Origin of the sequence: Pseudomaricurvus alcaniphilus (assembly GCF_011440395.1) — a bacterium.
GTDB classification, from domain to species: Bacteria; Pseudomonadota; Gammaproteobacteria; order Pseudomonadales; family Cellvibrionaceae; genus Pseudomaricurvus; species Pseudomaricurvus alcaniphilus.
The window spans coordinates 1-57,671 of the sequence record NZ_JAAOIX010000004.1 but is presented as its reverse complement, the minus strand read 5'-3'; the positions used below and the strand labels follow the sequence as shown (position 1 = coordinate 57,671).

Genomic DNA, 57,671 nt, shown 5'->3' with positions numbered 1-57,671 from the left:
GGCCGCGGCAAAGCGGTCGTCGGTAATGCGCTGGTCGATATCGGCGAGCAGGGCGCGGGCAGGCTCCGACTGGGGGTCGAGCGCCAGTGCCTGTTCTACCAGCTGCCTGGCGCTGGCGGTATCGCCCTGCACCAGCTGGTTGCCGGCATTGTCGAGTTGTTCAACCACCTGTTCCAGCACCAGCGCTCGATCCAACCCGGCCTGGGCAGCGCCATCCTGCGGCCGGATTTTAGTGGCGAGGGTGAAGCGCTCGATGGCGGTCTCGGCTTGCTGTTCCTGCAGCGCCTGTTGGCCGCCCTGCAACGCCTGTTGAAAGCGATCGTCGGCGCTCGCCACCAGGGCTTCGAGTTGTTGCAGCGCGGTTGTATAGCTGGTTTGGGCGAGCGGAAACTGCCGCTGGCTGTAGAGCTCATCGCCCTTGGCTGCGGTTTGCAGGGCCTCGGCGTAGGCGCTGTCGGCCCACAGTTGCACGTGCATTTTTTCCAGTGCGGTCTGGCGATCGAGCAGCTTGGCGAGTACCTCCTGGGCCTGTCGTCGCGCTTTTGCCAGTTGGGCCTGTTGCCAGGGGGCTTCTACAGGGCCGGCCGAGCGGGCCCCATTGCCGGGGCTGCCGGCGGGGTTGCTGCCAGTGGTGCCCTCCGCCGCGCCGGGTTCGACGGCGAGCTGCACCGGGGCAACATATTTGGGTAGCCACAAGACCACTGCCAGGGTTACTGCCAGCAGGCATAAAAACGCCAGCAGCTCGCGCCGGCGTCGCAACCACCAGGGGCGCTGGCCGGATTGGTGGAATTCGCTATCGTCCCATTTGCTCCCGGCCGGTTTGGCCGAGCTTGAGTGTGGTGTGTCTGCCATAGAGTTCCGAATCAATAGATACCGACTTCCGCGCGATAGATTTCCCGGAGGATATCCCGCCACTGCTGATACTGATTTTCGACGCTGCCAGACAGAGTAATGGTGCGGTCCTCCAGTTCAATGATTTGCGGTTCTATCGCTGCCTCCAGCGAGTCGCCCAATTCCTGCAGCGCCTCGACGTGCATTTCCGCTTCGGCGCGCTTGTCGAAACCGCTTTTAACCATATAGCCACCGGCACCCACGGCCACCGCCCCGGCGGTGCGGGTGGAGCCGTTATCACTGCCGGACGCGGCAATACCACCGATAATCGCGGCGATGCCGAGTATGGTTTGGCGGCGCGCATCGCGCTTCAGTTTGCGCAGGGCAACCACCTCATTGTAGCTCTGTCCGCGCCACTCCCGGTAGGGGTCATCCATTTCTCGTACAAAGGCGCCGTAGTAATCCTGCAGGGTATCGACAAACAGGTAGTCCCGCTCGCGAATCTGCTGGATGCGCTGCAGCATCGGGTCATCGTCGGCCGGCAGGCGGGTTATTTCCAGCTCGCCCTGCTTGTTCTTGCTCAGGTGTCCCGAAAAAGCCTCCGGGGAAAACTCCTGGGCAAATTTTAACTGGGCCGTGGTGCGGACTTTGCGCAGGTAGGCGCTGGAGAAATTTTGCCGCCGGTACTCGAGCAGATCGTTGGCGATATCATTGTAGAGGCTTTGAAAAGGCTCCGCTGGAATGGCGCCGCCGCGCTGCTTGCCGTAGGCGTATTTACTCGCCAGGCCGGTGTATTCTTTTTCGTACCAAAGCCGTCCCGTAGCATCGCTGGCCTTGATGGCCAGGGTGAGCTGTTCACCGTCGGAGTGGAGGATGCTGCCGCTGATGCTGACGTCGATACTGTCGGCGGAGGCGGGCACTACGCGCACGGCCCCCCAGGCCGCACTGTTTTGCAGGGTTTGCATCAGCCGGTAGGCCATAAAGCGGGATTCGGCATTGCGCACCTCCGGAAAGATGACCTTGTCATCCTCGTTGGCGGCATCGAGGCCGGGATCGAATTGATAGATACCCACGTCCAGCAGTTCTGCTTCGGGGATCTCCTGCGCCTCTCGCTCCAGGGGAGTTACCTTGGTGGTCTTTAGTGTGGTATTGCTGGCGCAGGCGCTCAGCAGCAGCATCGACAACAGCAGCCCCAGCAGGCACAGGCACCTGCTGGTCAAGGCTGTGCTGCCGGGCAGCGGGCGCTCATCACTGGGTCGGGTTAAAGTCATCATACAGCTGTGCTACCGGCTTTGTTTTTTGTATTTGCGATATTCGTCCCAGAGTTTTTCCCGCAGCGCCGGGTCGGTTTCGCGCATGGCCGCTTCCCGTATCTGCCTGGCGACGACGTCGTCATCGCTGCCGTCGGGAATGTCGGCGGGTGGTGCCGTGACCCCGGAGTGCTGGTAATCACCACTGCGGCTGGCACTCCCCGCCGGGCGGTAACCACCGCCGGAGGAGGAACCCTGGTTTTCTTCGCCCTCTGGCCCGCCCGCGGCTGGTCTACCTGCTTCGGCCAGCGGGCCTTCCGCACCGGGGCCTTCGCCGTCGCCATAGGGCCCTTCAGCACCTGCCTCATCGTAGGGGAGTTGCCCGGCATCGGCTTTTTCCAGGGCCTCTTCGCTGCCTTTCTGGTTGCCTTTGCTGAGTACGTAATCCCGTTCGCGCAGAATCATACCATCATAGGACGACATGGACTCATCCAGCCGCCCCTGTAATACCGAGACGCGCTCACCGCGGGTCAGTACCGGGCCAGCGCTGGCTGGGGCCGACCCGGCACGGGTCGCACCAGGGCTTCCCGCTGCGCCGCCACCTTCGGCATTGCTGCCAGATGGCGGGGATCCGGCGGACCCCGCCGAGCCGCCGGCACTGGCGCTGCTGCGAGACTCGGAACTACTGCGGGACTCGGAACTGCTGCTAGCGGCACTGCTGGCAGCGTCGTCTTCGGAAAAATCGATATCGTCACTGGGGCTGCTTTCGCTGTCCATGGACGGGTTGGTATCTATACCGGCCTGACCGGCCTGGGCCCCCGACTGGCCGGGACCCTGCGAAGCATTGCGGCCATCGGCAGGACTGGCGCCAGTGGGGCCGGAGCTGCCACTTGCACCGGACTTGCCTGCTGAACTGGAATCGCTGCTGCCTGCTGAGCTGGAACCGCCGCTGTTGCTGGTACCTGAGGGGTAATTGCTGCTGCCAGAGCTGCGCGAGCGGGGGCCGGATGCCGACGGCATGGAGCTGCTTGAGGGGCTACTGCTGGCGCTGGTGCCGCCAGAACTGGAGCTGCTGCTCGAACTGGAGCTGCTGCCGGAACTGCCGCTCGAACCGGAACTGCCGCTCGAACCGGAACTGCTGCTCGAACTGGAGCTGCTGCTGGAGCTACTGCTCGAACTTGAGCTCGGCGTACTGCTGGAGGAGCTGGAGGATTGCTCCTCCTTGCAGGCTGCCAGCCCCATAACCAGTAGCAGGGAGCTGCAGGTGATCATCAGTTTGTTCATAGCTTCCTTCTGCCGGTTGCACCGTTCAGCCCGGGGAAATGCCATTGCTGTGGCCGCTGCGGGGTTTGCACGCAGAGCACAGGGCCTCTGCAAGTGCTCGCCCCCTTATACAGTGTTGACCGCATAATGTAAGGATCATTCAGAAAAAATATAACGCCGGGTGACATTTTCGGTGGCCACGGCGACGCCATTTTCGAAGCGCGGCCTGAACTTTGCGACCTTCAGGCTCTTGCGGACCTTGGAGCGATTGCTGACCTTGTTTTCCGGGTAGGCTTCTATGATTTCAATGTTGTTGGCGTTGCCGTAGGGGGACACATCAAAGCGCACAACCACAAATTCCTCGTTGTCGCCGCCTTTGCGCTGCTGCAGCTCGACAGCGCTCAGGTCGGGCAATTCAACCGGTTCGCGAAACAGGTCGTTAACAATGGCCTCGGTCTGCTGGCCGTGGGCCGACTCGGCGATGGTCTGCTTGTACAGCTCCATCGCGGTCTGGGAGCGATTGAACAGCAGGTGCCAGTCGGCCAGCTCTATCTTGGCTTTTAAATAGGCGCCTTCCGGTGAATCGGGGTTTTCGGCGTAGACCTGCTGGATTTGGCTGAGTGCATTCTTGCCGCCGGAGAAGCTGCGAATAACGTACTGCTCCATTTTGAAGTGATCTTCCTCGCGGCTGGCATTTGAGCCGAAGCTCGCCTCAAAGCCACTGGTCGGTTTGGCGTAGCTTTGATAGGCAGCCAGGTAATAGTTGGACACCGTCAGGCCGCGCAGGGCATCGACGATACGCAAGTCGCTGGCGCCGTAACTGTTGGCAATAATACTGGCGGCTGCAGAGAACAGGTTGTGGGCGCTGACCAGGTGCTGGAACATGCTGTCGTCCACGCCCTGCACAAAAGCATTGAGGTGCCATTTGCTCAGTTTGTTTAGCATCGGCAGCATGCGCGGGTCGTCGTCGCTGTAGTTGCGGCGATGCAGCCAGTACAGGTATTGATGGTTTTCACTGGCGCGCTCCCAATCCTGGGCGGCGATATTGGTTTCGATCAGGCGCTCGAGTATGGGCACCTGGCTGAGGCTGTAGAGGCCTTCGCTGATACGGTTGAGGTGCATGGCGCGGGAGTAGGCATCCTCGGCTTCCGTATACTGGCCGCTGGCCTGGTAGTTGCTTCCGAGGCTGGTGAGGTGTTGGGCCAAATCGTTGTGGTAGGGGCCGTATTCGCGCTCCAGGGACTCGATGGCGGAGAGGTAACTGGCGTTTACCACGGGTTCGTCAGCAGCGTGTACCGGCAGGGCAGACAAGGTCAAAATGAGGGCTGGGATGAGTCCCGATATATGCCAGGCAACGGAAGTATTCATCGTTTGTAATGCTCTGGTTTCTGAGTCGGAATGGGCGCTCAGCAGTGACGTGCAGAAGCTGATCGCCACATTCTTATCCAATTTTATAATGTACGGTAGATTTTTTCTCAAGGCTCAGTGTCGGGATACAGTCCTCCCCGGCAATACTCGCCCCGTAATGTATTAGTTTGCAACGGGCGGTTAAGGTTCCCGGGGCGTGCCGGGTGGACAGAAATTTTCCTCGGGCCCGGCTGGCGGCGCGGGCTCGAGTTGGGGGCGGGGTTTATTGCGGGCTGAGGATTTTGGCCCGGGTGCGTGCAAACTCTTCCTCGCTGAGGCGGCCGTTTTGGCGGAGTAAATCCAGGGCTCGCAGTTGTTCGGCGTGCGGGCTGCTGGCGGCGGCGCTGTGTCCGGACCTCCCGGCACTTCCTTGCTCGGTAGAGGGGTCGCTGAAAGGGCTGGCAGTGGCGCTGTCATCATCGGGGTTGGGAACAGAGTCGGGCTTGTCGACCAGGCCGAGGAAGCGCCCCACTCGGTGGGCAACGGCTCGCAGCAGGCGCCACAGTTTTGGCAACAGCCAGATGGCGGCCAACAAGAATAGCGCCAGCAAGCACAGAAACACCAGCGGGTGAGCCAAAGCAGTCCACAGGCCGCCGATGACCAGTACGTCTTCAGCGAGGGAGGCGGTCCAGTTGGAAAAGGGTTCGGGAGAAGTGTTGATCAGCACCCGGCTGCCGGCCTTGGTCGCATGGCTGACAGTCGCCAGGGAGCCGCCCATAACACCGGCGGCAATGCCCAGCGCCGGGCTGACATCGCCCACGGCGCCCGCCGCCAGCAGGGCGCCGGCGGGAATCCTGATAAAGGTGTGCAAGGTGTCCCAGCCGCTGTCCACACCGGGGGTCTTGTCGACAAAAAACTCGATAAAATACATCAGTCCGGCGGCGCCGATCACCATGGGATCAGCCAGGGTTTGCAAGTCCGGGGGCAGGTCGATATTGCCGGTTGAGGCGCCGATTCCAAGCACCAGCAGAGCGGCGTAGAGGTTGATACCACTGGCCCAGGATGCCCCCATCGTCAGTGCCAGCGTGGCCAGCAGGGCGTCATAGCTTTCCAAAACGGGGACCTCCAGGGGTGAGATTCATTATTCTTAACGCTGAGCGAATGTTGGCGTAAAGAGTAACCCCGCTTTACTGAATAGTGCCTGAATAGTGCACAAGTTGTGCCCGGCGGCGCCCGCGCCTCAATCTTGCCGGCTGATCAGGGCGACAAAATTACAGGGTTTTTGGCGACTGTCGAGTTGCGGTTTGAGAATCAGGTCCCAACCGGTCTGGCAGGCATTGTTGGAGCCCGGCAGACAGAAGATCACCGTGTTGTTGGCGAGACCGCCGACGCAGCGGGACTGGATGGTGGAGCTGCCGATTTGCTCGTAGGAAACCTGGCGAAAGAGTTCGCCAAAGCCGTCAATGACCTTGTCGAACAGTGGCGTTACGGCTTCCGGGGTGCTGTCGCGGCCGTGGAAGCCGGTGCCGCCGGTGATAATGATGCCCTGTACCTCGGGGGCGGCAATCCACTGGGACACCACCGCCCGAATCTGGTAGATGTCGTCTACCACAATGCGATGGTCGAAATAATGATGGCCCGCCTCGAGCAGCGCATCGCGCAGCAGGTGGCCAGAAGTGTCGGTGTCTTCGTTGCGGGTGTCCGACACTGTCAGTACGGCGAGATTGAGGGGGGTAAAGGCTTTTTCCATGGTGATTAAAGTCCGGTTTGGAGTTGGGGGCAGCAATGCTTATGGGGGAGAGTGTTTACTCGCTGCCAGGGGTGGGGATTACCCCCCGGTGGAATTCATAAAGCGGACGATCTGCGGAGCGTCGTCTTCGTAAAAATGGTGCTTTTCCGGTTTGTTGCCCATGGCGGCGACGATGGCCGCTTTCAGGCGTTCACGCTCACCCGGGTAGCGGCGCATGATCGCCTTCAGGTCGAGGGAATGCTCATTGCCGAGGCAGAGGATTAATTTGCCCTCCGCTGTGACCCGGATCCGGTTGCAGCTGCTGCAGAAATTATCGCTGTGGGGGGAGATAAAGCCGATTAGATTGTCGCGGCCGGGAATTTGCCAGTAGCGTGACGGACCGGCAGTGGTGGTGGCGGTGGGCAGCAGCGGATAACGGCCTTGAATAAGCTCGCGAATGTCGGCGCTGGCGCAGAACTCTTCCTGGCGTCCGTGCTCACTGACCTGGCCCAACGGCATTTCCTCAATAAAACTGATGTCCAGGTCGTGCTGCAGGGCGAATTCCACCAGTGGCAACACCTGGCTGAAATTGCGGTTTTTCAGGATCACGGCATTCAGCTTGATTCGCTCTATGCCGGCGGCCCGCGCCGCCTGGATACCGTCCAGTACTTCCTGCAATTGACCGAATCGGGTCAGCTCCTGGAATTGTTCCGGGTCGAGGGTGTCGAGACTGACATTGATGCGCTTGACGCCGGCGCTGTGCAAGTGGCTGGCGTATTTGGCCAGGTAGGAGCCGTTGGTGGTCAGGGTCAACTCGCGCAGGGAGGGCAGCTGGCCGACTTGCCGGAACAGGGCGTCGATGTCCCGTCGTACCAGCGGTTCGCCGCCGGTGATGCGGATTTTATCGACCCCCAACTCCACAAAGGTGGCACATATTTCGGCACTCTCCTCCAGTGACAGCACCTGCGCCCGGGGCAGGAAAGTCATGTCCTCGGCCATGCAGTAAACGCAGCGATAGTTGCAGCGGTCGGTGACCGACAAGCGCAGGTAGGTAATGTTGCGGCCGAAGCCATCGGTTAGTTTCATGGGCGCCTATTGTGCCGAATTCTGCAGTAGTGGTCACCTGGACTTTACAGTCTTTACGTTTTCCAGTTCATCGGCCAGCAAATGCTGTAATTCGGGCAGGCAACTGCCACAGCCAGTGCCGGCGCTGGTGCAGTCGCTGACCTGGCTGACGGTTTCCAGGCCCTGCTCGCGAATCGCCTGGCAGATGGTGTTCTTGCCCACTTGCTTGCAGGCGCACACCAGCCGCCCCCGTGCCAGGGCGCCCTCGGCGATGCCGGTGAGGATCGAGCGCTCCATATCGCCATTGAGGGGCTCGTCCAGCAGACTCTGGACCCATTCGAAGTCCTGCTCCTGCAGCGACGGGGCCACCAGATAACAGCTTTGCAATTGCTGCTGGTGAATGACGGCGTGGCGGTACTGTCCCTGTGCCGGGCTGCAAAAGTTCAGCTCGCGGCCGGGGGTGGTGTCGGAACAGTAATGCTTTATCGCCGCGCCCAGCTTGGCCGGTGGTTCCCGGCTGGCGATGCGGTACAAATAGCCGCCGTTGACCTTTTGCCGCACCCAGTAGTCCAGCGCCGAGGTGTCAATCACGGCGCCGGTGAGCAGCAGGGCTTCCGATTGGTAGGGCCAGTCTTCGATCGCCACCGGGGTGTACTTGAATTCCGGTTGCCCGGAGATGGCGTCGGTGTCCGGACTGACCAGACTGCAAACGCGACCGGCGCTGGCCATGACCCCGGTCCAGTGGATGGGCATAAACAGCTGCCCCGGGGAAACTTTGGTGGAGACATCGACGCGAATACGAGCGTAGCCCCACTCGTTCGAGAGCGCGGCGATTTTGCCTTTCTGCAAGCCGTAACGGCTGGCATCGTCGGGGTGAATAGAGACATAGGGCTCGGGCAAGTGGGCCCCGAGTCGCGCCGAGAGCCCGGTGCGGGTCATGGTGTGCCACTGGTCGCGAATACGACCGCTGTTGAGGCTCAGGGGATATTCGGCACTGGTGCTTGATGCCGGCGCCTGGTGGCGCACGGCGACAAAGCGAGCCTTGCCGTCAGCGGTGAAATAGTGGCCGTCGGCAAACAGGCGTTTGTGTTGAACCCGCTGGTCAAGTTCCGGCAGGGGCCACTGTTGCGGCGCCATATCGCGGTATTCACGAGCGCCGAGCTGGGCCAGGCCGGTCAGGTCCAGGTCGCGGTTGACCTGTCCCGCAGCATTGCGGTAATCCAGCCCGGTGGAGGCGGCGTACTCGGCGAAGATTTCCCCTTCGTGCAGGTAGTTGAACGCGGCGCCGAAGCCCATGCGCCTGGCCACCTCACTCATGATCCACCAGTCCGGCTTGCCGTCGCCGGGGGTCGGCAGCAGGCGGCGCTGGCGCGATATACGGCGCTCGGAGTTAGTGACCGTGCCGGACTTTTCGCTCCAGCCCTGGGCCGGTAACAACACATCGGCGCAGCGGGTGGTGTCGGTGTCGGCAATGCAATCGGACACCACCACCAGCGGGCAATTGTGCAGCGCGCGCTTGATCTTGTCGGCATCCGGCAAACTGACCACCGGGTTGGTGGCCATAATCCAGACCGCCTTTACGCTGCCGTTTTCAATGGCATCGAACAGGTCGATCGCCTTGAGACCGGGGCGCCGGGTCAGGTTGTCGGTGCCCCAAAATTCACTCAGCAAGCGCTGGTGCTCCGGATTGCCGAACTCCATATGGGAGGCGAGGGTATTGGCCAGTCCGCCCACCTCGCGCCCGCCCATGGCGTTGGGCTGTCCGGTGAGGGAAAAGGGGCCGCAGCCCGGCTTGCCGATGCGGCCTGTCGCCAGGTGGCAATTGATGATGCTGTTGACCTTGTCAGCGCCCCGGGATGACTGGTTGACGCCCTGGGAATAGAGGGTCATGACTTTTTCGGTTTGCGCAAACCAGCTGTAGAAAAGCTTTAACTGGATCGGGTCGACGCCGGTGGTGCGCGCCAGTAACTCGGGATCGCTGCCGTCCTCTAGTGCACACATCAGGGCCTTGTTGTAGCCCTGGGTGTGGTTCTGGACATAGCTTTCATCGACTTTTTGGTGCTTGGCCAGATGGCTGAGCAGGCCGTTAAAGAGGGCCACGTCGCTGCCGGGCTTCAGCGCCAGGTGCAGATCGGCGATCTCTTCAGTGTCCGTGGCGCGAGGGTCGATCAGCACGATCTTCATGGCCGGTCGCTGTTGCTTGGCCGCCTTCAGGCGCTGGTACAGCACCGGGTGACACCAGGCGAGATTGGAGCCGGTGATCACCACCATGTCGGCCTGCTCCATATCGCTGTAGCAGCCGGGTACCGTGTCAGTACCGAAGGCGCGTTTATGGCCGGCGACACTGGAGGACATGCACAGGCGCGAATTGGTGTCGATATTGCCCGAGCCGATAAAGCCCTTCATCAATTTGTTGGCGACGTAGTAATCCTCGGTCAGCATCTGTCCGGATACATAGAAGGCGACGCTGTCGGGGCCGTGCTCGGCGATGGTTTGCTGGAAGCTCCGGGCAACGTGGTCGAGGGCGGTATCCCAGTTGGTGCGCACCCCGGCAATGCTCGGATGCAGCAAGCGGCCATCCGGAATCACGGTTTCTCCCAAAGCCATACCTTTGGAGCACAGGCGACCGAAGTTGGACGGATGCTCCTTGTCGCCGCGGATATCCAGTAACCCGGCGGCGTTGGGCCGGGCCTCTATGCCGCAGCCGACACCACAGTAGGGACAAGTGCTTTTGGTCCAGGCTTGAGGGCGAGTATTTGTCACAGTGGGCTCCCGATATCTCTGCAATCCAGCGGTCCTTATTGACCGTGATCATCCGTCTATGAGTATCTGTCTAGCAATAAGTAAGCCAAGAGCCGCAAGAAGTAAGCTGGGAGCATTAACGCAGAAGCTAAAGATGGCAATTGCCAAGCCATAGATCAGGCCCAGTGCCGGAACGGCCCGGGATTACGCCTGTTACCGGGTATATTGGCTGGGGTATATAGAAGACGGTCCAAGCAGCAGCGGCGTTTTTTATCCATATTTTGAATCATAATGGTGCATCTATAAATAGATGCTCAAGCAATTAAAATGATTTTTCCGATGTATTGTGGAACATGATGGCTCAAATATGGTGCGTTTATGTGTTTTTGTGGTGCCTAATGGTGCTCAAGCTGCCCGGCGACGTGCGTTTAGCGGTCCTTGGGTACATTCTGGCGCAGCCGCTGAATTTGTAATTCTTTGAAAAATATAGGTTTATTATTTTTTTGGGAAGATTTTCACGGTCTGGCATCGTCCTTGCTGTACTCAAAGGGACAGTGAAAACACAGCGTTCAACCTAACCAGCCTGGCGAAGGGGCAGCCCGATGCAAAGCACAGAGATTATCGACATTAACAAGCGTCCTGCCAGTGACGGCGTCCGTCCAGGCAAGGTATGGCTGGTAGGGGCGGGCCCCGGTGATCCCGACCTGCTGACCATGAAAGCAGTAAGGGCCATAGAGCAGGCCGACCTGATTCTGTATGACGCGCTGGTGAGCGAGTCTATTCGCGCTACTTTTCCCCTTAAAACTCCGGCGCTGTACGTCGGCAAATTGAAGGATCGCCATTCGATTCCCCAGCAGCGCCTCAATGAGTTGCTGGTGGAGAAAGCTCGCCAGGGTTTGAACCTGTGCCGCCTGAAAGGCGGTGACGCCTTCGTGTTTGGTCGTGGCGGCGAAGAGATGCTGGAGCTGAAGGCCGCCAATATCGAAGTGGAGCTGGTGCCCGGGATCACCGCCGCAGCCGGCTGCACCAGTTATGCGGGTATTCCCTTGACCCATCGGGGAGTCTCCCAGGGGTGCACCCTGGTCACCGCCCACGCAGAAAAAGCACTGGATATTAATTGGCGGTCACTGGCCAGCCTGGACCACACCCTGGTCTTCTATATGGGGCTCAGCAAGGCGGCCATGATCAGCGAAGAATTAGTAGCGGCGGGGCTCCGTGCCTCGACACCGGCCGCCTTTATCGAAAACGGCTGCTGCCCACAACAGCGCACGGTGCGGGGGGAGTTGGGCGAATTGGCCGAGCTGGCCCGTCGCGAAGCGGTGCAATCACCGGCTTTGATCGTCGTGGGACGGGTAGTGGACCTGGCCGACCAGCTCAGCTGGTTTAGTGGCCGCGCCAGCCAGGATGTGGCTGGCAATCAACAAATTCAAAAATTATCAGCTTAAGCAGGGGATGACTGATGAGCAAGCAGCGTATCGTAGTAGTTGGCAATGGCATGGTTGGGCACAAGTTTATTGATAACTTGTTGCAGGATCCAAAAGCCGACCAGTTCGACATAGTAACTTTTTCCGAAGAGCCCCGGCTGGCCTACGACCGGGTGCAGTTGAGCAGTTATTTTAGCGGCGCAACCGCAGATGACCTGATGCTCACCAGCGAGGGGTACTACCGCGACAATGGGGTCAACTTCGTCCTCAACGAGAAGGTGACCGAGCTGGATACAGCCAACAATCAGGTGGTAACCAGCAGCGGGCGGGTCGAATCCTACGACAAGCTGGTATTGGCCACCGGTTCGTTTCCATTCGTGCCGCCGATTCCCGGCAACGACCAGGAGCACTGCCTGGTGTACCGCACCATCGAAGACCTGGAGGCGATCAGTGCCTCGGCGGCGCAAAGCAAGATTGGCGTGGTGGTCGGTGGCGGTCTGCTCGGCCTGGAAGCGGCCAACGCCCTCAAGGCTGCCGGCCTGGAAACCCACGTGGTGGAATTTGCCCCGCGCCTGATGGCGGTGCAGCTGGATGAAGGTGGCGGCAAATTATTGCGCCGCAAGATCGAAGAGCTGGGGGTGAATGTTCACACCGAGAAGGCGACCAAGGAAATCGTAGCCGGCGAGAACTGCCGCTATCGCATGAATTTCGCCGACGGCAGCCACCTGGAAACCGATATGATCCTGTTCTCCGCCGGTATCCGTCCCCAGGACGAGCTGGCGCGCCAGTTTGGCCTGGAGATTGGCGAGCGCGGTGGCATCGTCGTCAACGACAGTTGCCAGACCAATGTCGACAACGTCTACGCCATCGGTGAGTGCGCGCTCTGGAGCGGTCGTATCTACGGCCTGGTCGCGCCTGGCTACACCATGGCGAAAGTGGCCGTGTCCCATATCACTGGCGGTGACGAGCAGTTCCGCGGTGCCGACATGAGCACCAAGCTGAAATTGCTGGGTGTCGATGTGGCCAGTATCGGCGATGCCCACGGCAACACCCCCGGGGCCCAGTCCTACACCTACAATGACGAAATCGAGCAGGTCTACAAGCGCCTGATCGTCTCTGCCGATGGCAAGAAGGTGGTGGGTGCGGTACTGGTGGGCGATGTGGATGCCTACGGTAACCTGCTGCAGCTGATGCTCAACGACATGGATCTGCCGGGCAATCCCGCGGGCCTGATTTTGCCCGCCGGGGACGGCGAGGCGGCCATGGGCCTGGGTGTCGACGCCCTGCCGGATACCGCGCAGATCTGTTCCTGCTACGACGTCACCAAGGGCATGATCAAAGAGGCGGTGGCCAGCGGTTGTACCGATATGGGTGCTATCAAGGGCGCGACCAAGGCCTCCACCGGCTGTGGCGGTTGCGCGGCGCTGACCAAGCAGGTGCTGGACGCAGAGCTGAGCAATCTCGGTTACGAAGTGAAAAACGACATCTGCGAGCACTTCGCCTATTCCCGCAAGGAATTGGCCGACATAGTGCGAGTCAAGAAAATCAAGACCTTCGATGAGCTGCTCGACAGTCACGGCAAGGGCCTGGGGTGCGATGTCTGTAAACCCGCTGCGGCCTCGATCCTGGCCTCCTTCTGGAACGAGTATGTGCTGGAAGACAACCTGGTTGGCTTGCAGGACACCAACGATGTGTTCCTCGGCAATATGCAGAAAGACGGTACCTACTCCATTGTGCCGCGGGTGGCCGGTGGTGAGATTACCCCGGACAAGCTGATCGTGCTCGGCGAAGTGGCGAAAGAATACAACCTGTACACCAAAATTACCGGCGGCCAGCGCATCGACCTGTTCGGTGCCCAGCTGCATGAATTGCCGGTGATCTGGAAGAAGCTGGTGGATGCCGGCTTCGAAACCGGGCACGCCTACGGCAAGTCCGTGCGCACCGTGAAGTCCTGTGTGGGCAGCACCTGGTGTCGCTACGGGGTGGACGATTCGGTCGGTTTTGCCATCGAAATTGAAGATCGCTACAAGGGCCTGCGCTCGCCGCACAAACTGAAGTTTGCGGTTTCCGGTTGTACCCGTGAGTGTGCCGAAGCCCAGTCCAAGGATGTGGGTGTTATCGCCACTGAAAATGGCTGGAACCTCTATGTGTGCGGTAATGGCGGTATGCGCCCGCGCCACGCCGACCTGCTGGCGACGGATCTCGACGCTGAGACCCTGATCAAGTACGTGGATCGCTTCCTGATGTTCTACATCCGCACCGCAGACCGTTTGCAGCGCACCTCGGTGTGGCTGGAAAACCTGGAGGGCGGGCTGGCCTACCTGAAGGATGTGGTGATCAATGACAAGCTGGGCCTGGCGGCCGAGTTGGAAGCGGAGATGGAAGCCAATATCGCCAACTACCAGTGCGAGTGGAAAACCACGGTGGAGAGCCCGGAAAAACTGAAGCGCTTCCGCCACTTTATTAACTCCGATGCCACCGACAGCAACCTGGCCTATGTGGTCGAGCGGGAGCAGCGCCGTCCGGCTTTCAAGGAAGAGCGCATCGCGGCTGTCGAGCTGGCCGATTAATCGCGCCGCCATACTGATTTAGAGGAGAAAGAATTGATGAGTAACTGGACAACAATCTGTAAAGAGACAGATCTCACCCCCGATACCGGCCTTTGTGCGCTGCTCGATGGCGAGCAGGTGGCGGTGTTTTACAGCAAGAAAACCGGGGAGCTGTACGCGGTTTCCAACTTCGACCCCATTGGCGAAGCCAATGTGTTGAGCCGCGGAATCATAGGTTCCATCGGCGAAGCAGTGGTGGTGGCCTCGCCGCTCTACAAGCAGCACTTTGATCTCAAGACCGGTGCCTGCCTGGAAGAGCCGGAGCACACTCTCAAGGTGTACCCGGTGCGACTGGAGGCGGGTGAGGTACAGTTGCAACCGGCTTAGGCCAGTGCGATATCAACCGCTGCGCCACGCTTTGGCTTGTTGCCGTGGCGCAGCACAATGAGTTCAAAAAAAAGGGCGCTCGGCGTCCTTTTTTTTGGCTCGTCTAAGCCGCGGCTCTGCCGGAAAACGTTGCCGCGCCGCGCCTCGGTTCATTGATAGTTTAATTGCTTGTGATCCTGATTGGTGCATTTTATCGCCAGGCTGCACCGTCTCTGGCGAGCCCGGTCAGGCAGCATTCAAAAAAAGTGTCATCAACTGGTGCGCCCCGGCACAACATTTGTGCAGAAAACCCGATTTATAGTAAGCGATATTTGTAAGCTATTGATTTTAAAAAAGTAAATAGTTGGTACGCATGTTGCTAAATCTTGTTACCTATTTACCATTTGCAATTACCTATTAACCTCAGGAAGCGACGCTCATGACAACCTCCGAGAAATTCAATATTTTCTCGTTCAGCGGCAAGATGAAAACACTTCATCTAAGCTGGATGGCCTTCTTTATCACCTTTGTGGTGTGGTTTAACTTTGCACCACTGCTGCAAGCGGTGAAACTTTCCCTCGGCTTGACCACCGCAGAGATCAAGACACTGTTGATTCTCAACGTTGCCTTTACCATTCCGGCGCGGGTGGTGATTGGTATGTTGACCGACAAGTACGGCCCGCGGCTGGTGTTCAGTGGCTTGCTGATCGTCTGCTCGGTACCCTGTTTTATGTTTGCGGTGTCGGACAACTTTGTCCAGGCGGCGATCGCCCGCTTTGCCCTCGGCTTTATCGGCGCCGGCTTTGTGATCGGCATCCGTCTGGTGTCCGAGTGGTTCCCGCACAACGAGTTGGGCACTGCAGAGGGTATCTACGGCGGCTGGGGTAACTTCGGCTCGGCGGCGGCGGCCTTTACCCTGCCCACCATTGCGGTCATGTTTGGCGGCGACGACGGCTGGCGCTACGCCATGGGCATCACCGGTGTGATGAGCCTGCTGTTCGGTTTTGTGTTCTACAAGAATGTCAGCGATACCCCCAAGGGTTCCACCTACTTTCGGCCGAAAAACCTTGGCGCCATGGAAGTCACCTCCGTTGGCGATTTCTTTCTCCTGCTGATCATGAAAGTGCCTATGTACGCCGCCCTGGCGCTGCTGGCCTGGAAGCTGTCTCCGGCGGGCGTGAATATCCTCAGCTCGGCTGTGGTCAATGCCATCTATGCCGGCCTGGTGCTGCTGTACCTCTACGACAGCTCCCACGTCTGGCGCGTCAACAAAACCATCTTCTCCGAGCCTGTACCTGAATTGCACCGCTACAAGTTCAAGCAAGTGGCGGTGTTGAATGTTCTCTATTTCGCCACCTTCGGTTCCGAGCTGGCCGTGGTTTCCATGCTGCCGTTGTTTTTCTCTGAAACCTTTGAACTGACTCCGGTAGTGGCTGGTATGGTAGCGTCTGCCTACGCCTTTATGAACCTGATGTCGCGCCCCGGTGGCGGCTGGTTGTCGGATAAGTTTGGTCGCAAGCCGACCCTGTTGATCCTGACCGCCGGCCTGGCCGTGGGTTACTTTGTGATGGGTACGGTCGACAGCTCCTGGGCGGTGTGGATGGCGGTTATTGCAGCGATGGCTTGCTCCTTCTTCGTGCAGTCTGGCGAAGGCGCAGTATTCGCGGCAGTGCCTTTGATCAAGCGCCGCATGACTGGCCAGATCGCAGGCATGACCGGCGCCTACGGTAATGTCGGGGCGGTGGTGTACCTCACGGTACTGGCGTCGGTGGAATACAGCACCTTCTTCTACGTGATTGCGGGCACCGCAGTACTGGGTTTCGTGACCCTGCTGTTTATGGAAGAACCCAAGGGCCAGATTGCCGAAGTCAACGAAGACGGTACTGTACAAATGATCGATGTCGCCAAAGCCTGATAGCGATTGGCGTTACTGGTAAGATCCAAAGTGGCGCCCCTGGCCAGGTAACTGGCTCGGGGGCGCCACTTTTTTTGTCTAGGAAGAAATATGGCGACAGATACAGCGGCCAAAGCCCTGACCATTGAGGTCGGCGGCTATACCACGGCGGGTAAAAAAGAGACCAACGAGGACGCCTTTGCGGTCAAGCTGCCGGCCAGCCCCGGGGTAGTGAACTACAAGGGCTTCGCGGCATGCATGGCTGACGGCGTCAGTTGCAGTGATCACGCCCAGCTGGCCAGCCTCACCAGTGTCAGTGAGTTTATCGAGGATTACTACAGCACCCCGGACAGCTGGAGTGTGAAGAAGTCTGCGGCGCGGGTGTTAACCTCGCTCAACTCCTGGCTGTTTCACCACGGCAAGCAGGGTGACTTGCGCCACAATGGTTTGGTGACCACATTCTCCAGCGCCATTTTCAAATCCAACACCGCCCATATCGTCCACGCGGGCGACAGCCGCATCTACCAGCTGCGCAATAACACCTTCGAACAGTTAACCCGCGATCACTGCCACCAGCAAGCGGGGCGGAAAAGCTTTCTGACCCACGCACTGGGGATGGATGACCGGCTGGAGGTGGACTATACCCAGGTCACCCTGCAGCAAGATGACATTTTTATGTTCTCCACCGACGGTGTGCACGAGTGGTTGACCGACAGCCGCCTGCGGGAGTTGATCAGCGACCGCCAGCAGGACCTGGAGGACACCGCCCGGCAGATCGTGGAACAGGCATTGGCCAACGGCAGCGACGATAACGCCAGTTGCTTGCTGGTGCGCATCGTGCAGTTGCCGAACTCGGAAATTGATGAAATTCATCGCCAGTTGACCGAGTTGGTGATTCCACCGGTGATGGATGTCGGCCACAAGATCGATCAGTACACGGTGCTGCGGATTATCCACTCGGGTACCCGCAGTCATTTGTACCTGGTGGAGCAGCCGCGCAGCAACAAACGGCTGGTGCTGAAAGCGCCGTCGGAGAACTTCGCCGAAGACCCGCTCTATCTGGAGGGGTTTATTCGCGAGGAGTGGGTGGGGCGGCGCATAGACAGTCCCTGGGTGATGAAAATTTTTCCGCGCCCGGACAACTCTCCGTTTCTGTACCACCTGTGTGAATACATTGACGGCCAGACTCTGCGCCAATGGATGCACGACAATCCGATGCCGTCGCTGGATACCGTGCGGGTCATGACCGAGTCGATAGTGCGCGCGGTGCGGATTTTTCAGCGCCTGGGCATGGTGCACCGCGACCTGAAACCGGAGAATGTTCTTATCACCGCGGAGCAGCGGGTGGTGCTGATCGATTTTGGCACGGTCAAGGTCGACGGCCTCGATGAGATCTCCGCCCGGGTCCAGGACGACACCCCGGTGGGGTCGGTGGACTATATCGCCCCGGAATACCTGCGCGGCGAACGGGGCTCGCACAGCTCGGACATATTCTCCATCGGTGTTATGGTGTACGAGATGCTCACCGGAGCCTTGCCCTACAAAACCTCGGCGGCACAGCAGCGCAATCCCCAGCGCTACCAGGAGTGGCGCTATCGCTCCGCCAGAGAGGTGCGGCCGGAGATTCCCCTGTGGCTGGACCTGGCACTGGAAAAAGCCTGTGCCGAGTCACCGGCGCAGCGCTATCTGGCCATGAGTGAATTCCTGACGGCGATTCGCACCCCCTGCCAGGAACTGCTGAGTGAACATCAAAGCGCACCCCTGTTACAGCGCGATCCTGTGCGTTTTTGGCAATGCACCACGGCGCTATTGCTGGTGGTGGCGCTGGTGGAAGCCTGGCTGTTAAATCAGTAGCATCGATTCGAGTAATGCAATTCAGCGATCTTTGTCCTGATCGTTCTTGGTGCGCTCACTGCTGTCCCGAAAGAGGCCGTGCAAGGCGTCCTTTTCTGCGGTGCTGACGGTGACCGCCTGCTCGAGTTCGTGTCTCTTGCCGGCACAGACCCGGTTGCGGCCGCTGCGCTTGGCCTGGTAGAGCAGGGCGTCGACCCGCTGCACAAATTCTTCCTGGGTCTGGCGGCGGCCATGGGTATAGACATCGACCCCGAGACTGGCGCTGAGCTGGATATTGCCCTGCTCGAGGGGCAGAGGCGAAGTTTCAATCAGGTAGCGCAGGCGCTCAGCCACCTGTGAGCTGGTGAGCAGGTCGGTGGAGGGCAGGATGACCGCGAATTCTTCGCCGCCGTAACGACAGGGTATATCCAGTTTGCGCGTGGTTTTCTGCAACAGTTGGGCGATGTGCGCCAGCACCTGGTTGCCGATCTCGTGACCGTAGGTGTCGTTGACGGCCTTGAAGTGGTCCAGGTCGAGCATGATCAGCCCGGTGGCATTGCCGGAGCGCTGGGTGCGTTCGATTTCATGATCCAGGGCTTCGCTGAAGTGGCGGAAATTGAACAGCCCGGTGAGGGTATCCTGGTGTACCTGCTCGTCCAGGCGTTTGACTTTCCGGCGCAGCTTTTTCATCTCTTTTTGCAATTGCTGCAAGGCGGGCACCAGTTCGCCACAACTGGGGCACGTGCTATCGAGAGTTGTTTCTGAATTTTTTGCCACTAACTGCCAGTCCTGCCTGCTTGTACTTTGCTTGCAACCATTCAAATTTTATAACCCTTCTAAATATGGGGTATTACCCTAATAAAGTCCAGCCGCGGCCTCATTCAAATCAGCCACTGTATTGATATTGAAAAACGGATCGACAGGGGCGCTCTGGAACTCAACCTGCTGGTAGTGCAGGCTTTCGACAAATTGCATCATTCGGCGCTGCTGGTCGGTTTCCAGGAAATGGCGCAGCCGCGGCAGTACCCTGATGTGCCAGAGTGCGCAGGTGGGATGGGCCCGCTTGCCGCTGCTGGCGGCAATAACCAGGGTGTCGGTTTGGGCGGCTTGCTGCAGGTTGCGATTGAGGTCGAGGGGGAAAAACGGGGTGTCAACGGCCACGCTCAGTAACCATTGGTGCCTGGATTGCTGCTCGGCTAACCATTCCAGCCCGGTTAAAATACCCGCTAGCGGACCGGCATAGCCCCCGACCCGGTCATTGAGTTGCGGGTAGCTCCCAGCGCTGGCCAGAGGGCTATTGGTGCTGATGAGCAAGCCTTCCACTTGTGGCGCCAGGCGTTCGATAGCGCGCTGCAGCAAGGTTTTACCCTGCAACTGTAACAGTGCCTTGTTTTGGCCCATACGGCTCGAGCGGCCGCCGGCGAGAATCAGGCCGGTGGTGGGTTGTATAACAGTCATTGCAGATAGGTTCCGTTGCCCATTGGGCGCTTCTCGCGTCGCATGGCCTGACCTCGGGCCAGCAGTGAATGGCAGTGAATTGAGGGAGTCTGGGTCGGCTATTTAAGCACGACTGATTTTGCAAGGGAATCAGGCTACAATCGGGCAATTTTGCAAAACAGGTGGCAGGGCGATGGAGCTGGACAAGTTTCGCAGGGATTATCTACAGGGAGGGTTGCAGCGCCAGGACCTGGCAGACGACCCCATAGTGCAGTTTGAAACCTGGTTAAAGCAGGCAGTGGAGGCGGGCCTGAAGGATCCCACCGCAATGACCGTGGCGACTGTTGATGCCGAGGGCCAACCGAGCCAGCGCATTGTGTTGTTGAAGCACCTCGACCAGCGGGGTTTTGTCTTTTACACCAATTACGAAAGTGATAAGGCGCGGGATATTGCCGCCAATCCGCGGGTGAGTTTGCATTTTCCCTGGCATGAACTGGAGCGGCAGGTAAAAATCTGTGGCCGCGCCGAGAAGGTCAGTACCGCGGAGTCGCTCAAGTATTTCAGCTCGCGCCCAACCGAGAGCCAGTTAGCCGCCTGGGCGTCGGCCCAGAGCCGGCCAATTTCATCGCGCCAATTGCTGTTGCAACAATTTCAGGCCATGAAGGAAAAGTTCAAGCAGGGCGCCATCCCGCTGCCGGACTTCTGGGGCGGCTTTCGGGTGATTCCCGCCACGATAGAATTCTGGCAGGGAGGCGCCCACCGCCTCCACGACCGTTATAAATACCGCCGCACGGATACGGGTTGGGAGGTCGATCGCCTGGCGCCCTGATAAACCGGTCAGCGTTAGCCCGGCAATATTAAACCGGGCAACATTAATGGCCGTAGCCGCAACAAGTAGCAATAAACCAAGCATCGATAAAAGGAGAGAGCGCTTATGCGCTATGTAAACATCAGCAAACCTGGTGACATCTCGGTACTGAGTGTCGAAACCACGGAGGCGCCGGTCCCCCGCGATAATGAAGTGCTGATCGACGTCGCTTACGCTGGCGTCAATCGGCCGGATATTTTCCAGCGCCTGGGCTCTTATCCTGTGCCGGCCGGCGCGTCACCGATTATGGGCCTGGAGGTATCCGGTCGCGTGGCGGCGATTGGGTCCGGGGTAACCCGCTTTCAAGTCGGCGACCAGGTCTGTGCCCTCACCAACGGTGGCGGCTACGCCGAGCGGGTCTGTGCCGCAGAAACCCAGTGCCTGCCCGTGCCTGCAGGCTTGACTATGGCGGAGGCGGCGGCACTGCCGGAAACCTGCTTTACCGTCTGGACCAATGTCTTTGATCGCGGTCGCCTGCAGCCGGGGGAGTGGCTGCTGGTGCACGGCGGTGCCAGCGGTATCGGCACCACCGCCATCCAGATGGCCAAGGCGCTGGGGGCGCGGGTGATCGCGACCGCCAGCAGCGACGAAAAGTGCCAGGTCTGCCTGGACCTGGGGGCGGAAGTGGCGATCAACTACCGACAGCAGGATTTTGTCGAACAGGTGCGCGCGGTGACCGACGGCCATGGCGCCGATGTGATACTGGATATGGTCGGTGGCGATTATATCCCGCGCAATATCGAGGTGGCGGCGGAGGATGGGCGCATTGTCAGTATCGCTTTCCTGCGCGGAGCCAAGGTGGAGGTCAATTTCTCCCTAATGATGGCAAAGCGGTTGGTGCTTACCGGTTCGACCCTGCGGCCCCAATCGACGGCGCAAAAGGCGGCCATTGCCAGTCAGCTGCAAGAGCGTGTTTGGCCGCTGATCGAAGCCGGCGCCATCCGGCCGCTGATTGCCCGGGAATACCCGCTGCAGGAGGTCGCCGAGGCGCACAAGCTCATGGAAAGCAACCAGCTGGTGGGCAAGATTGTTTTGAATATGCACACGGATACCTATCACAGCTATGAAAACTGAGTCTTCAGCACCTGCGAATACCGCTGGCCCCCTGCGCGGGATCCGGGTGATTGAATTGGGGCAATTGCTGGCCGGCCCGTTTACCGGCTGTATGCTCGGCTATTTTGGCGCCGAGGTGATCAAGATCGAGCCGCCTGGCAGCGGCGATCCGATCCGCGGCTGGCGCGAAGTGCAGGACGGCACCTCGCTCTGGTGGCACTCACTGGCGCGCAACAAGAAGTCGGTCACTATCGACCTGAAATCTGCCCGGGGGGTGGAGCTGGTGCGCCAGTTGATCGACAGCGCCGATGTGGTGATCGAAAATTTTCGTCCCGGCACGGTGGAGAAGTGGGGGCTGGGGCCGGAACAATTCCGGCAGTCCAACCCCGGCCTGGTCTACGCCCGTATATCCGGCTATGGCCAAACCGGGCCCTACGCCAGCAAGGCGGGCTTTGCCTCGGTGTGCGAGGGCATCAGTGGTTTTCGCTACGTCAATGGCATGCCCGGCGAGGCGCCGGTGCGCCCCAACCTCAGTATTGGCGATACCATTGCCGGCATTCACACAGCCCTGGGTATTGCCCTGGCGCTGCTGGAGCGGGAGCGGGGCGGAACCGGCCAGGTGGTGGATGTGGCGCTGTACGAAGCGATGTTCAACCTGATGGAAGCGGTAGTGCCGGAGTATTCAGGCGCCGGCGTCATAAGACAGCCGTCCGGTAGCACCGTGACCGGGATCGTGCCGACCAATACCTATCGCTGTGGCGACGGCAAGTTTGTGGTTATTGGCGGCAACGGCGACTCGATTTTCCAGCGCTTGATGCGCGCCGCTGGCCACCCGGAAATGGCGACGGATGAGCGCATGGCGAACAACGCCGGTCGGGTAGAGCATGAAGCCGAGATCGACGCCGCCATCGCCGCCTGGTGTGCCGGTCGGGATTCCGCGGCCGTGCTGGCAACTTTGGATGCCGAGCGAGTACCGGCCGGGCCCATCTACAATGTGGAGGATATGTTCAACGACCCTCATTTCCAGGCCCGGGGTCTGTTTGAGGAAGTGGAAATCAACGGCAAACCGCTGCACATTCCGGCGCTGGTGCCGAAACTGGACAAAACCCCCGGTGCGACCCGTTGGAGTGGACCGGAGCTCGGCAGCCACACCGACGAAGTGCTGCAGGGGGTTCTGCATCTGTCAGCACAGGAAATAGAAAATTTAAAATCCACGGGTGTTGTTTAGCGCCGCAATCCAGTAAAGTTTGGGCTTAGCGAATCTTTGAATTAAGGGCACCCTTAAGTGGAGGTTCGTGAGAGTTTTGTCTGGCAGGTGTAGCGGCGCGCTGTGCGTACGACACTATATCCCCAGACATAACGCCTGCTTCTCTGATGCTAATGATAACAAACAGGTACCGGCTTATGGCTTTACAATACGCGTTACTGGATATTTTTGCCGATGCACCATTCCAGGGGACCCAAATCCCGGTGGTGGTGGTCGACGAGGGTGAGCTTTCCGACCAGCAGAAAACCGCCATTGCCAGCGAGTTCCAGCAAACTGAAACCGTGTTCCTGGAGCTCACTAGTGTCGATAGCCGGGTCAGTGTTTTTAGCGGCAAGGGCAAGGTGGCGTTTGGCGCGCACACGATTCTGGCGGCTTCCTATATCGCTTATGAGCGCAAGCTGACCGAGGACAAGGGCAGCTACGCCAGTTACAAGTTGCAGCAAAACTCGGAAGTCATTGACTGTTTTATTGACCAGGCCGACAGCGGCCCCGGCGCCATTCAATTCTCCCGCTCCCTGAAGCCAGTGATCGATCGTTATACGCCGCCGGCGGGGCGCATCGCCGAAGCCCTGCAGCTGGATGAAAAGCACATCGCCTTCAGCAAGTACCGGCCTATGGTGGTGAGTATTGATCACCCCATCCTGATCGTGCCCGTCACCCGGGTGGAGCATGTGTTACAGGCTCGCCCCAATGCCAGTGTTTGGACTGAGCTGCTGGCCGATACCTACGCCACGGAGATGTTCCTCTTCGCTCCGGGCTCCATTACCGGCTCGTCGGAATTTCACGGTCGTCTGCTGAATCCGGATTTGGCGCGGGGTGTGTTTCCGCCGATTGGCGGGGTGATGCCGGAGTTTGTTGCCTATCTGGCGGAGCAGGAGAATACCGCGCCCGGCACTCATACTTTCAGTATTGATCGCGGCAGTGAAGACACTCGTAAGAGTGTGTTGCGGGTCGAGTTCGACAAGCGTCCGGGCAAGAGTACCCAGTGCCGTATTGGTGGCAATGTGATCAAGATGGGTGTGGGGACGTTGTTGTATCCCTAGTTGGATTTGCTCGTCGCAGGCGATAAACCGGCGTTCGGGTTATTTAGTAGGGCGTTTTTAAATTGGCGAGTTGGCGCGCTTGGACCTGATACACTTTTGCGGTGTCGATGGGCGAGGTCGCGCAGCTGACGCGCTCAAGCCCATCCATGGGTCGCTCGACTGCCGACGCCCCCCAGGGGGCCCTCTCTCAAAGCTGCGCTTTGATTCACCTTGTCCCTGTCGGCAGACGGTCAGCCGCGCAACCTCGCCCATCGCCACTCCGACCTTCGTAGCGGAATTCGATTTTAAAATCTAAATAACTAAATGTCTGAATGCCAAAATGCCGTTGAGCTTGCCATTATATGGGTTAATTCTTTCAGTGCAGTGGTTGCGTGGTTAGCACTGATTAGGTTCTTCGTCCAAATCAACTGAACGATTTGCTACTCAAATACCTCCTCACCGGTGGGTTCCACGTGTTGGGTGTTATTCATTTTCTGGCGATAGCGGGACAGTTCGTAATACATGCGCTGGCGAGCGCGGCTTTGATTGCCCAGCGGTCGGTGCTCGGGCAGGCAGTGCCAGGGGTTCATGGTGAGTTCGCGGGTGAAGGCAAACTGGGCGGGGGAGTCGAATTTTTGTTTGGGAATGTGAATGTCGGCCACTGTAATGAAGGGCGACAGTTTCTCCGGCCACAGCACGGCCGCATTTTCGATGGGCATGCGGTGGGTGTCGGTCTGTAGTTGCAGTTGTAAGTCGAAGTCCACGGACTTTTTCGCCAGGGTCTTGATCATATTGTCGCGCAGGTAATTGCCGGGTACCCGGCCGAAGGGGACGCCGGGGATGCGGCGGTCGACCCTGGTTTTCGAGGCAAAGGAGTAGAGCACCGCCTGCCCCTCGCCGAGCAGGTAGGGTACGCAGCTGTAGTAGCGGTGGCCGAGGGGGTTGTACTGGGTTTCATTCCACAGCCCTTGCATAAGGAAGTCGCGCAGGTGGGAGTCCTTGGGGTTGAGGAAGTAGTAGATGGGCATGTCGCGCAGGCTCCAGTCCTGCAGCTTGGCGTTTTCCCGGGTGTTGGGGGTGACGAAGGTCGGGGTGCAGACGCCGATAAAATCCTGGGTGTATTTCTCGTCGTCCATGAGTTTGGGGCCGGGCACATCCATTACCTTGATTGCCATGCTGCTAAAGCCGACGTCCTGTATATCCCTGGGCACATCCGGGCCGGGGCCGGAAAAGCGAATGTAGGCGGGGTAACTGCGCGGGGTGGCGAAGATTCCCTTGCGCATGCGCTCCGGCACGTCGTCGCGAATGGTGACTGTGGCTCGCACCAGGCCGTGGGTTTTGGTATTGCCGCCGCGCTCAAATTTGCCGGGGGTAAAGTGGCCGCGCATCTGCTCGGCCATCAATTTGATGATGGCGTCGTTGCTCTCTTCTTCCCAGCTGAAAATGGTTTCTTCTGCCAGCTCAACAAATTCGTAGGGGCGGCCGAAGTTGATCAGGTATTGCAGCAGTGCCGCCGCGGGTTGGCGCAGCAGGTAGTTGAGTTGCGGCCGGAAGAAGGGTTCCAGGCGGCGCTCCACTTCCAGTGTTCTGACTAAAATGGCGTGCAGTTTTTGCAGTAGCATAGGGGTTCGCCTGTAGGTTTGATCGATTCAGCGGGTGATAAAGCGCAGCGCTTTGATCCCCGGCATAAAAAAGTAGGCGCCGCCCACAACCCGGACAAATTGCGGCAGGCCCTGGATACAGCGCGCCGGCGCGCCGGCCCGGGGTATGGAAAAGTGGTCGGTTGGCGCGGCGTTGAGCAGGGGCTCGCGGTTGCCCAGCAGCGGGTCGCTCTCGCTGGGCAGGCCGGCAAACTTGGAGCTCGCGCACCAGGCGTTCTGGACGAATTCAAACTGGCGCGAGATATTGGCGCCGAGGCAGATAAAATGCAGGCCGCGCTCCTCGCTGTCGTCGGCGGCGGCCTGCAGGGCTTGTTCCGGTGTCAGTTCAACGCCGTAGATGCGGCCGCGGCGCAACAGCCGGTGGAAACGGCTGGAGGCGACCAGGTCATCGCCGTGGTGACGGCGCCCGAAACCCAGGGTGCGCACCAGGCGCGACAGCCAGTTGTCTACACCCACCGGAAAGTCACCGCTGCGCGGGTTGGCGCGGCGCACGTGGGCGCCGATCGGGCAGCCGTGGCCGTGTGGGTCCCGGGCGTAGGTGAAGTGGTTCTGCCGGTCGCTCGGTTCGCTGCCGTCAATGGCCTCGCCTGCGGCTGCGATCAGGGGCGTGCCGTCGCGCTGGCGACCCACCATGGCGGCGGCAATCTGTTCCCGTTGCTGTGGGTCAGCGCCGGCCTGGTCGTCGACAAACTGCCAAAAACCGCGCACGTCCTGGGCTAGCTGGCGCAACACCAGGTAGGTGCCGTTGCGACCGAGATCCAGCAGTTGCGGTTGGTCTTCGGCGTCGGGCAGGGCATCGTCGCGGTCCACATCGAGCGGGTTTAACAGGGGCCTTTCGGTATAGAGGCCGTATTCGTTGCGGTAGCCCAGCAGGACTTCGCCCAGCGCCAGGCGATTGGAGTAGCGGTCGCGCTGGTGTAAATCGGTGCTGACCTGCTGTTGCCAGTCGATCAGTGGCTGGCTGATACCGTCGACAAAGCCAAACGGCTCCCGGGGGCCATTGTGGCGCGATACCAACTCGGCCAGCTGGGTGAAGGCCTGCTCAAACTGCGGCTCCCGGATGCTGGTCAGCAGGCTGTCCAGCCGGGTGGGGTCGGCGTACACCATCAGCAACAGGTGCGGGGTAGTTTCGGCGCTGCCGCCCCAGCGCCAGTGTTGCGGCGCATTGCTGCCGGTATCGCCGAGCCGGCGGGAGCGATTAGTGTCCCCGCCCAGGCCGCTGACAAACTCGTCTGACAGTTGTTCGACCAGATCCTCCGCCAGCCCCAGCGCGCGCAGGCCGGGGGCGGTGAAGGCGACCTGGAGGGCGGATTGCGGCGCTGGGGTGCTCTCGGTCGCCGAGGTGATGGCGGCGCTGTTGAGCCAGCGCCGGGCCGCCTCGAGGTCAGCAATTTTCAGCAACAGGAAAGCGCTGGCCGATAGCTGACCGTGGCCAAATCGTACCAGGCCCTGGATGTCCTCATAATCGATATCTGTGGTCTTTGTCATAGTGGCTCAGTTGCAGTGGCTCGGTTACGGTCGTTCAGTCACAGGTTGCGGCTCGCAGGTGCTCCCGCTCGATCAAGGCCAGCAAAGCAGGTCACAGCAGGGCAAGCCAGCTGCGAATCTCGCTGTCGCTGGGGTCCGGCGCCTCCAGTCCGGCGCGAATACGGCTGTTGCGGGCCAGGTCATAGGCGGTCAGGCCCGGGTAGGCCTTGTACCAGGATTCGGACGGCAACTGGTTGCGGCGCAGGGTGCGCTTGTATTTTTGTTCATACTCGGCGCCGCCTTTCAGCAGCCAGCGAGTGCGCGGGTAGCCGACGCCGTTGCTGAACACCAGGTTCAGGCCCCAGGCGACCTTGTTGATAAAGTCGTCCATATAGCTGTCGGCACTGCCGTCGTAGTTGCTGGCGAAATAGACCCGTCGGTTGTTGTCGAGCAGTACCCAGCGGGCAAAGTGTATGGTTTGCACCCGGGTCAGGTAGCCGCGCTTGTAGATATGGCGCGAGGTGTAATCCAGCAGCAGCAACCCCATCTTGATGGTGAAAAGGCGCAGGCGACCGGGTTTTACCTGGCCGAACACGTTGAAATGGTTGCTGACATCGATATCCTCCTGCTCCACCAGCGCTTGCAAGTGTGACCGCTCGGGGCGCTGGGTGTTTTCCGGGTCCGACTCTTCCAGTTGCCGCAAGCGCGCAAAATAGAAGGGGGACGCCAGCAGCATCAGCGGCGCCAGCAGCAACAGTGCCAGCGGCACCCCAACCAGGTTGATCAGGTTGCGCAGGTGCCAGCCGGCCGGTGCTGGCAGCGGGTCGCTGAGGCGCAGGCGGCGGGCGGCAATCTCCTCGGTTACAAACGCCTGCAGCTGGCGCCGCAATTGGCGCGGACGCAGGTCGCCCTGTAGTTGCTGCAGGTCGTTGAGGCGGGCGCGCAGCGCGACACTCAGGGCTTGTTCTTCCCGGGCCTGGAGCACGGTGCGGCCGCGCCAATTGATGTAGTTGGCGCTGGGCTTGCGGGAGTGGTCATGCAGCCACTGCAACAGGTTGTCGCAGTCGCTTTCAAAGTCTTCGCAGTGGGAAAAGATTTCCCGCAATCCGGGTTCCGCCCGAATCACCAACTCGGCCAGGAAAAGGTCTGCGGCACCGTCCACATCGCCAATAAAGCACAGGGTTGGCGGCCAGTCTGAGGGCTCCACCCCGTAGTCGCGAATGTCGTCGTTGGTATTGGCCTGCAGTATGGTAAAGCGCGCTACATGCAGCTGCTGCATCTGCCAGTAAGGCAGCAGCCGGTTGCGGGGGTTGGCAAAACCGGGAGCCTGGTTCATCGATCTCAGCAGGCGTTGCAAGTTGGTGAGTTGATCGCTGCGAATCACCGCGGTAATCATAAATGTCGACTGTTGGGTCATGGCGAACTCTGGGGGCTGGTCGGGAGTGTCGGCAGGTGACTGGCAGCTGTGCCTACCGTTCGGCAGAGGCTGTTCGCGCCACAAGTCCTGCGGTTGCGACGGCTTCTGCCACTGTTTTTGCCGCTAGCTCAGCGGCTTGCTGAGGGCGAAGTCCAGAATTCGGGTCTTGCCCCACCAGACCTTGCCCAGATAGACACCCGGTTCAATTTCCCGAATCTCGTCGCGAATCTTTTTGGCAAAAAATGAGGTTTTCGAATAGTCGATAACAATGGTCTCCTTGCCGTCCATCCAGCTGGCGTCCTTGTAGACCTTGGCGACGATAAAGGTCAGGCTAAAGCCGGTAATCTTGTTGATCAGGATGCCGTTTTCCTGGTTGGGGGGAAACAGGTCGAAGACCTTGCCCTGCCAGGCGAACAGGCGCGCCAGGCGGGCGTAGCAGCGGGCCAGGAAAGAGCCGGCGACAATGGCAGTGCCACGGGTGTCGCCACTGGGCAGGGTGCCGGCGCTGGCGTTTTTGTAAATCTCGTCCAGTTCGGCTCGATCCAGTTCGAGCCAGGTGCTGATGGTCGGGTGTACGTCCATATTTTTCCCTTGTGCGATGCTGATTAGTTGCGGTGAGTGAGACCAGGTTAGCGCCGGGCGTTTTCCTCTTGCCTGAATTTGCCAATCTCCGAGTAGATGGCCAGTCGCGTGCGGTTGATGCCGCCCAGTGGCCGATGCGCCTCCAGGCTCTGCCATGGATTAAAGGTCATCGCCTCGCAGTTGGCGCGCGTCGCAGCGCTGGTATCCCCCGGTTCGATGGTGATGTTGGCGACCTTGATAAAGGGCGACTCCGCTTCGCTCCACAGCACCGCGGCATTTTCAATGGGCATGGCGACCGGGTCAGTTTGAAACTGCACCATAAAGTCGAAACAGGCAGGAGTGGCCTGCAAATGGGCGTGCATGGCATCGGTGAGGAAATCGCTGTGGGCTTTCACCTTGATGTCGGGCACAGCCCCCTCACAGGGGCGCACCGAGTATTTTACCGCCCTGGTTTGATCGCTGCCGAAGCGATAGGGCGTGGTGCTCCAGTAGCGAATGGCGAATGGGTTGGCGATCTTCTCGCGGCCTTTGAGCACCACCAGCAGGGAGTAAAAGTGGGCGGGGTTCAGAAAGTACTGCCAGAGCCGCTCCTTGCGGGTGGCCTCGATAAAGTCGAGAAAGTCGGCCGGGTCGGCGGCAAACAATACCGGGTGGCTGTTGAGCAGGAAATCCTGCTCGCCCTCAACGCCCCACAGCGGAACGCCGCTGACCCCTTTGAGCTTGATCGACAGGCCGCGGAAGTCTTTTTCGGTGTCGTCATTTTCACTGGCATTGGCAAAGCGCAATTGGGCCGGGTACTCGTTTTCCTGGGCAAAGATGCCCTGGCGCAATTCCACCGGCAGGTTTTTGGCAACGCTAAAATTGGCGTCAAAACAGCCCAGGGTTTTTACCTGGTTAAAGCGCTTTACCAGGCCCTCGCCAGCAGCCCTCTGCCGGCTGACATCCTTGATGGCTTCAATCATCTGCGCTGTCTGCTGCGCTTCCCGGTCGCCGCTGCGCTCCTGCCCTAACTTGAGGGGGTTGTCGGCGCCACTGCAGGCCGCCAATAGCAGGCAGGTGCTAGCGATGCCGGCCGCGTGGCGGCTGGCTAATTTGCGGCCGGCTGGCTGGCGATCGCTGTTGCCGAGTGCGCTATTACTTAAAGGCCGGGTCGTCTTTGGCATCGTCCCTGGGCTCCCAGGAGAGTGAGTAATAGTCGCCCCGGTCTCGCGCCCAGGGGTCAAATACGTTAACCACATGCATCAGCTCGCTGCGCAATTGGGGAATGTTGCGCATCATGATGCGCTTCAGCGGTGACACGGCGATGTCGTGACCATTGGACTGTTTTGGCTCGTTGCAGACCTTGCGATCGTCTTTCATCTCGGTCAGCGGGTAGGGGCAGTCCGCCAATGGGCCGTTGTTCATGACCCAGTCGTAACCCATATGAGAGTAAAATTCCGGTCGGTAGCTGGAGGTGAAAAAGCGATCGCTGAACAATCTTCTGGAGGCGTTGAGGATAAAAATATGGAACTGGGTTTCGGAAATGGCGAAGCCGTGGGGGCGGGTGTACTCCGCCAGCCAGCCGACCACGGTGTCCACATCTTCAATGTTGTCCACGATGCTGCCATCGGGTTTGCCGTAGCAGTCGTTGATAAAGGTGCCGTCGTCGTTTTTCTGGGCGGTGGAGATAATCTTGCTGGCATCGCACTTATGGGTGCCGTACACCTCGCGCAAACTGGCCACCACTTTTTCCTGCTCCTGGCGCGCGGCGGAATCCTCCGGCAGGCGTCGGTCGACAAAGTCATCAAAGCTGGTCAGGGTGCGCAGGCCGATCTGGCGGCGGAACTCGTTAAAGCGCGGTACCCCGCGCTCGCGGTCGCGAATAATATCCAGGGCGACGATATCCAGTTTGCCACTGGGTGAATCCAGGTGCGGCATGTCCAGGTTTTGCAGGAACAGGGGATGGTTTTGCAGGTGCAGCAAACCGAGCCGCTGGCGGCCCATACTCAGGCCCCAGTTTTCCAGGCTGCCGCTGCGCATTTGGCTGCTGCTACCGGCGCGCACGGTATCGACCACCGGCACCTTGCTGGCGATCTGGTTGGGATCCTGGTGGCGGCGAAACTCGATCAGGTCCGGTACCAGCGGGTGCAGGCGATAGACCGTGGTGAATTCTTCCGGGAAGTTAAAGGGGGAGCCGAAGTGATTGACGCCGCCGTTGACGTCGCGCAGGTCAGTCAGGTCCCAGGCGTCGCGCTTCCACCACAGCATGCCCTCTTCGCGCTTGTTGTTAAGGCCAAAGATGCCGGCCCCGGAGGCGAGTATCGAGTACAGGGCGTTGCTCTTGTCACCCTCGCCCTTGCGGTCAAACAGGCTCGCCAGTTTTGCGGAGGTGCGGCTGAGGATGTTTTCGTCGCGGTTGAAAATCTTGCGCAAGACCTGGGAGACGCTGTCTTCCTCGACGTTGAACAGGCCAAACCAGTTGGAGTTCATGCCCAGGTACAAGGGTTCATCGTAGAGCAATTGGGTAGTCCACTCGATGGTGTGGATTTTGGCGATTTCCGCTGCCACCACCAGGCGTGCCACCTGGAAGATCTCTTCATCGCTGACGTCCTTGTAGGTAAGGACCTGTTGCGGCCGGATCGGGTTGCGCAGGCCGGAATCCCGGTCCGGGTGGGCTTTTTGCAGGCGCCGGAATTCATCCACCACGCTGTTGTGCTCACGCACAAACAGGTTGTGATAGAAACTCATGCCGATATTCCAGTTGTCCGGAAAGGCGGCCACTTCCTGGCCCTGCCACTGGGGCTGGATCGGGCAGTCTGGCTGGCACTCGGAAAACAGTGGCAGGTAACCACCCGGCTGCCACAGTTTGGCGGGGTCATTGCGGTCGCGCAGGACTCGCTGGCTGGAGATGGCATCGTGACCATAGATTTGGGACGCGTCCCACCAGGCGGTGATGGTGTTCGCGGTGGTGCGGTAGGCGCGTTTCTGGTAGTTCTGGCCGTTGTGGTTGAAGCTGCCCGGCGTACCCTCGGCGGCGACTAATGTAGCTTCGCGACGATCACCGGGGCGGCAGCCGAGGCTCTCGGCTTCCTCGTCACAGCCCACGCTTTCCAGTCCGGGGCTATTGCGGCCCTCGTAGGTGTGGGAGAACCAGTCGTGGGTCATAAATTGAATCCAGAAGGCAGCGAGGACGTTAAAGAAGGGCGCTTTCTGGTAGTCGCAATGGGCCTGGTTGGGGTTGGCGTCCAGGCCTTTGCCGGCGTTGCACAGATCGGGTCGGCTTTGCTCCCGGGTGAACAGCTTGCGGCTGATCAGTTGCGGATCCGGCGTCAGCAGGCCGAGACGGTTGCCGTTTTCCGGGTCGCTATGGCGGGCAATGGTCAGCTCATTTTGCCCCAGGCGGGGGAAAGTGGACTCGAACTGGGTGTTGCGGGCGAAGAGTGTACCGCTGGAACCCATCAGGGGGTTGAAGACATCGTTGCAGATGCCGGTGAGGGTGCGCCAGCGAATCAATTCGCCGTTGCAGGACTGCGGCCCGGAGCCGCCCACCTGCTGATAGAACGGGTGCTCGGGTGGCAGGCGCATGGCGTCCCACTGCTTGAGGGTGGAGCCGGGCTTGCCGCCGATGCCCTTGATATAGGATTCGTAGGTGTAGTTATCGAACAGATTGAACTTGATCAGTTCGATGCGCTGGTATTCCAGGTCGATCAGCGAGCCATCGATGCCGCGGCCATTGGGTTTGGCGTGCTCGCCGAGCAGGGTCTTGGCCTCTGAGCCCTCCTTTTTGGTACTGGCATCGCCGGTGGCCCAGTAATTGGACCAATCCACCCAGGGGGTATCCCGGTATTGCACCGCTTTGTCGCCGCCGCGACAGCGGGCGGTATCCTCTTGTACCTTGCCCTGGAAGCGCTCGGATCGATCATCTGCTATTTCCCGAAAACCTTCCTTTACCACTCGGGCACAGGCCGCCAGCTCTTCTTTGGAAGAGTCGGTACAGCTGGCCAGTAGCAGGGTCGTGGTGATTAGCAGGGTAAGCGTCGCGGACCGGGGGGGGCGTCGCGCTGTGTTTGATGACGGCATGATCCCTGACCCTTTAGTTGGACCAAAGAATGAATGAAGCGCAACTAACAGGTGATTACGTGACACGAAACTCCTCCCTAAGATAATCCGAGTCGAGCAGAGTGTTTTTAGAATTTATTTTACTCAACAGTTCTTAACTTATTAGCAATAAGATATGGGTGGAAGAAATGCTTTGGTATATACAGATCCATGGAAAGAATCAGAAAGAATAAAAACTGTCGGCAGCTGCGTTTTGCTTCAGGGGTCTAGGGCACAGGGCCTATTTAAGTGTCGTCAGCCCCTGCGTGGCGCTTGCCAGCGCGCAGGCGGCAAATGCCGTCCGTGCAAATTATGTTGACTGATTAGGTTGTCGGGCAAAGGGCGCTGCCAAAGTCCAATTTGCCGGCAGGGGTTGGACCGGGCTCGCAATGGCTGGTTGACGCGGTGGGGTAAGCCGTTGGGACGATAGGCAACTAGCGTACTGTCTGATTATTTAGGTTATAATGCCGCGCTTTAAAAATTAATCAAATAAAGTCGGTGATAACGGCTGGAATTAGAGGATGGCAAAAATGAGTCAACGTGAAGTAGTAGTTTTGAGTGGTGTACGCACCGCAATTGGGGATTTTGACGGCAGTTTGAAAGACATTCCGCCGACCGATCTGGCGGCCCAGGTGACGCAGGAAGCCCTGCAGCGCTCCGGTTTACAGGCCGCGGATATCGGCCACGTAGTGTTTGGTAATGTCACTCACTCCGATCGCAGGGATATGTATATGAGCCGGGTGGCGGCACTCAAGGCGGGTATTCCCGAGAGTGTGCCGGCCCTGACCGTCAATCGCCTCTGTGGCTCCGGCTTGCAAGCGATCATTTCGGCCGCGCAAATGATAGTTCTGGGAGATGCCCAAGCCGCAGTCGCCGGTGGTGCAGAGTCCATGAGCCGGGTGCCTTACTGGCTGCCCAGCGCCCGCTTCGGTGCCCGTATGGGCGATGGGGTTATGGTGGATGCCATGACCGCTGCGTTGACTTGCCCGTTTGGCGATACTCACATGGGCATCACGGCGGAAAACATCGCCGAGAAGTGGGGGATTAGCCGTGAGGAGCAGGATGAACTGGCTGCCCTGAGCCACAATCGGGCCGAAAATGCCATCAAAAACCACTATTTCGAATCGCAAATCCTGCCCATTGAGCAGACGCGACGCAAGAAAGTGACGGTTTTTGCCGAAGACGAACACGTGCGTATGGGGGCGACTCCGGCGGATATGGCCAAGTTGCGTCCGGCCTTCAAGAAAGACGGCTCGGTCACTGCGGCCAATGCTTCCGGCCTCAATGATGCCGCCGCGGCGCTGGTGCTGATGGATGCGGAGGCTGCCGCCGCCAGAGGATTGCAGCCGATGGCGAAAATAAAGGCCTACAGCTTTGTCGGGGTCGAGCCGAAATACATGGGTATCGGCCCGGTACCAGCGGTTCGCAGCCTGCTGGAAAAAACCGGTTTGCAAGTGGCTGATATCGATACCTGGGAAGTGAATGAAGCGTTTGCAGCCCAGGCGCTGGCGGTTGCCAGGGATCTGGGGCTGCCGGCAGACAAAGTTAACCCCAACGGCAGCGGCATTTCTTTGGGGCATCCCATCGGCGCCACGGGTGCCATTATTAGCGTCAAGGCCCTGTACGAACTGCAGCGCATCGGTGGTCGCTATGCGGTGGTCACTATGTGTATTGGCGGTGGCCAGGGAATTGCAGCCCTGTTTGAGCGCTGCGAGTAACTGACTGCTACGGCTGGCGGTAGGCGGCTGGGCAACCAGTGGCGACCGTCGGCTAGCATTGGTTTTTGTATTGGTTTTGTGGTGCGGGCTGTGTTCAGCAGCGCGTACTATGTTCAGCAGCGCGTACTAGGTTCAGCAGCGCGTACTAGGTTCAGTAATACGTGCGGTACTGCCAGCCTTCTGCCTGAGCGATTTAAGGCGGGTAAAACGGCGGGCGCGGTTGGCAATCGAGGCTGAGCTGGCAAGATGGAGCCGCAAACAATCGCCAGAGGCCAAACAGTCGCTAAGGCCCTGGCTTTTGCCAGCGAATTTCTCGCTAACCCTTAATAACAGTTAACCCTTAATAACAGTTAACCCTTAATAACAGTTAACCCTTAATAACAGTTAACCCTTAATAGCAGCTCAACCTGAGTGGCCGCTAGCCTTCAATATCAATGTCAGTTGGTCGCCATTGGCTGGCGTCGACTTGAGATCGAAAGCTGTCCGCGCCCGTATTATTCCAGCAACAACTTACTCTGGAACAACGTTCTCCGCCTGAGGGCCCTTCTTACCATCAGTGACGTTAAAAGAAACTTTTTGCCCTTCGGCCAGGGTTTTGAAACCGCTGCCCTGAATGGCGCTGAAGTGAACGAAAACGTCTGGACCTGATTCCTGTTCAATGAAGCCAAAACCTTTGGATTCGTTAAACCATTTCACTTGTCCGGTGTGTGTTGTTGACATAACTAATTACTCAAACTCAATTTAATGGGATCCGCGAGGGACAGTACCAAGAAATGTAGGCATAGCGTATGTAGAACGAGGCAAGAAGAAGCCGAATGGCAATTTGACGGGTCTAAACATAATAACTTTGTTGCTGTCTTTTCCGTGTAACCAATCTATGGAGTCGTACATCCATGGGCAAGAAAAGTTTGCGCAACGCGCAGAACCACAATTTCTTAAAACCGATCCTAGCAGCAGTTTTCCGGCTTGCAAAGTGTTTATTTTCAATCTTTAAACTATGGATTCAAGGGACTGGTTGCGGTTAGGCTGGCGGTAGGTGCAGTTGTCTGCGCGGGGCCTTAATAGAGGAGATAGATTGGTTTGGTGGAAGGCGAAAAAAAAGAGCATATACAGCGCCCCCGCAGCATCATCCTGGTGGGTATGCCGGGCGCGGGTAAGAGCACCTTGGGGGTGATGTTGGCCAAGGCGCTGGGCAAGGATTTTGTAGATACTGATTTGTTGATCCAGTCCCAGGCGGGTACAACCCTGCAGCAGATCATTGATCAACAGGGCTACCTGCACCTGCGGGCGGTGGAAGAGTCGGTGCTGCTCGGTTGCCAGTTTGGCAATCACGTGGTCGCCACCGGCGGCAGTGCCGTCTATAGCGAGCCGGGTATGCAGCACTTGCGCAAATTTGGTGCAGTAGTGTTTCTCGATGTGGCGCTCGATGAGCTGCGTAAGCGAGTGACAGACTACGATAATCGCGGTATCGCCAGGCGCGAGGGGCAGTCCTTCGAGTCCCTGTTCGCGGAGCGCCGGGCGCTGTACCTGCGCTATGCGGACTTGCGTATCGACTGCGCTGGCCTGTCCCACAATGAGGCGCTGGCAAAGCTGTTGGTGGCGCTCGAGAATTATTACCAGTCGCCCGTTTAGCTAGCGTTATTCGCGCGCAGGCGACGGTACGACTTCCTGTAATTCCTAGAATTCAAATAGTTACAGGGTCCACGCCTGGGCGGGGACCACCGAATAGAGTTGCTGGACTAAAGCTCCTGGACGGCTGTTAACTGGTCGGGCTGATGGCGTCCAGCGGCAGGGCAGTGGTGTATTTGACCTGTTTCAGGGCAAAAGTGGAATTGATCGACGCCACGTTTGGCAGGTGCACCAGGGTTTGTTTCAGCAGCTGCTCGTAGTGGTCCACGCTGCTCACAATAATGCGCAATAAATAATCTTTCTCTCCGGTGGTGGAGTAGCACTCGACCACCTCCTTGACCGCCTGCACCGCGGACTCGAAGGCATTGAGTGAGTCCTCGTCGTGGCTCTTGATGGTCAGGTAGGCGTGCACGCTGACCCGCATATTCAGTTGCTTGGCGTTTAGCAGGGTAACCTTGCCGAGGATATAGCCGTCCGCTTCGAGGCGCTTGATGCGGCGCCAACAGGGGGTGTGGGAAAGCCCCACCAGGTCGCCGAGCTCGTTCATGGAGTAGTCGGCGTTTTCCTGCAGCGCTTTTAGTATTTTAATGTCGAAATCATCGAGCTGGGAGTGATCTGTCATGCGGTGTCCGGTGAAATTATTTGGCGATCAGTAAAAGCAGTATAGGATTGAATCCCAAAGCTTCAATCTGGCGGCGATAATTCTCTATAATGGCGGGTTGAGTCAGTTCACCGAAACCTACAAGGGCAATAACGATGTTTGAGCAGCTAAAAGCGCTTCCTACCGACCCCATTCTGGGGTTGTCTGCGGCTTTTGCGCGGGATGAGAACCCCGATAAGATCGATCTGGGGGTCGGGGTCTACAAGACCGAGGCAGGAGATACCCCGGTTTTGGATACCATCAAGGTGGCCGAGGCCCGGTTGCTGCAGACCGAGACGAGCAAGAGTTACCAGGGAATGGCCGGTAATATGGCGTTTAACCAGGCGCTGCAGGCGCTGATATTTGGCGACCTGGCCACGGATTCCCGCGTCAATACCCTGCAGACACCGGGCGGCTGCGGCGCACTGCGGGTGGGGGCAGAGCTGATCAATCGCGCCCGCCCCGGTGCCAACATTTGGGTTAGCAGCCCCACTTGGGCCAATCACATTCCGTTGCTGGGCAGCGCCGGGCTGAAGTTTAAGGAATACCCTTACTACGATGCTGGCCGCCGGGCGCTGGACTTCGACGCCATGTACAACTGTCTCGCCCAGGTGCCAGCGGGTGATGTGGTGCTGTTACACGGCTGTTGCCACAACCCCTGTGGTGCGGATTTAAGCAACGAGCAGTGGCAGGCCGTGGCCAGTCTGGCGGAGCAGCAGGGCTTTACTCCGTTTATCGATCTCGCGTACCAGGGTTTTGGCGACGGTATCGAGCAGGATGCCTATGGCGTGCGTTTGCTGGCGGCAACCCTGCCCGAGTTGATGGTGGCCAGCTCCTGCTCGAAAAATTTCGGTCTCTACCGCGAGCGTACTGGTGCCCTGAGCGTGATGGGTACTAACACCGCCAGCTCTGGAGTGGCCTTCGGCCAGCTGCAGAATATCGCCCGGGGCATCTATTCCATGCCGCCGGCCCACGGCGCCTCGCTGGTGCAAATCGTGCTGGAAGACTCCCAGCTGCGCCGGCAGTGGAGTGACGAGGTAGCGGCCATGCGGACCCGGATCAAGCAGTTGCGCCAGGATCTGGCCGCGGCACTGGCTGACTGCGGGGATTTTGACTTTATTACCCGCCAGCGTGGCATGTTTTCCTTCCTGGGTTTGTCCGAGGCCCAGGTCGTGAAGTTGCGCGAGGAGCACAGCGTCTACATGGTGGGCTCCAGTCGCATCAATATCGCTGGCATTAACAGTGCCAACCTGGCGAATCTGGCCGGGGCCATCAAGGCGGTTTTATAGAGATAAATTCGAACAATATTACCTCCCAATTATTGGCCGGAAGGCTTGATCCTTGCTATATATTATAGATCGTAATGGATAGTAAGAGCTGCAGTAAGAGCTGTGGTGGGAATAGGCTCGCAGGAAAACGTGATTTTGGGGAAAGCAGGGTGCGGTTAGTATGAATTCGGGCTCGATGAAGTCGGTCAGGGGGCGCAGGAAAATCCATGTGTCAGAGCTCCAGGTCGGCATGTATGTGGCCGAGCTCGATCGGGATTGGCTGGGAACCCCTTTTTTGTTGCAGGGCTTTACCGTGCAGTCGCGGGCGGATGTGGAGACCGTGCAAAAGTACTGTGAGCACGTCTGGATCGAGGCCACCGATGTGGTCTTCACCTCGCAACCGGTGCGCGAAGGTATCAAGCCAGCGCGCCAGTCCCAACCTCGATATGTCAACAAGGTCTCCACGGCCACCGAGCACCGGCAGGCATTTGGTATTCACCACCAGGCGCGCAGCATAACCAAGAGCTTGCTCGATGAAGTGCGTTTGGGAGCCGCGGTCAACACCGAGCAGGCCCGGGAAACCGTCAGTGGCTGCGTGCAGAGTATTCTGCGCAACGCCGACGCCATGTTGTGGATGACCCGGATTCGCAACGAAGATGAGTATACCGCCGAACACTGTCTTAATGTCTGCGTGCTGGCCATTGCCTTCGGTCGTCATTTAGGCATGGATGAAGGCGATTTGCACAAGATTGGTTTGTGCGGCCTGTTACACGATGTGGGCAAAATGAAGATCGCCCCGGAAGTGCTCAACAAGCGCGAGAAACTGACCGACAAAGAATTCAAGATGATCAAGGCCCACACCGTGCACGGTCGCAATCTGCTGATGGCGTCCAGCAACAAGGATTCCTACCTGGGCATGGTGGACGTCGCCTACAGTCACCACGAGCGCCTCGACGGTACCGGTTACCCGCGCAAGCTCAAAGCGTCGGGTATCTCCACTTTTGCGCGCATTATCGCCATTGTGGATGCCTATGACGCCATGACCACCAAGCGCTGCTATGAAAATGCGCGCCCCTCTACTGAGGCATTGAAAGAAATTTATCGCTGTCGCGGCACCCATTTTGACGAGGAGTTGGCGGAGCGTTTCACTGAAATGGTAGGGCTCTACCCGCCTGGCAGTATTGTGGAGCTGCGCAATGGCCAGGTGGGCATCGTTTTCGATACCAACCAGAAGTACCGGCACCTGCCCAAGGTGTTGGTGGTGCGGGATGAAAACAAGCAGCCCTGCCCGGAGCGTGTGGTGGCGCTGGCCGACACCGAGAAAGGCACCCTCGACAAGACCCATTTGATCCAGCGGGTCATCACCGATGGCACCCACGGTGTCACTTTGCAGGAGTACCGCGAGAAGGGGCTGCAAATATCCTTTAATTAAGTTCCCGGGAAAGTCATCCCTGACTTTCCCGGTGGGGTCGCTGCGCCAAACGCTGCGGAAAAGCGCCGTCACAAAACTGCAATCAGGCTGTAAAACTCCATTGTTAAGGTCCCTGCGGATCAAACAGGTTGATGTCCACACAACCTGTTCCGTAACCCGAAGATGGAGCAGCAAGAATGAAAAAAATCTTTACCGCGTTGCCGCTGGCAGTGGCAATTTGTGGGGCCGCGCTGGGCGCCCAGGCTGAGCAGCGTTATTTGCAGCGGGTCAGTGTCTTCCCGGTATGCGAGAACATCGAGCGCAACTGCGATACGGATACAGAAACCAGCGCGGAGATCGTGGTGCCCAGTCGCGATGGCAAGGTGCTGGTCTATACCGACAGCCAACAAGAGCAGATTGGCTTTGTCGACATCTCCAAAGTGCGCAACCCCAAGGGAATGGGCACTATCCCCCTGGCGGGAGAGCCCACCTCGGTCGATGTCTGGGGTCGTTACGCCTTTGTTGCAGTCAATACCTCCAGTGGCGATGTGATCCCCGGCAGTGAAGATGCCAATGCCGACCTCAAATTCACCCGTGCCATGTCCGGTGAGCTGGTGGTGTTCGATATGCACAGTGGCGACCAACTGCTGACGATTCCGCTGAGTGGCCAGCCGGACTCTGTGGCGGTGAGCCCGGACGGCCAGTACGTAGCCATTGCCATTGAGAGCGAGCGCGATGAGGAAATCTGCGTCGGCGGGTTGGCCAATGCCCAGCCAGTGCCAGAGGACGATGACGCGGCCGCAGAGGCCTGCGAAGACGGCGGTGGTGGAGTGGGTATTCCAGGCCAGGGGCCGGCCGGTGGACTCGATATTGTGAAGCTGGAAGGAGACCCGAAAACCTGGCACGTGCGCATCCGTCGCAATAACAAATACCCCGGCGCCAATATACCCCTGTACAGCCATTCAACCGTATCAATGGTTGGTATTGCGGACAAGTTTCCAGCGGATCCGGAACCCGAATACGTGGACATCAACAAGAAAAATATCGCCGTGGTCACCCTGCAGGAAAACAACCATATCGCTCTGGTCAACCTGGAAAAGGGCAAGGTCTTCAACCATTTCAGCATGGGTGATGTGGACTTGTCCCGGATTGACACCAAGGAAGAGGATATCCCTCTGATTTCGCTTACCGACGAGCAATTTGCCAGGCCGCGGGAGGCTGACGGTGTTACCTGGATCAATCGCGCCCAGTTCGCCACTGCCGATGAAGGTGATATGGATGGTGGCAGCCGCGGCTTTTCCATCTACAATCGCCTCGGAGTGCTGGACTACAGTTCCGGCAACGAGCTGGATCACCTGGCGGTGCGCTTCGGCCACTACCCGGACGATCGCTCTAAAAACAAGGGTAACGAGCCGGAAAACGTCGATTTCCTCGAGTTCAGGGGCAATGCCCAGTTGTTGGCGGTGGCCTCCGAGCGTTCCAGCGTGTTGTTTATCTACGACGTGCGCAATCCTTCCAATCCGCAATTCCTGCAGGTATTACCCGCCGGAGTAGCGCCGGAAGGGGTGAAAGCCATCCCGCGGCGCAACCTGCTGGTCGCGGCCAGCGAAGCGGATAGCCGCGACGACAAACACCGCTCGGTCATTAATATCTACAAATACGGTTATAAAAATCCCATTTACCCGACCATCGAATCGGCCAATCGCGCCGACGGCACGCCGATTCCCTGGGGGGCTTTATCCGGTTTGGCGGCAGCAAGCAACGATGTGGCCTATACCATCCACGACAGCTTTTACCAGCAGAGCCGGATTTTCGAACTGGACCTGAGCGCGCAACCGGCGCGCATCGTCAGTGAGATCGTGCTGCGTGACAGTGCTGGTCTGTTGGCTGGGCTCGACCTGCCGGCCGGCCCCGATGACGAGGCCTTCGATAGCGACGACCTGGCGGCGCTCATCAATGCGGACAAGTCCGTCAACCTCGACCCGGAAGGTATCGCCGTGGCCTCTGACGGTGGCTTCTGGGTTGCCTCGGAGGGCGCCGGCTCGGTACCTGCCTATGAATCCGGCCGACCGATCAGTTCGGCCAACCTGGTGCTTAAAACCGATGCTGAAGGCAATATTACCCGGGTCATCACGCTGCCGGCGGAGGTGAATGCCGGGCAGCGCCGGTTTGGTTTCGAAGGTGTGGCGGAGCACGATGGCAAACTGTACGTGGCCATGCAGCGCCCCTGGACGGAACTGGGGGATAGCAAGGATGTCGATCACGCCCGTATCGCGGTCTATGACCTGGGCGCCGCAACCTGGTCGTTCCTGTTTTATCCGCTCGATCCACGGGAGTCGCAGAACGGCGGCTGGGTGGGGCTGTCGGAAATTACCGCGCTGGGGAATGGCGAGTTCATGGTTGTCGAGCGCGACAACCAGGCCGGCCCCGATGCGGCCATTAAGCGCCTGTACACCTTCGATACAACCGGCCTGGAAGACGGGGCGGTGCTGACCAAGACCTTGTTGGACGACCTGATGGACGACCTGCAAGCCCCGGGCGGGCTGGTGTTGGAGAAAATAGAAGGCGCTGCCGTACTGCCTGACGGTGATGTGCTGATCGTCAATGACAACGACGGCGTTGATGCCTCCAACGGTGAAACCCAACTGATCAACCTGGGTAAATTGCTGTAGGGTTCGGCTGCAGCCGCATTCTGTTTGTCGACACGGGCTCCGCAATAGAGCCCTTTTTTCGTTTTCGGCGCTTGTGCCACGGCGCCCAGACTTGCCATTAATCGTTCGCCCAGCCGGGATTTACTCAAGCCGGGCTTGTCACAAGTGCCCGCCTGTTCTTTAATCCCCCCTCGCTGTAGTTATCTATTCACTATCTATAGTTATCTGTTCGTTATCGCCGAGGGCTAAAGGCATTGAAATCTAACCTGATTACCCGTGAGGGTTACGACACCCTGAAAAAGGAACTGGATTACCTGTGGCGGGAGGAGCGTCCGGAGGTGACGAAGAAAGTTTCCTGGGCGGCGTCGCTGGGGGATCGCAGTGAAAATGCCGATTACCAGTACAACAAGAAGCGCCTGCGGGAAATCGACCGCCGGGTGCGCTATCTGCGCAAGAGCATCGAGAACCTGAAAATCGTCGACTACCACCCGCAGCAAGAGGGCAAGGTCTTTTTTGGTGCCTGGGTGGAAGTGGAGAGTGAATCCGGTGAGCTGAAAAAATTCCGCATTGTCGGCTACGACGAGATCTTCGGTCGCACGGATTATATCTCCATCGATTCGCCCATGGCGCGGGCGCTATTGAAAAAAGAAGTGGACGATGAAGTGGTGGTGCGGGCTCCCGCCGGGGAGATGACCTGGTTTATTACTGCTATTGAGTACCCGCAGGGCTGAGTTTGCTGGCTGCACCTCGATCAATCATCGGAGTGGAATTCCTGGGAAAAGAAGAAGAAATAAATAACCAAATCGTGATGGCGGGCAGGGAAGCTCCAACTCGCTACAGGCTTCCCCCGCTGATGTCGGGGGACCGGCATTAACCGAGATGCCTGTCGTGACGCTAAGCACAGGCGACCATAACTATTTCACCCTGCCGGCGCATCTATTCAGCGCGCGTCCAATTTCCTTTCTATACTTCAGGCATCAGAAGCGGCACCCACTAAATTGTGGCAATAGGTGCCATCCTTTTATATTCGAATTTACAGAGTTTCATGCTGCAGTCTTGGTTAAATCAGGTGTGTAAGGTATTGCCCGGCGTGGTCGAGGCAATCGTGGTAACACCACTTCAGGGTCAGGAGGAGGGCGTCATTGCGGCCAGTTGGCCGCAGCAAGCCGCTGCCACCGCGCAGCTTCGCAGTATTGCCACGGTCGCCGCCAGGAGCGACGAACCGGTGGTGTCCGCAGCCAAGAACGGGCTGCTGGTGGGCCGCGCCTTGGGTTCGAGCAAGCCCGGTGCAGCGGTGTTGGCCGGTGCCGCGGTGGCGCTGCATTTGGATGTGCCGGCAACGAGTCGCGATACCTTGTTGCAGTTGCTGGATTGGTCGCTGGATTGGCTGACACTGCTGGTGCAGCAAAGCGGGTCGGCCAGCGGTTCGGGTCTGGCAGGCAACAGTGTGCAGGCGGCGGAGGTATTGTCCGACTGGCTGCAACAGACTATCGATGGGCCACCCCAGGGCAGCCTGGCCCACGATATTTGTTTGCGGCTGGTGCAACTGCTGGGCTGCCAGCGGGTTTCTATCGGCCTGCTCAAGGGCGGCGAGCTTAAATTGACGGGTACGTCCGCCAGCCGCCAGTTTGACCCGCACTCGGACTTTGCCGGTTTACTGGAAGAGGTGATGAACGACGCCGTTGCCAGCGGTAGGCCGCGACAGCGGGCTAACGGTGACGGCCAGCCCAAAGACGCTCACTTTCGGCTGTGTGCCAGCGTCGGCGGCGGCCGGGTCTATTCGGTGCCACTGCTGGAGGCCAGCGCTCCTAACTCAGACGGCGATCAAGCAGCTGCTGGTGCTGTTGGTGCCGGGGGGGCTCTCAGTGCCGGGGGCTCTAATACTGCAGCCGTCGCGAATAGAGCTAAGGGCTTTAACACCGCTGCAGGCTCTAATGCTGTTGCAGTCGCTAATACCGCTGAAGGCTCCAATACCGCTGAAGGCTCAAATATCGCTGAAGGCTTTCATAACGCTGAAGGCTCAAATATCGCTGAAGGCTTTCATAACGCTGAAGGCTCTAACCCCAATCCACTGGCCTGGGCGGTGGTGGTGTGCGAAACGGGCGCGGAACAGGCGTTTGATGAACATTTCCTGCGCCAGGCAGCCAGCTGGATACCGGCGTTGGTGCCGCTGCTGCGCCTGCAGCCGCGCCGGCAACGCGGCTTGTGGCAGCATTGGCGGCAACGCCTGGGGCAATTCTTTAACGGCCCCGAAGCTCGTAAAAACCGGGTTGCGCTGGGGGTTGGCTTGCTGGTGCTGGTGACCCTGCTATTCGGCCAGGCCACCTATCGTGTCAACGCCGACGCGGTGCTGGAGGGCCGGGTGCAACGGGCGGTGGTGGCACCCTTCGACAGCTATATCGCCACCGCCCTGGTGCGCGCGGGTGAGGAAGTGGAGGAGGGTGCTCTGCTGGCGGAGCTGGATGATCGGGAGTTGTTGCTGGAGCTGGACAAGCTCGGCAGCCAGCGCAATGAATACGAAAAGCAGTACCGCCAGGCTCTGGCGCAGCTGGACCGTGCCGAATCGCGCATCGTGCAAGCGCAGATCGCCCAGGTGGATGCGAATATCCAGTTGCTGCAGCAGCAGCGTGGCCGGGCCCAGTTGCGGGCGCCGCTGGCCGGGGTGGTGATCAAAGGTGACCTGCATCATTCCCTCGGCGCACCGGTGGAGAAGGGCCAGGTGTTGTTCGAGCTGGCGCCGTTGGACGAATACCGCCTCACCCTGGAAATTGATGAACGCGACATCGCCGCGGTCAGGGTGGGCCAGCAGGGCAGCCTGGTGCTGGCGGCGTTGCCACGACAAAAAATTCCCTTTGTGGTGGAAAATATCGCCGCAGTGCTGGGTGAAGAGACTGGCGAGACGGTCTACCGCACCGAGGCGCGGCTGGATTTCCCGGTGGCCTCCTTGCGCCCGGGTATGCAGGGGGTAGGCAAGGTTGAAGTGGGGCAGCGCTCGATTATCTGGATTGCCTTCCACGACCTGCTGGACTGGTGGCGCATCCGGGTATGGCTATGGATGCCCTGAACACTGCCAGCATAAACCTGGTGCCAGAGGCCGCGCCCGCGCCCTGGGAGCGGGTGCGGGAATTGCGGCTGCGGCTCAAGCGTGACTGCAATATCTATCGGCACCGCTACCTGGGCCAAAACAGTTACATCATTAAAGACGCGCTGACCTCGGCTCATTTTCGTCTCACCGAACTGGCCTGGCGCCTGCTGTCGCAGCTGGACGGGCAGCTCAGCGTTGAGGCGGCCTACCAGTCCCTCAGTCCGGCGGAACGGGCCGCGCTCTCCCACGATGACGTGATTCGGTTGCTGGCCGGGCTGCGGCAGGCCGAGCTGCTGGAGACGGCCACTGACGCCGCGGGCCAGGATTGGATTGGCTTGAGCGCCAGGCCCGGCGTAAACCGCGCCGTGCCGGGGGTGGGGCGGGAGCGCTGGCGGGACAAGTTGAAGCGGCCGTTTATGATCAAGCTGCCGCTGTGGAACCCGGACCGCAGCCTGGACATTATAGTCGCCTGGACTCGCCCGCTGTTGCTGAGCCGGCTGCTGCTGCCCGCGGCCCTGTTGCTGTTGGGCTGGGCCTGCCTGCAAACAGGGCGGCAGTGGCTGGAGCTGCAGGAACACTGGCAGAGTCGTTTTCTCGATCCCTATAACCTGCTGTCGCTGTGGCTGTTGTATCCGCTGATCAAATTGGTGCACGAACTGGCTCACGGGGTGGCGGTCAAGCTGCGCGGCGGCAAGGTCAAGGAAATGGGTATCATGCTGCTGTTGCTGATGCCGATTCCCTACGTCAACGCCTCGGCCAGTACTACATTTCCCAACAAGTACCAGCGCTTATGGGTGGCGGCGGCGGGCATCGTTGCGGAGTTGCTGCTGGCGGTGGTAGCGCTGGCGGTGTGGCTGGGCACTGAGCCGGGCCTGGTCCGGGACCTGGCCTTCAACACCCTGTTTATCGGCGCCGCCTCCACCCTGTTGTTTAACGGCAACCCTTTATTGCGCTTCGACGGTTATTACGTGCTCTGCGATTGGCTGGAGATGCCCAATCTGGGCACCCGCGCCCAGCAGTACCTGGGTTATCTGACCCAGCGCTACCTGTTTGGCCTGACCCAGCGGCAAGCGCCCATGGCGCAGCGCCGGGAGCAGCCCTGGTTGTTGGCCTACGGGGTGTTGTCGGGGCTGTATCGGCTGTTGCTGGGCGTCACCATTGCCCTGTTCCTGGCCAGCAAGTTTTTCCTGCTGGGGGTGCTGCTGGCGCTCTGGTTCCTGCTGCTGCAGATTGCGCTGCCGCTGCAGCGTAACTGTCGCACACTGTTGCAAGCGGCAGTGGCGGAAAACGCGCTGCTGCGGGTGGCGGTGCGGGGCACTGCGGTCGCGCTCCTGGTTTGGTGGGCACTGTTTGTGCTGCCCATCAGCCAGTCCACCCGGGCCTACGGCGTGGTGCAATTGCCGGAAGGTGCAGAAGTGCGCAGTGGCAGCGCCGGCTTTGTCGAGCAAGTGTTGATTGAGCCCGGTGTGATGGTCGGCGCCGGTCAAGCCCTGCTGCAGCTTGCCAATCCGGAGTTGGAGCGGGACCTGCAGGTCTTGCAGGCGCGCAAACAGGAATTAGAGGCTCGCTATCGCAGCGCCAGTGCGACGGACACAGTGGCGGCCGCGATTTTGATTGGCCAGCTCAAGGCCATCGATGAGGAGTTGCGGGATGCGCGCCAGCAATTGCAAAAATTGCGTCTCACCAGCCCGGTGGAGGGTGTCTTGCAGCTGCCCGCTGCCACCGATCTGCCCGGTCGCTATATCGAGAAAGGCCAGGTGCTGGGTTATGTCAGCGCCGCGGGCCAATTGCGCGCTCGGGTGGTCGTCAACCAGTGGGACGTGCGGCGGGTGATGGAGCAATCGGCGGCCATCCAGATCCGCCTGCCCGGTGCTAGCGGCGATATTATCAGCGCTGAACTGGTGCAAGCGGTGCCGTCGGCGACCCGGGAGTTGCCCAGTGCCCTGCTGGGCAGTAAACGGGGTGGCCTGATGCAGGTGGATGCCCGCGATGAGCGAGGGCTGGCACTGTTGCGCAGTGTCTTCCAGTTCGATGTGCAATTTACCGCCCCCGGCGCTCTCAACCTTCTCGGCAGCCGGGTTTTGGTCAGGTTTGTGCATTCCGAGCGGCCACTCGCCCGGCATCTGGCTGAGCGGTTAAAACAATGGTCGCTGGAATCTCCTTTTTTAAAATATGTACTAGACTGAAAGCAGTAGCAATCTGGTATTTTTTCTTGGAGTGATAACTCGGTGGCATTCGAACATTTCTACGGACGGCAATTTACCCGACCGGTTGGCATAGTAACCCTGGTTTTAACCTCAATCCTGGCGCCGGTCCAGTGGGCTGCGGCTGACAGTGCTGATCGGGCCAAAGCTGCTCAGGGGGGCGCCGGCATTGATGCGCAGGCTGATATCCTGCCCGTCGACTGCGTGATCAACCCCTACAAAACCATTGAAATGAGCAGCGCGGTGCCGGGTGTTATCGACAATGTCAAAGTCGAGCGCAGCCAGTTTGTGCAGCGCGGCCAGGTGGTGGCCGAGCTGGATGCCGGCGTGGAGCGGGCTACAGTGGCATTGGCCAAGCGCCGCGCAGCCATCGAGGCCGATACCCAGGTCAGCCTGATCAATCTCAATTACGACGAGCGCGAGCAGCGCCGTATCGACTCCCTCTACCAGAAGAAGGCAGTGACCTTCCGGCACAAGGATGACGCCGATCGCGAGGCCCAGTTGTCGGCCTGGAAGCTGCGCCAGGCCCGGGACCTGGAAGAGATTCGGGCGCTGGAATTGGCGCGGGCGGAAGAGCAGCTGAAACAGAAAACCATTCGTTCCACCATCGATGGCTTTGTCTCCCGAATTTACAAATCCTCCGGCGAATACATCGAAGACCAACCCATATTGCAGATTGTGCAAATCAATCCCCTGCGCATAGAGGCGATCGTACCCATGAGCCTGTTTGGACGTATCCAGCCGGGCATGGTGGCGGAAGTGGCCCCTGAAGCCGCCTCCAGCGGCAAGCATCACGCAGAGGTGACCGTGGTAGACCGCATCGGCGACGCCGCCAGTGGCACATTCGGGGTGCGGCTGGAATTGCCCAACGAGAATTACCAATTACCCGCTGGCCTCAAGTGCGGACTGCGGTTTCTTAACGTCGAGGAACAAGCCGCTTACGAGCAATCACTTGAACCACAGGTGTCCATGCAAGCCCGTTAAGGTTGCACTGATCAGCGGGGAGCAATCAGCGTGAAGAGTACCACTGGAGTTTGGTTGAAAGGCCTGGGTGCGGGAGCAATGCGGCTGCGCCAGCGTGCCTATTGTTCGGTGCGGGCGCTGCGTGGCAGCTTGCAAGTGCCGGCTGCACCGGTGGGAAAGCGCACACTGGAGCGGTTGGAGCCGCGTATTTTACTGTCTGCGGACCCGCTCTCCAGCAGCCTGGACAGCCTGGTCAACGACGATCACGACTCCCGGCAGCAGCTCGATTCCTTCGCATCAATCGAGCAACTGGCCGATAACCTGGTCACGGATTTTAACCCTGGTACGGATTTTAACCCCGCCAATGATGATGGCAGGGATTCCGGCCGCCAGCAGCATACCGCGCTCGACCTGTCCCAGTTGAACGAGTTGCTGGCAGCCCAGCCGCTGGCGGACGTGGCCGAGCAGCGCCAGGAAATCATCTTTGTCGACACCGCCACCCCCGACTACCAAACCCTGATCGATGGCATCGTCAGCAGCAGCGCCACCGATTACCAGATCATTGCAATTGACCGCAGCAGCGATGGCATCGCCATCATCAGCGACTACCTCAACGGGGCGGAGAACATCGATGCCGTGCACCTGGTCTCCCACGGTAAGGCCGGCGGTGTGCAGTTGGGCAATACCTGGCTCGACCAGGCGTCCCTCGGTGAATTTGCCGATTTGATCGCCAGTTGGTCCACGGGCCTCAACAGCGATGCGGATTTGCTGATCTACGGCTGTAACCTGGCCGCCGACGCCAGCGGTCAGGACTTGTTGCAAGCCCTGGCTGAGCTCACCGGCGCCGATGTGGCCGCCAGTGACGACCTCACCGGTGCCGCAGATTTGGGCGGCGACTGGGAGCTGGAGTTCCAGCTGGGGAGTATCCAGGCCAATATACCTTTTAGCCTGGCACTGCAATCGAGCTGGAGCGGCGTGCTCTCGACCCATCAATACGGCGATTCATTTTCAAGCGTGGCCTACAACAACAGCGACGGCGCCCTTGACTGGAGTGCTAACCCCTGGGCTGAGAGTGGTGATGACGGCAGCGCTAGCAGCGGCGCGATCATGGTCACGACTCTGGGCGCCGACGATCTGCTCAAGATTGGCGGCGGTTCCGGCAGCCTCAAGCTGGAGCGGGCGGTGACCCACACCAGTGACGCCAACGGTTCGCTGGAGCTGTCGTTCGACTACCAGCGCAATAATTTTAGCGACGGTGACGACAAGGTTTATCTGCAAATCTCGGACAACGGCGCTTCCTGGAGCACAATCCATACTTTTGACAACTCAGGCGGTGGCTCGGACGCCAGTCTCAGCACCCTGGAGTTTTACGTCACCAATTACGACTCCCGCACCACCTGGATCCGCTTCAATACTGATGCTGGCCTGGACGCCGGTGCGGCGTTGTATATCGATGATTTTGAAGTCAAATTCAATACCAACACCCTGTGGTTGTCCACTGAGGGCGATGTCGTATCCCCCAGCGGTGCGCCGGGCCAGGACTCCTGGCAGGACTCCGACGTACTCAACTTTGCGCCGGATGCCGGCGGTTTTGGCGACGCTACCAGCGGCAGCTTCGGTTGGGTCATGGAGTCGGACCGCTTTATCGACTATCCGCTGTTCGACAGCGATATCGATGCGATTCACTACGTGACCAAGGATATTTCAGTGGGTACGGGCGGCAGCCCCATCAATTTGCTTGAGGGAGACGTATTGTTTTCCACCACCGGCACCGAGACCCTGGTGAGCAGTAATATCCTGATAGCGAATGATAACGATGTGGTGCGCTATCGGCCGGATGTGGCGGGTGATTATTCTGCCGGTACCTTTCAGCGTATTTTTACCAGCTCAGGCCCCCAGAACCTGACTGGTCTGACCCTGGTTGAGGAATCTACCGTGGTATCTGCGGATACCACCCTGGACGAGGGAACCTTCCTGATCACCGTTGCCGGTGGGCCTAATGCTCGTGACATTCTGTTGGTGACCCCGGGGGATCTGTCGGCTTCACCTACCAATATCACTCAGCAAGTGTTTATCCTGGGTTCCGAAGAGTTGGTGGTCGACAACGATATCTTTCCCTCCGGTCCGGAGGGGCTGGAACTGATCGAGAATGAAGTGACTATCGGTGGTGTGACCCTGGCTGAGGGCACGCTGTTGATGACTATGAACCTCGACAGTGGCATAAAACTGGATACCGATCCGGCCAATTGGGTGATTGAAACCCGCTACGATATCTACGCCTTGAACCTGACCCAAACCTACCTCAACTCCGGCTCGACCCGCGGCGCCGTGTCGCTGTTTTACGATGGCGGGGATGTAGGCCTGGATCTGGTCGCTGAAAGCCTGGATGCCATTTCGCTGTTTGTACCGCAGAGAAGTAATACCCTGCCCAGCGGGTCGGTTGACATCACCGGCACTGTGATGGAAGACCAGACCCTGAGCGCGGATACCAGTAGCCTGGCTGATGCCGATGGCCTCGGCACATTCAATTATCAGTGGTTACGAGACGGTACGCCGATCAGTGGCGCCGACGCGAGTACCTATGCGCTTGACGATGCCGATGTAGGTGCCTTGATGAGCGTTGAGGTCAGCTATACCGATGGCGGTGGCACAGCGGAACTGGTCACCAGCGCAGAGACAGCGGCGGTAGTGAACGTCAATGACGCTCCCACCTTTACCACCACCGCCCTGACACCCGGTTATACCGCCGGTGGTGCCGCGGTCAACCTGTTCAGCGGCACCGCGATTGATACCATCGAGAGCGGCGATACCATCAGCGGCTTTGTGCTGACGGTGAGCAACGTCAGCGACACCACGGAATACCTGGCTATTGACGGGCTGGATATCGCTCTCAGCAATGGCAACAGTGGCACCACCACCACCAACAGCCTCGGCTACAGCGTCAGTGTTACTGGCACCACGGCCACGGTGACCATTAGCGGCGGCGCCATGACTGCCACTACTGCCGAGGGAATATTCAATGCCATTACTTACCGCAACAGCAGTAGCGAAGTGAGTTTTGGCAGTCGCAGCGTCACGGTGACCAGTATTACCGATAGTGGTGGTACTGCGAATGGCGGTGTAGAGACATCTTCCCCGGGTTTGGCTGCGAAAGTAATCGTCCCTACCCAGTATGCGGATTATTTTAGTAGTGTCGCCTACGACAACAGTGACGGCAGCATAGATTGGAGTGGCAATCCCTGGGTCGAGAGCGGTGATGATGGCAGCGTCGGCAGCGGCGCAATCAAAGTCACAACTCTGGGCGCCGATGACGTCTTGCAGATAGGTGGCGGCGCCGGTAGTGTCCAGCTGGAGCGCGTTATCACCCATACCAGTGATGCCAATGGTTCGCTGGAACTGCAGTTCAACTATCAGCGCGATAACTTTAGCGACGGCGACGACAAGGTCTACCTGGAAGTCTCCGCCGACGGTGTTACCTGGAGCACGGCTTACACCTTTGACAATTCCGGCGGCGGCTCGGATGCCAGCCCCACCTCTCTCGACTTTTCCATCACCAATTACGCGTCTCGTACCACCTGGTTCCGCTTTAATACAGATGCCGGCCTGGATGCCGGTGCGGCGCTGTATATTGATGATTTTGAGGTTGGCTACAACGCCAATACCCTTTGGCTCTCCACCGCCCACAATGTACCGTCACCCAGCGGCACCACGGGACTGGATTCCTGGAACGACTCCGATGTCATCAATTTTGATCCCGATGCCAACGGCTTTGGCGCGGACAGCAGTGGCAACTTTGGCTGGGCGTTTGATATCGATAATTTTTCCGCCAGCAACAATGCCGACATCAGCGCTCTGCATTATGTGACCGCGGATATTTCTGTAGGTACGGGTACGCCCATCAATTTGCTTGAAGGCGATGTGCTGTTGTCGCTCTGGTCCAGTGATACTCTCACTAGCAGCAATTCGCTGGCAGTGGGCATCGACGATGTAGTTCGTTTTCGTCCTGACGTCGCCGGTGATTACAGCGCGGGTACTTTTGAGTTGCTGTTTTCCCATCCGGGCAATTGGGGTATTAGCGGTATTTCGCTAGTGGAAGCCGATACTACAGTGGCTGATGTCGAATTGCAGAAAGGCACCTTTCTGATAACCGATCTCTCCGGGGGTAAGCGGTACGACATACAGGTATACACGCCTGGTGACCTGTCGGTAGACCCGCACGATGGTACGCTGCAAACCTTAATCAACGGCAAAGACAGCCCGGTCCCCTCTAAATGGCTGTTTGAGGATGGTCCGCTGGGGCTGGAACTGCTGGAAGTCGGTTATACCATTGGCGGGCAAACCTTTAACGAAGGCACAATTCTGGTGGCCACCGATGGTAATACCGGTGTCTTCCTCGACAATACAGTGGTCGGCACCAGCCAGGATATCTACGCTCTTAATATGACCCAGACCACCCTAGGCTCCGGTAATAATGCCGGCACCGTGTCATTGTTTCTGGATGGCTCCGATGTTGGTCTCGATACCTGGGCCGAAGGCATAGATGCGTTTTCGTTTTACCATTCCCAGGTAGCCACTAACAGCGTACCGAGCGGCACTGTGGTTATTACGGGTACGGTCATGGAGGATCAAACTCTCACTGCAGATCCCAGTGGCATTACCGACGCCGATGGCCTCGGCAGCTTTACCTACCAATGGCAGCGGGATGGCAGCGACATCAGTGGCGCTACCGCCAGTACCTACGTTCTCGATGATGCCGACGTTGGCGCGACAATGACTGTCGCGGTGCGCTATACCGATGCCGGTGGAACTATCGAGGACGTGACCAGCGCTGCTACAGTGGCTGTGGTCAATGTCAATGATGCCCCTACGTTTACCACCAACGCCCTAACCCCTACTTATACCGAGGGCGGGGCGGCGGTTAATCTGTTTAGCAGCACAGAAATTGATGCCATCGAGAGCGGTGACACTATCAGCGGTTTTGTACTCACCGTGGCCAACGTCAACGATTTTCTTGAAATTATTAATGTCGACGGTATTGATATCACCCTGACTAACGGCACCTCAGGCTCCACGGGCGTTAACGGACTCACCTTTAACGTCAGTGTGGTGGGCTCGACCGCCACCCTGACCTTATCCGGTGGCGCCATGGCCTCGGATACTGCCGAGGGAGTGTTTGACGCCATTACCTATCGCAACACCAACAACGACCCGACTACCGGTAACCGCACCGTAACCGTCAGCAGTGTTACTGACAGTGGTGGTACCGCCAATGGCGGCGTCGACACCGCTACTCCGGGTTTGGCGGCGACGGTTACAGTGGCGGCAGCCAATGACCGACCGACCGCCAACGCGGTTGCAGTGAATGCCGATGAAGACGGTACCACTGTATCTGGCAGTTTCTCTGTCAGCGATGTCGACAGCGGCGACAGTCACACTTTCGACATCACCAGTGCACCCGCTGAAGGTAGTGTCATCAACAATAACGATGGGACCTTTACTTTTGATCCAGGTACAGATTTCCAGGACCTGGCTGATGGTGAAACCCGGGATGTGACCTTTAATTACACCGCAACCGACAACTCCGGCGCGGCCAACGATACCAGTACCGCGGCGACCGTGACTGTGACTGTAACTGGTACTAATGACCAACCTGTGGCGGGTGCTGTAGCCATCAATGCTGATGAAGATGGGGCTACCGTCGACGGCAGTTTTGTACTGGCCAGCGATGCCGATAGCAGCGATAGTCACACTTTTGACATCACCAGCACGCCGTCCGAGGGCAGCGTTGTAAATAATGGTGATGGCACCTTTACTTTTGATCCGGGCACGGACTTTCAGGATCTGGCCGAAGGTGAAACTCGCGATGTGACCTTTAATTACACGGTTGTTGATGATTCTGGTACCGGTAACGCTACCAGTACCACTGCGATAGTGACCGTAACAGTGACTGGCAGTAACGACCGGCCCACTGCCAGTGCGGTGGCCATTAACGCTGACGAAGACGGCGCTACCGTCAACGGTGCCTTTGTACTCGGCAGCGATGCCGATACCGCCGATAGCCACACTTTTGCCATCACCAGTTCGCCTGCTGAAGGCAGCGTAATCAACAACAACGACGGCACCTTCACCTTCGATCCCGGCAGCGATTTCCAGGACCTGGCCGAAGGTGAAACCCGGGATGTGACCTTTAATTACACGGTTACCGATGACTCTGGTGAAAGTAATGATACCAGTGTCGCCGCCACTGTAACCGTCACGGTGACCGGTACTAACGACCGACCGACCGCCAGTGTTATCGGCGCGGGTGTGCTCTCATCGGGCGCGACAGTGACCGACAGCTTCCTGGTGGCAGATAGCGATAGTAATGATACACATACCTTCGCCATTACCAGCTCACCCATCGAAGGCAGTGTGATCAATAACAACGACGGCACCTTTACCTTCGATCCGGGCACGGATTTCCTCGACCTGGCCGCCGGTGCTACCCGCGATGCGACTTTTACCTACACCGCCACGGATAATTCCGGTACGGCCAATGCGACCAGCACCTCGACGGTTATCACGATTACCGTGAGTGGCGTCGGCGGTAATGCGCAGCCCATTGCCAATGCAGTCGCTATCGCAGCAGTCGAAGACAGCGTTACGGTTACCGACAATTTCTCTGTATCTGATGCGGATGTTGGTGATTCCCATACCTTTACTATCACCAGCAGCCCCAGTGAAGGCAGCGTTATCAACAACAATGACGGCAGTTTTACCTTCGATCCCGGCAGTGACTTCCAGGATCTGGCGAAGGGTGAAACCCGTATTGTAACTTTTGACTATATCGCCATCGATAATTCAGGTTGGGTAAACGATACCAGTACTACTGCGACTGTGTCGGTGACAGTGACCGGCACTAATGACCAGCCCACCGCCGATGCCGTCGCCATCAGTGCCGATGAAGACGGTGCTACCGTCAGCGGCAGTTTCCAGTTGGGTGGCGATGCGGACACGACTGACAGCCACACCTTTGATATCACCAGCGCGCCCGGCGAGGGCAGCGTGGTGAACAACAACGACGGCACCTTTACCTTCGATCCCGGCAGTGACTTCCAGGACCTGGCCGACGGCGAAACCCGTGACGTGACCTTTACCTACACCGCGATTGATGACTCCGGTACCGGCAATGCCACCAGTACATCGGCCACAGTGACCGTCACCGTGACCGGCAGCAACGATCAGCCTACCGCGGGTGCCGTAGCCATCAGTGCGGATGAAGACGGCACGACTGTCGACGGTACCTTTGTGCTGGCGGGCGACGCCGACAGCAGCGACGATCACACCTTCGATATCACCAGCGCGCCCAGCGAGGGCAGCGTGGTCAATAACAACAACGGCACCTTTACCTTCGATCCCGGCAGTGATTTCCAGGACCTGGCCGACGGTGAAACCCGTGACGTGACTTTTACCTACACGGCCATTGACGACTCTGGCACTGGCAACGCGACCAGTGCTTCGGCCACGGTGACCATCACGGTAACGGGTACCAACGACCAGCCGAGCGCCAGCGCGGTCGCCATCAGTGCCGATGAAGACGGTGCCACGGTTGACGGCACCTTTGTAGTCGCGGGCGACGCCGATACCACCGACAGTCACACCTTCGACATCACAAGCGCGCCCAGCGAGGGCAGTGTGGTCAACAACAACGACGGTACCTTCACCTTCGATCCGGGCAGTGACTTCCAGGATCTGGCCGACGGTGAGACCCGCGATGTGACCTTTACCTACACCGCGATTGATGATTCCGGTACCGGCAACGCCACCAGTACTTCAGCCACAGTAACCGTCACGGTAACGGGTACCAACGACCAGCCGAGCGCCAGCGCGGTAGCCATCAGTGCGGATGAAGACGGCACGACTGTCGGCGGTACCTTTGTGCTGGCGGGCGACGCCGACAGCAGCGACGATCACACCTTCGATATCACCAGCGCGCCCAGCGAGGGCAGCGTGGTGAACAACAACGATGGCACCTTTACCTTCGATCCCGGTAGTGATTTCCAGGACCTGGCCGACGGTGAGACCCGCGATGTGACCTTTACCTACACCGCGATTGATGATTCCGGTACCGGCAACGCCACCAGTACTTCAGCCACAGTAACCGTCACGGTAACGGGTACCAACGACCAGCCGAGCGCCAGCGCGGTAGCCATCAGTGCGGATGAGGACGGCGCGACCGTCGACGGCACCTTTGTGCTGGCGGGCGACGCCGACAGCAGCGACGATCACACCTTCGATATCACCAGCGCGCCCAGCGAGGGCAGCGTGGTCAATAACAACGACGGCACCTTCACCTTCGACCCGGGCAGTGATTTCCAGGACCTGGCCGACGGTGAAACCCGCGATGTGACTTTTACTTACACCGCCATCGATGATTCCGGCACTGGCAATGCCACCAGTACTGCCGCCACGGTAACAGTGACCGTGACCGGCACTAACGACCAGCCCACCGCCGGCGCGGTAGCCATCAGTGCCGATGAAGACGGCGCGACCGTCGACGGCACCTTTGTGCTGACCGGTGATGCCGACACCAGCGACAGCCACACTTTCGATATCACCAGCGCGCCGGCTGAAGGCAGTGTGGTGAACAACAACGACGGTACCTTCACCTTTGATCCCGGCAGTGATTTCCAGGACCTGGCCGACGGTGAAACCCGCGATGTGACTTTTACCTACACCGCCATTGATGATTCCGGCACCGGCAATGCCACCAGTACATCGGCTACTGTGACCGTCACTGTGACCGGCAGCAACGACCAGCCGAGCGCCAGCGCGGTCGCCATCAGCGCGGATGAAGGCGGCGCGACGGTTGACGGCACTTTTGTCGTCGCGGGTGACGCCGATACCACCGACATCCACACCTTCGACATCACCAGCGCGCCTGCCGAGGGCAGCGTGGTCAACAACAACGACGGTACC

General features: G+C 58.9%; 38 protein-coding genes (1 of these 38 running past the window's edge). 20 read left to right on the top strand and 18 right to left on the bottom strand.

Going from position 1 to position 57,671, the window contains the following annotated elements; translation table 11 throughout:
* The 3 genes in view from G8764_RS10340 to G8764_RS10330 are tightly spaced (at most 11 nt apart) and all read right to left on the bottom strand, a layout consistent with a single transcriptional unit that may run on beyond the window.
* A protein-coding gene (locus tag G8764_RS10340) for a hypothetical protein (RefSeq protein WP_166164561.1) crosses the window boundary here: on the bottom strand, positions 1 to 852 show its 5' portion. The gene continues 693 nt to the left of window position 1, outside the view; 852 of the gene's 1,545 nt are visible here — the first part of the coding sequence; it begins with the start codon at positions 850 to 852; the stop codon falls past the left edge of the window.
* An 11-nt stretch (positions 853 to 863) separates the two neighbouring features.
* Positions 864 to 2,105, bottom strand: coding sequence for a hypothetical protein (locus G8764_RS10335; RefSeq protein WP_243748726.1), 1,242 nt, complete (start codon positions 2,103 to 2,105; stop codon positions 864 to 866).
* A 9-nt stretch (positions 2,106 to 2,114) separates the two neighbouring features.
* Positions 2,115 to 3,101 carry a hypothetical protein gene (locus tag G8764_RS10330; RefSeq protein WP_166164560.1) on the bottom strand — a complete coding sequence of 329 codons (987 nt, stop codon included), beginning with the start codon at positions 3,099 to 3,101 and terminating at the stop codon, positions 2,115 to 2,117.
* Here G8764_RS10330 and G8764_RS10325 point away from each other — a divergent pair.
* Complete coding sequence (locus G8764_RS10325) at positions 3,100 to 3,492, top strand: hypothetical protein (RefSeq protein WP_166164559.1); 393 nt, start codon at positions 3,100 to 3,102, stop codon at positions 3,490 to 3,492. The genes G8764_RS10330 and G8764_RS10325 overlap by 2 nt on opposite strands.
* Positions 3,493 to 3,500: 8 nt before the next feature.
* Here the strand turns inward: G8764_RS10325 and G8764_RS10320 are convergent, their stop codons facing one another.
* From G8764_RS10320 to G8764_RS10300, 5 genes are all read right to left on the bottom strand, one after another.
* The gene (locus G8764_RS10320) at positions 3,501 to 4,712 is read right to left on the bottom strand and encodes a hypothetical protein (RefSeq protein WP_166164558.1); all 1,212 of its coding nucleotides are present in this window, start codon (positions 4,710 to 4,712) and stop codon (positions 3,501 to 3,503) included.
* A 262-nt stretch (positions 4,713 to 4,974) separates the two neighbouring features.
* A complete protein-coding gene (locus tag G8764_RS10315) occupies positions 4,975 to 5,805 on the bottom strand; it encodes a DUF4126 family protein (protein ID WP_166164557.1) in 831 nt (276 codons plus the stop codon).
* A 126-nt stretch (positions 5,806 to 5,931) separates the two neighbouring features.
* Positions 5,932 to 6,441: a molybdenum cofactor biosynthesis protein B gene (gene moaB, locus G8764_RS10310; RefSeq protein WP_166164556.1), complete on the bottom strand. Its 510-nt coding sequence runs from the start codon at positions 6,439 to 6,441 to the stop codon at positions 5,932 to 5,934.
* Positions 6,442 to 6,519: 78 nt separating this feature from the next.
* Positions 6,520 to 7,506 carry a GTP 3',8-cyclase MoaA gene (moaA, locus tag G8764_RS10305; RefSeq protein ID WP_166164555.1) on the bottom strand — a complete coding sequence of 329 codons (987 nt, stop codon included), beginning with the start codon at positions 7,504 to 7,506 and terminating at the stop codon, positions 6,520 to 6,522.
* A 33-nt stretch (positions 7,507 to 7,539) separates the two neighbouring features.
* The gene (locus G8764_RS10300) at positions 7,540 to 10,248 is read right to left on the bottom strand and encodes a molybdopterin-dependent oxidoreductase (protein ID WP_166164554.1); all 2,709 of its coding nucleotides are present in this window, start codon (positions 10,246 to 10,248) and stop codon (positions 7,540 to 7,542) included.
* Positions 10,249 to 10,829: 581 nt separating this feature from the next.
* Here G8764_RS10300 and cobA point away from each other — a divergent pair.
* The 5 genes from cobA to G8764_RS10275 all read left to right on the top strand — a co-directional run bounded on the left by cobA (position 10,830) and on the right by G8764_RS10275 (position 18,314).
* On the top strand, positions 10,830 to 11,672 hold the full coding sequence (cobA, locus tag G8764_RS10295; protein WP_166164553.1) for a uroporphyrinogen-III C-methyltransferase: 843 nt from the start codon (positions 10,830 to 10,832) through the stop codon (positions 11,670 to 11,672).
* 14 nt (positions 11,673 to 11,686) lie between these two features.
* The gene (gene nirB, locus G8764_RS10290) at positions 11,687 to 14,221 is read left to right on the top strand and encodes a nitrite reductase large subunit NirB (protein WP_166164552.1); all 2,535 of its coding nucleotides are present in this window, start codon (positions 11,687 to 11,689) and stop codon (positions 14,219 to 14,221) included.
* Positions 14,222 to 14,257: 36 nt separating this feature from the next.
* Positions 14,258 to 14,587: a nitrite reductase small subunit NirD gene (gene nirD / locus G8764_RS10285; RefSeq protein WP_166164551.1), complete on the top strand. Its 330-nt coding sequence runs from the start codon at positions 14,258 to 14,260 to the stop codon at positions 14,585 to 14,587.
* A gap of 418 nt (positions 14,588 to 15,005) precedes the next feature.
* A complete protein-coding gene (locus tag G8764_RS10280) occupies positions 15,006 to 16,481 on the top strand; it encodes a NarK family nitrate/nitrite MFS transporter (protein ID WP_166164550.1) in 1,476 nt (491 codons plus the stop codon).
* 90 nt (positions 16,482 to 16,571) lie between these two features.
* Positions 16,572 to 18,314, top strand: a complete 1,743-nt coding sequence (locus G8764_RS10275) for a bifunctional protein-serine/threonine kinase/phosphatase (protein ID WP_166164549.1) — start codon at positions 16,572 to 16,574, stop codon at positions 18,312 to 18,314.
* A gap of 21 nt (positions 18,315 to 18,335) precedes the next feature.
* Here the strand turns inward: G8764_RS10275 and G8764_RS10270 are convergent, their stop codons facing one another.
* A complete protein-coding gene (locus tag G8764_RS10270) occupies positions 18,336 to 19,070 on the bottom strand; it encodes a GGDEF domain-containing protein (RefSeq protein ID WP_341806359.1) in 735 nt (244 codons plus the stop codon).
* A 78-nt stretch (positions 19,071 to 19,148) separates the two neighbouring features.
* A complete protein-coding gene (gene mobA / locus G8764_RS10265; protein ID WP_166164548.1) occupies positions 19,149 to 19,751 on the bottom strand; it encodes a molybdenum cofactor guanylyltransferase MobA in 603 nt (200 codons plus the stop codon).
* A 172-nt stretch (positions 19,752 to 19,923) separates the two neighbouring features.
* Here mobA and pdxH point away from each other — a divergent pair, with 172 nt between their 5' ends.
* From pdxH to G8764_RS10245, 4 genes are all read left to right on the top strand, one after another.
* Positions 19,924 to 20,559: a pyridoxamine 5'-phosphate oxidase gene (gene pdxH / locus G8764_RS10260; RefSeq protein ID WP_166164547.1), complete on the top strand. Its 636-nt coding sequence runs from the start codon at positions 19,924 to 19,926 to the stop codon at positions 20,557 to 20,559.
* A 105-nt stretch (positions 20,560 to 20,664) separates the two neighbouring features.
* Positions 20,665 to 21,672, top strand: coding sequence for an NAD(P)H-quinone oxidoreductase (locus tag G8764_RS10255; protein ID WP_166164546.1), 1,008 nt, complete (start codon positions 20,665 to 20,667; stop codon positions 21,670 to 21,672).
* On the top strand, positions 21,662 to 22,879 hold the full coding sequence (locus G8764_RS10250; RefSeq protein ID WP_166164545.1) for a CaiB/BaiF CoA transferase family protein: 1,218 nt from the start codon (positions 21,662 to 21,664) through the stop codon (positions 22,877 to 22,879). Before G8764_RS10255 ends, G8764_RS10250 begins: the two co-directional genes overlap by 11 nt.
* Positions 22,880 to 23,055: 176 nt before the next feature.
* On the top strand, positions 23,056 to 23,961 hold the full coding sequence (locus G8764_RS10245; RefSeq protein WP_207951816.1) for a PhzF family phenazine biosynthesis protein: 906 nt from the start codon (positions 23,056 to 23,058) through the stop codon (positions 23,959 to 23,961).
* Between the two features lie 419 nt (positions 23,962 to 24,380).
* Here G8764_RS10245 and G8764_RS10240 read toward each other — a convergent pair whose 3' ends face one another.
* The 6 genes from G8764_RS10240 to G8764_RS10215 all read right to left on the bottom strand — a co-directional run bounded on the left by G8764_RS10240 (position 24,381) and on the right by G8764_RS10215 (position 33,126).
* Positions 24,381 to 25,562, bottom strand: a complete 1,182-nt coding sequence (locus G8764_RS10240; RefSeq protein ID WP_166164543.1) for a catalase family protein — start codon at positions 25,560 to 25,562, stop codon at positions 24,381 to 24,383.
* 27 nt (positions 25,563 to 25,589) lie between these two features.
* Positions 25,590 to 27,089 (bottom strand): Dyp-type peroxidase, encoded by a 1,500-nt coding sequence (locus tag G8764_RS10235; RefSeq protein ID WP_166164542.1) that lies wholly within the window; start codon positions 27,087 to 27,089, stop codon positions 25,590 to 25,592.
* 91 nt (positions 27,090 to 27,180) lie between these two features.
* Positions 27,181 to 28,485, bottom strand: a complete 1,305-nt coding sequence (locus G8764_RS10230; RefSeq protein ID WP_166164541.1) for a hypothetical protein — start codon at positions 28,483 to 28,485, stop codon at positions 27,181 to 27,183.
* 123 nt (positions 28,486 to 28,608) lie between these two features.
* Entirely contained in the window at positions 28,609 to 29,067 is a 459-nt protein-coding gene (locus tag G8764_RS10225) for a hypothetical protein (protein ID WP_166164540.1), read from the bottom strand.
* Between the two features lie 47 nt (positions 29,068 to 29,114).
* Entirely contained in the window at positions 29,115 to 30,230 is a 1,116-nt protein-coding gene (locus G8764_RS10220; protein WP_166164539.1) for a catalase family protein, read from the bottom strand.
* On the bottom strand, positions 30,202 to 33,126 hold the full coding sequence (locus tag G8764_RS10215) for a peroxidase family protein (protein WP_166164538.1): 2,925 nt from the start codon (positions 33,124 to 33,126) through the stop codon (positions 30,202 to 30,204). The genes G8764_RS10220 and G8764_RS10215 overlap by 29 nt, the downstream gene beginning before the upstream one ends.
* Before the next feature lie 548 nt (positions 33,127 to 33,674).
* Between G8764_RS10215 and bktB the strand changes: the two genes are divergently transcribed.
* The gene (gene bktB / locus G8764_RS10210) at positions 33,675 to 34,862 is read left to right on the top strand and encodes a beta-ketothiolase BktB (RefSeq protein ID WP_166164537.1); all 1,188 of its coding nucleotides are present in this window, start codon (positions 33,675 to 33,677) and stop codon (positions 34,860 to 34,862) included.
* Positions 34,863 to 35,372: 510 nt separating this feature from the next.
* On the opposite strand, the gene G8764_RS10205 is transcribed toward bktB, so the two are convergent.
* Complete coding sequence (locus G8764_RS10205; protein WP_166164536.1) at positions 35,373 to 35,582, bottom strand: cold-shock protein; 210 nt, start codon at positions 35,580 to 35,582, stop codon at positions 35,373 to 35,375.
* Positions 35,583 to 35,945: 363 nt separating this feature from the next.
* Between G8764_RS10205 and G8764_RS10200 the strand changes: the two genes are divergently transcribed.
* Complete coding sequence (locus tag G8764_RS10200) at positions 35,946 to 36,494, top strand: shikimate kinase (protein ID WP_341806373.1); 549 nt, start codon at positions 35,946 to 35,948, stop codon at positions 36,492 to 36,494.
* Between the two features lie 127 nt (positions 36,495 to 36,621).
* On the opposite strand, the gene G8764_RS10195 is transcribed toward G8764_RS10200, so the two are convergent.
* Positions 36,622 to 37,113 (bottom strand): Lrp/AsnC family transcriptional regulator, encoded by a 492-nt coding sequence (locus G8764_RS10195; RefSeq protein ID WP_166164535.1) that lies wholly within the window; start codon positions 37,111 to 37,113, stop codon positions 36,622 to 36,624.
* A 134-nt stretch (positions 37,114 to 37,247) separates the two neighbouring features.
* Here G8764_RS10195 and G8764_RS10190 point away from each other — a divergent pair, with 134 nt between their 5' ends.
* The 8 genes from G8764_RS10190 to G8764_RS10155 form a co-directional block, all read left to right on the top strand.
* A complete protein-coding gene (locus G8764_RS10190) occupies positions 37,248 to 38,420 on the top strand; it encodes an amino acid aminotransferase (RefSeq protein WP_166164534.1) in 1,173 nt (390 codons plus the stop codon).
* Positions 38,421 to 38,628: 208 nt separating this feature from the next.
* On the top strand, positions 38,629 to 39,831 hold the full coding sequence (locus G8764_RS10185) for an HD-GYP domain-containing protein (protein ID WP_341806358.1): 1,203 nt from the start codon (positions 38,629 to 38,631) through the stop codon (positions 39,829 to 39,831).
* 176 nt (positions 39,832 to 40,007) lie between these two features.
* A complete protein-coding gene (locus G8764_RS10180; protein WP_166164533.1) occupies positions 40,008 to 42,482 on the top strand; it encodes an esterase-like activity of phytase family protein in 2,475 nt (824 codons plus the stop codon).
* A gap of 233 nt (positions 42,483 to 42,715) precedes the next feature.
* Positions 42,716 to 43,192 carry a transcription elongation factor GreB gene (greB, locus tag G8764_RS10175; RefSeq protein WP_166164532.1) on the top strand — a complete coding sequence of 159 codons (477 nt, stop codon included), beginning with the start codon at positions 42,716 to 42,718 and terminating at the stop codon, positions 43,190 to 43,192.
* Between the two features lie 314 nt (positions 43,193 to 43,506).
* Entirely contained in the window at positions 43,507 to 45,525 is a 2,019-nt protein-coding gene (locus G8764_RS10170; protein ID WP_166164531.1) for an efflux RND transporter periplasmic adaptor subunit, read from the top strand.
* Complete coding sequence (locus G8764_RS10165; RefSeq protein ID WP_166164530.1) at positions 45,513 to 47,732, top strand: site-2 protease family protein; 2,220 nt, start codon at positions 45,513 to 45,515, stop codon at positions 47,730 to 47,732. Before G8764_RS10170 ends, G8764_RS10165 begins: the two co-directional genes overlap by 13 nt.
* Before the next feature lie 42 nt (positions 47,733 to 47,774).
* Positions 47,775 to 48,734: an efflux RND transporter periplasmic adaptor subunit gene (locus tag G8764_RS10160; RefSeq protein WP_166164529.1), complete on the top strand. Its 960-nt coding sequence runs from the start codon at positions 47,775 to 47,777 to the stop codon at positions 48,732 to 48,734.
* Between the two features lie 30 nt (positions 48,735 to 48,764).
* A partial coding sequence (locus G8764_RS10155) for a cadherin-like domain-containing protein (protein ID WP_166164528.1) occupies positions 48,765 to 57,671 on the top strand: 8,907 nt, incomplete at its 3' end.

Coding starts and splice junctions, on each gene's coding strand:
- G8764_RS10190 (WP_166164534.1), top strand. CDS start 37,248: ATGTTTGAGCAGCTAAAAGCGCTTCCTACCGACCCCATTCTGGGGTTG.
- bktB (WP_166164537.1), top strand. CDS start 33,675: ATGAGTCAACGTGAAGTAGTAGTTTTGAGTGGTGTACGCACCGCAATT.
- G8764_RS10230 (WP_166164541.1), bottom strand. CDS start 28,485: ATGACCCAACAGTCGACATTTATGATTACCGCGGTGATTCGCAGCGAT.
- G8764_RS10235 (WP_166164542.1), bottom strand. CDS start 27,089: ATGACAAAGACCACAGATATCGATTATGAGGACATCCAGGGCCTGGTA.
- G8764_RS10245 (WP_207951816.1), top strand. CDS start 23,056: ATGGCTTTACAATACGCGTTACTGGATATTTTTGCCGATGCACCATTC.
- G8764_RS10220 (WP_166164539.1), bottom strand. CDS start 30,230: ATGCCAAAGACGACCCGGCCTTTAAGTAATAGCGCACTCGGCAACAGC.
- mobA (WP_166164548.1), bottom strand. CDS start 19,751: ATGACTGTTATACAACCCACCACCGGCCTGATTCTCGCCGGCGGCCGC.
- G8764_RS10320 (WP_166164558.1), bottom strand. CDS start 4,712: ATGAATACTTCCGTTGCCTGGCATATATCGGGACTCATCCCAGCCCTC.
- G8764_RS10170 (WP_166164531.1), top strand. CDS start 43,507: ATGCTGCAGTCTTGGTTAAATCAGGTGTGTAAGGTATTGCCCGGCGTG.
- G8764_RS10325 (WP_166164559.1), top strand. CDS start 3,100: ATGGAGCTGCTTGAGGGGCTACTGCTGGCGCTGGTGCCGCCAGAACTG.
- nirB (WP_166164552.1), top strand. CDS start 11,687: ATGAGCAAGCAGCGTATCGTAGTAGTTGGCAATGGCATGGTTGGGCAC.
- G8764_RS10215 (WP_166164538.1), bottom strand. CDS start 33,126: ATGCCGTCATCAAACACAGCGCGACGCCCCCCCCGGTCCGCGACGCTT.
- G8764_RS10335 (WP_243748726.1), bottom strand. CDS start 2,105: ATGATGACTTTAACCCGACCCAGTGATGAGCGCCCGCTGCCCGGCAGC.
- moaB (WP_166164556.1), bottom strand. CDS start 6,441: ATGGAAAAAGCCTTTACCCCCCTCAATCTCGCCGTACTGACAGTGTCG.
- pdxH (WP_166164547.1), top strand. CDS start 19,924: ATGGAGCTGGACAAGTTTCGCAGGGATTATCTACAGGGAGGGTTGCAG.
- G8764_RS10180 (WP_166164533.1), top strand. CDS start 40,008: ATGAAAAAAATCTTTACCGCGTTGCCGCTGGCAGTGGCAATTTGTGGG.
- G8764_RS10205 (WP_166164536.1), bottom strand. CDS start 35,582: ATGTCAACAACACACACCGGACAAGTGAAATGGTTTAACGAATCCAAA.
- nirD (WP_166164551.1), top strand. CDS start 14,258: ATGAGTAACTGGACAACAATCTGTAAAGAGACAGATCTCACCCCCGAT.
- G8764_RS10275 (WP_166164549.1), top strand. CDS start 16,572: ATGGCGACAGATACAGCGGCCAAAGCCCTGACCATTGAGGTCGGCGGC.
- G8764_RS10255 (WP_166164546.1), top strand. CDS start 20,665: ATGCGCTATGTAAACATCAGCAAACCTGGTGACATCTCGGTACTGAGT.
- moaA (WP_166164555.1), bottom strand. CDS start 7,506: ATGAAACTAACCGATGGCTTCGGCCGCAACATTACCTACCTGCGCTTG.
- G8764_RS10240 (WP_166164543.1), bottom strand. CDS start 25,562: ATGCTACTGCAAAAACTGCACGCCATTTTAGTCAGAACACTGGAAGTG.
- G8764_RS10195 (WP_166164535.1), bottom strand. CDS start 37,113: ATGACAGATCACTCCCAGCTCGATGATTTCGACATTAAAATACTAAAA.
- G8764_RS10250 (WP_166164545.1), top strand. CDS start 21,662: ATGAAAACTGAGTCTTCAGCACCTGCGAATACCGCTGGCCCCCTGCGC.
- cobA (WP_166164553.1), top strand. CDS start 10,830: ATGCAAAGCACAGAGATTATCGACATTAACAAGCGTCCTGCCAGTGAC.
- G8764_RS10280 (WP_166164550.1), top strand. CDS start 15,006: ATGACAACCTCCGAGAAATTCAATATTTTCTCGTTCAGCGGCAAGATG.
- G8764_RS10330 (WP_166164560.1), bottom strand. CDS start 3,101: ATGCCGTCGGCATCCGGCCCCCGCTCGCGCAGCTCTGGCAGCAGCAAT.
- G8764_RS10165 (WP_166164530.1), top strand. CDS start 45,513: ATGGATGCCCTGAACACTGCCAGCATAAACCTGGTGCCAGAGGCCGCG.
- G8764_RS10225 (WP_166164540.1), bottom strand. CDS start 29,067: ATGGACGTACACCCGACCATCAGCACCTGGCTCGAACTGGATCGAGCC.